This window comes from Streptococcus rifensis (assembly GCF_053203525.1).
Genome location: NZ_JBRUCW010000006.1, coordinates 57,672 through 115,342, shown reverse-complemented (window position 1 = coordinate 115,342; position 57,671 = coordinate 57,672). Strand labels below are relative to the sequence as shown.

The window sequence follows — 57,671 nt, the reverse complement described above, 5'->3', positions numbered from 1 at the left end:
GGAAGGCATGGTTGTTTTCAAGCTTAAAGTTAAAGGCCGCCTCAACCTTGTCCATATTGCTACCAAGGGCAAGAATCTCAGAGTTAGAGTTAACAATATCGGTAATCATGAGGACAAAATCAGAATAGCCATTTTCAACAATAGCTGCAGAAATAGCTGCCTCAATGTCTTCTTGGCGGTCTAAAACTTCTGCAATATCCACGGTGTTCACCTGAGCTACACGAACCGCATGCCCATTTAACTCAAAGGTCTTAGCATCGATATCAATTAATTCTTCAGCAGATTTGCTAGCCAAGTTAGTTCCAGCCTTCAAAAGAGCTAAGCCATATTCTTCTAAGTCAACGCCAGCCAAGCTTGCTAATTCTGTTGCCACAGCATGATCGCTATCATGCGTTGTAGGCGATTTGAGCAAGAGGGTGTCTGAGACCAACCCTGAGAGTAGCAGACCAGCGATTGCTTGAGGAATCGGCGTTCCAGTTTCCTTATAGGCTCTATAAACGATAGAAGAAGCTGAACCGACTGGCTCTAGGCGCATGTAGAGGGGATTAGCTGTCTCAAAATTAGCCACACGGTGATGGTCAACAACTGCCAAAACGTCTAGGTCACGAATATCTTCAATAGACTGTTGAAATTCATTGTGGTCGGTCAAGATAACCTGAGAGATACCTTCTTCTTTTGCTGATGTCACAATACGCGGTGCATCAATCCCAAAGTGAGCCAAGGCAAAAGCCGTTTCCTCATTTGGTTCTCCCAAAAGAACCGCTTCCGCATCGCGACCAAAAGCCTCGCGCTCCAAATTCGCCCAAGCGTATGAAGATGCTGTGGCATCGGTATCTGGATTTTGGTGACCAAAAACTAAAATCTTAGACATGTTTTACCTCATTTTTTTCTCGACAAAAAAGGGACATATTTCCTTTAACGTCTGATAATATACAGGCCTTATTCTAGCAAAAAAGAGGGCCAAAGTCAATTGACCTGCTAATTAGGATTTGGCAAGAAAGCCCAAATAAGATACAATATAAGAAGATTCAAGAAAGGGGATTCCCATGAAATTTTCAGACTATAGCTACACACGCCCGGACTTCGAAACAGTTAAGGCCGATTACACCCATTTAACGGACCGATTGGCTGCAGCTACGACCGCCGATGAGGCTAAAGCAGTCGTCTCAGAGGTCAACAAACTCAGCGCCAGCGTTGATACCCAAATGACCCTCTGCAGCATCCGCCACTCAATCGACACGACTGACAACTTTTACGAGGCTGAAACCGACTATTGGAACGAATATGGACCGCTCTACCAGGAGCTAGCAACCAACTACTACAAGGTTCTCGTCGACAGTCCTTACCGTAAAGAACTAGCAGATGTCCTGCCTGAAACCTTCTTTAAGTCTGCCGAAAATCAGCTCAAAATCTTCTCACCAGAGATTATCCCGCTCCTCCAAAAGGAAAACGACCTGGTCAACAAGTATGAGAAATTAATCGCCAGTGCCGAAATTCCTTTCCAAGATGGGATTTATAACCTCTCCCAAATGGGACCATTCGCCCAATCGACCGACCGTGCGACCCGTAAAGCCGCTGCTGAGGCCACAACTGGCTTCTTCGTTGAAAACGAAGACCAATTTGACAGCATCTACGACCAGCTGGTCAAAACACGTGACCAAATTGCCAAAACCCTTGGCTTTAAGGACTATGTCGAGTATGGCTACTACAACATGAACCGCTTTGACTACAACCGCGATATGGTTAAGACCTATCGCGAGGAGATTAAAAAGCATGTGGTTCCCTTAGTGGAGTCCCTTTACCAGCGGCAAGCCGAGCGGATTCAGGTCCCAAGCTTGAAGCATTATGACGCAGCCCTCGAGTTCCTCGATGGCAATGCTGTCCCACAAGGTGACCCTGATTTCATCATCAACCATGGCATCAAGATGTACCATGAATTGTCGCCTGAAACAGGGGAATTTATCGACTTTATGGTCGAGCACGATTTGCTGGACCTTGTTGCTAAAAAAGGCAAACGCGCTGGTGGTTACTGCACCTACTTGCCTGACTTCAAGAGCCCCTTCATCTTCTCTAACTTCAATGGAACCAGTGCTGATATCGATGTCCTGACCCACGAAGCTGGCCATGCCTTCCAGGTCTACCAATCCCGCTGGATTGAAAATCCAGAGTCTATCTGGCCAACCTATGAAACCTGTGAAATCCATTCCATGTCCATGGAATTCATCACCTGGCCTTGGATGGAGGGCTTCTTTGGTTCCCAAGTAGACAAATACAAGTTCAGCCACCTAGCTGGCACCCTCTACTTCTTGCCATACGGTGTCCTTGTCGACCACTACCAGCACGAGGTCTATGAAAATCCGAATATGACACCTGCGGAACGTAAAGCCACTTGGCGCCGTTTGGAAAAAGAGTACCTCCCTTACAGGGACTACTCTGAGTCTGCTGATTTGGATCGCGGAATCTTCTGGTTCCGTCAGGGCCATATCTACGCCTCACCGTTCTACTACATCGACTATACCTTGGCACAAGTCTGCGCCCTCCAGTTCTGGAAACGCACGCAGATTGACCAAGATGAAACAGCCTGGCCAGACTACCTAGCGATTTGTCAGGCCGGTGGCACCAAGTCCTTCCTCCAAATGGTTGCGTTGGCAAACCTCAACTCTCCGTTTAAAGAAGGTGCCCTTGAAAGCACTGTTCAAGCCGCGTCAGACTATCTCAACAGCATTGATGACAAGGCTCTATAAGCTCTCCGATGAGAATGGGCAAAGCCTTTTGCCTCATTACAACAAAAACCAACTGCTAAGCGGTTGGTTTTTTATTGAACTCTTGTCATCTAGCCACGAACTCGGTCAAGATATTCTGTATAAGTCTCAGTGCTCATCAATTCTTTGGCATTTTGAACACGGGCCTTGGTAGGTGGTTTAACGCCTTCTAGTGGGTACTTAATACCCAGTTCCCGCCATTTGAACTCACCCATCGTGTGATAAGGTAGCACTTCAAAGCGCTCAACGTTGGTCAAGTTTTCTTTGACGAAATCTCCTAGTCCTTTTAAGTCTTCATCGCGATCTGTTAGACCAGGGACTAACACGTGACGAATCCAGACAGGTTTTCCAATCTTAGACAGGTACTTAGCGCAGGCAATAATGGTTTCATTGCTATGACCAGTCACCACCTTATGCTGAGCAGGATTGATTTCTTTAATATCCAAAAGGACCAGATCAGTCACAGCCATCAGCTTGTCATACTTGGCCAAGTATTCCGTTGTTTCCTTAAAGGTTAAGGCACACGTATCAAGAGTAGTGTGGATGCCTTTTTCCTTAGCTAGGGTAAAGAGAGCCGTCACAAAATCAATCTGCAAAGTTGCTTCACCACCTGAAACGGTAATCCCACCATCAGCTCCCCAGAAGCCACGGTAACGCAGAGCCTCAGCCAAAACATCAGAAGCTGTCCGCTCTTTAGCCTTGTCATTTTTCATCGCCCAAGTGTCTGGATTATGGCAATACTGACAGCGCATTTTACAACCCTGCATAAAGACAATAAAGCGAATCCCAGGCCCATCTACCGATCCAAAACTTTCTGTGGAGTGGACGAGTCCTGTGACTTGTCCATAATCTACGACTTCTTCCATGAGAACACCTTCTTTGCAAACGTTTTTATTTCTTTCATTATAGCATTTTCAACCCTAAAACACCAGCTAAGACCTTACTTCCCGAAACAAAACAGATTAATGACCTCAAATTGCTGTTTTCTAAAAACTCTAAGAGCAATATCACTTTCACTTTCGCCTCAAACCCATATCCCATCACATCAGTTTGCAACCTAAAAAAGCTGAGACAAAAAGTCTCAACCTCTCTTATGTTTACAATTTTGTAATATTGACAGCTTGCAAACCACGTTGTCCTTCTTCAACATCGAAGGCTACTTTTTGACCTTCGTCCAAGGTTTTAAAACCATCAGATTGGATTGCTGAGAAGTGTGCAAAGACATCTGATCCGTCTTCTTGAGTGATAAAGCCGAAGCCTTTTTCTGCGTTAAACCATTTTACAGTTCCTTGTACCATTTTGAGTTACCTCTTTTTTTTAGTATTTGTAAATCGTTATAGAGGAAAACATCAGGATGACACTTTAACTCGAAATTTCATTACTCATTTACTCTAGCAGTATTTTCCAAATAAGTCAATGCCAAAGACTCAAAGAAAGCAAGTTCTTCTTAAAAAAGCTAAAAAACTAAAAACAAATGAACCTTAGGTCCATTTGTTTCTAAAATGCTTATTCGTCCTCTTCGACTTCCAATTCTGTGATCACCAATTTAAGTTTGATGATACGACCATCTCGAACCTTGTCATTGGTCAGAACAAGCTGTTTGCTATGATTATCAACGACAATGCTTTCTTTTTCCGTTTGGTCCGGAATCGAACTCATACCGGTTAGGTAAAAGCCAGCGATCGTATCGACATCTTCACTGCCAAGATCGGTATCGAAGTATTCATTGAAGTCGTTGAGGGTCATGGTACCTTCTACGATATAGGTATTCTCACCAATCTCACGAACTTCTAATTCCGAACGATCCGTTTCGTCATAAATCTCACCAACAATTTCTTCCAGCAAGTCCTCTAGAGTTACTAGACCTGAGACACCACCGTACTCATCCAATAAGATGGCCATCTGTTTTTGATTATTACGGAATTCTTTTAACAAATCATCTACATAGATGGTTTCAGGAACAAAGAGTGGCTCTTGTAGGAGCTTGCGTAGATTGATTTGGTCAAAGCCCTTTTCAAAAGCTGCTGATAGCAAACTCTTCGTATGAATAATCCCAATGATTTTATCCCGATCATCATCATAAACAGGCACCCGCGAATAGACTTGTTTGAGAATATCTCGGATAATGGTCTGGGTGTCATCGTTGATATCCACCATAAAGATATCCGTTCGATGGACCATGACTTCACGCGCCACTAATTCATCCAAGGAGAAGATCCCTTGCAGCATTTCAATTTCTTCTGCTTCTAGAGTTTGTTCCGAATTGGTCAGCATGTAGGCAATCTCATCACGCGTCATGTTTTCATCCGCATCATCCAACTTCATCGGGGTGATGCGACTCAGTAGGTTGGTCGAAGCTGACAATAACCAGACAAACGGTGCTGCAATTTTACTTAAAAATAGAATAATCGGTGCAGAAACAACTGCTAAATTTTCTTTAAGGTTTAAAGCGATACGCTTAGGATAAAGCTCTCCCAAGACAATCGACAGATAGGTCAAAAGAGCCAAGGCGACTGCTTGCGCTACAATTTTCATACTCTGGCCACCACCAAACCAAATAACGAATTGGTTGGCCAATGAATCCGTAAAACTTGCCCCTGTTAAAAGCGAGATAATGGTAATTCCGACCTGAATGGTTGACAAGAACTTGTCAGGACTTTCCAAAACTTTTAAAAGACGAGCATACTTGCGTTCACCTTCTTCTGCTTTTTGTTGCACACGGCCACGGTTAAGGGATACCAAAGCCATTTCTGTAGCTGAGAAAAAAGCATTAAGCAAAATCAAGAAAAGCAGCAATAAAAATTGTAGCCAGAGACTCTGACTGCCAGGGTCTTCCATGGAAGAATCCTCCTTAAAGGTTTAATTAATGAGAATATCATAGCATATTTTCTTTTTTTTTGTCTAATTAGGTGGCAGTTCTTACCCAAGTTGTCTAAATTTTGCTACAATAAAACCAGAACCTTTCAAGAAAGGAAACCAATGACCAATCTCATTCACTTTAAAGACGTCAATCTTATCAGACAAGGTAAGGTTTTATTAGAAAATCTCAACTGGGAAGTTCATCAAGATGAACATTGGGCCATTCTAGGACTGAACGGTGCTGGAAAATCCAGTCTATTACGCATTTTGACAGGGGAATTTTGGCCTAGCTCAGGAACTGTCACCGTTTTAGGACATCGCTTTGGCAAAACCGATATGAGCCAGCTTCGTCAAAAAATCGGCATTGTCAGCTCCTTTATTGCTGAACGGCTCCCGAATGATATGCTAGCTGAACAAATTGTCTTAACCGGCAATTACAAATCCTCTATTCTTTATAAAGCTTTCGACCAGGCTGAGCTTGATCAAGCAAAAGCCATGTTAAGGCAATTAAAGGCAGGTCATTTAATCGGTCGCCGTTATTCGAGTTTGTCCCAGGGCGAAAAACAAATTGTTTTGGTTGCCAGAAGCTTGATGGCTAGTCCTGAACTTTTGATTCTGGATGAGGCCACCTCCGGATTAGACCTGCTAGCTCGGGAGACCTTATTGAGCCAGTTGAATCAAATCATCACTCTAGCTCACGCGCCACTGCTACTCTATGTCACACACCATGCAGAAGAAATCACCAGCTCCTTTAGCCATGTTCTCCTCCTTAAGGAAGGGAAAATTGTCGCACAGGGACCTAAAAAAGCTATCTTCCAGGTAGAGCAGTTGCATGACTTTTATGACCAACCTGTAACACTTCATCCCTTGGGACAGGAGCGTCTCTTCATCCAACCCAAACTCGACTAACTAAGAGCTACACATCAAGAAACAGGAGCTAGGCCATAAGACTAGCTCCTGTTGTCATTTAATTGAGATACTGCTCGATGGCTGTATCAGCAGCAATGCGACCAAAAGTAAAGATATCTGTTAGGGAATTGCCTCCTAAGCGATTACCCGCATGTATTCCACCAGCTACCTCTCCTGCAGCAAAGAGACCTGGGATAATATCACCATCTGCTGTTAGAACCTGAGCTTTGGTATTAATCTTGAGGCCACCCATGGTGTGATGAGTCGCAGGTTTACGAGGCGTTGCGTAAAATGGTGCCACTTCGACCTTCAAATCAAAGGCCCCTTTACCAAATTCCGGATCAAAGCCTTCATCGACATAACGGTTGTAATTGCTAATGGTTTCTACTAAGACCTCAGGTACAATCCCGATTTGTGTCGCCAATTCTTCCAGACTATCCGCACGGTGCAGCGTTCCCGCAGCAACTTGAGCATCAATTTTTTCCTGACTTGTATTGTAGGCCGTAGCTTTGATGCGATCATCTGCAATCAGATAGAAGAGACCACCGTTATCAATAGCAGCTTGGGTTAGTTTATCACGACTACCATATTCATCAACGAAACGCTTGCCTTCAGTATTGACCATGATAAAGTTCGCTGGCGGAACCTGAAGTCCAGAAAAGAGCGCTCCTGTGTTTGGATCGGATACTGGCATCATTTGTGAAAAGCCCATCCCTACCAAGTCTGCACCGACAGATTGACCAAGACGAATCCCATCTCCAGTCAAGGCAGGCGAGTTAGATGTCTTAATATCATCATCGATATGACTCCAATAAGTATTGTACTCTTGCATCATCTTAATATTCGCCGCAAAACCTCCTGAAGCAAGGATAACTGCAGCACCCTCGACTCGGATTGTTTGCCCATTTCGACCAGTTCCTACAATTCCTGTGACCTTACCATCGGTAACGATTAATTCCTTAACAGGAGTATCTGTCAAAATCACACCGCCATTGTTGCGAACATACTCTTCTAGCACGGAAATGAAGGCGTAGCCCATGGGGACTACTGGCTTATGGCCACGACGCCAAATAGCTCCTACTGGCATAGTAACTTCATCTCGAACAAATTTCACACCAATATCTTCTAACCAACGAACCGATTCTAAAGCTCTGTCGGTCAATTCTTTCACCAATTGGTAATCGCCATGAATTTCCTGACCATTTTGATCATACCGTTTTCCACCAAGGTAGGTTTGAATACGATAAAGCAAGGTTGAATCAAACAAGTACGATGGGTCTTTCAGATAACTTTTCAATTGACCTTTTAAGGCACGGAAATCGTCCAAGTATTCTGGATCAATCGTACTTTCATCGGTATCATGCAGGGCTTGAAGATTGTGATCCTCACCCCCATTAGCAGCAAAGGTTTTCTGCCATTCTGGATCTGGTGCATTCATCGGTCCTCCAGCACGGACAGTGTTACCACCTAAAGCTGGGAATTTTTCAACGAGAACCACACGTTTACCGTGCTGAAGCGCTCGTGCTGCTGCGGCTAAACCGGCACCACCCCCACCAACGACGACTAAATCTGCTTCATAAGACTTGTCTTCACCATCAAGGGCACTTGGTGCTTTAGACCTTTTTCTAAGGATATCCGGGTTACCCCCAGCTTGCTTAACAGCTCTAGCCACCCCGTCAAGAACGCCATTTGAGGTCACAGAAGCGCCTGAAATAGCATCTACATTAAGAGTTTGTCCTTCAATAATTTCTGCTGGAACACGGCTAAACACAATATCCGCAATCCCAGATGATTCCCCTTCGGTATCAATATCAATTTTCTCAATACGATCCTGAGACAGCGTTACAGACATAGGTAACTTCCCATTATGACCGATTGCTGTAACCTCATACGTCCCGGGTTCTAGAGCTAATTCTTCTGGCTCATTTAATTGATTGGCAATTTTCGCAAACCTTAAGAAACGGAAGAAACAAGAATCCAAGAAATCAACTGTTCCTTCATTCTTCAGATTTCCTTCTTCATCAAATGCCTGATGAGCTCGCCCCAACAAGAACTCACTTCCTGGCATAACTATAGCATTAACACCAGGTGCATCCAGGATTTGACGAAGATGCAATTGAGCTCGTGAAGACCCCTGAACATCATAAGAAGCTCCAACTATCATGACTGGCTTCCCATCGAGGGGGTGAATCATAAAGGACAACCATTCAATCAAGCTGTTTAAGGCTGAAGGAACAGAGTGATTGTGTTCAGGTGTTGCGATAATAATGCCATCGGCTTCACTGATTTTGGTGTTGAATTCCTGGATTACAGGAAGATTAGTTTGATCATCCGTCTCATTAAACATTGGAACGTCCTTGATCTCTAGGACTTCAATGTCAGCCTTTGATGAAAAGTGTTTCGCCATAAAATGCAACAAATCTCGGTTATATGATTTCTTTGCATTCGTTCCAACAATTCCAATAAATTTCATGCCTGTTCCTCCCTATTCTGCAGCAGCTTCCCAAGAAAACTGACGTTTTTGTTCAGTGTTTAACCCATGAGCAGCTACCAATTGATTCGTCATGTCAACAAACGTTAAAAATTCTGCAAAGTCTTCTTCTAGCTCAGCCACCTTTTCAGGAAATACCAGTTGACCACTAGCGTCAAAAGCCTGTTCAGAATGCCCTAGCAAAAATTCATTTCCCGGCATGACCCTTGCCTTTAGTTCTGGTGCATCAAGGATTTGTCGAAGATGAGCCTGAGCCCGGGAAGAACCAAGCGTTCCTAACGAGGCTCCAACAACCATTGTCGGTTTATTGATCAAGGCTCGACTCGTATATGAAATCCATTCCAGCACACTTTTTAGAGGTGCTGGAATCGTGTGGTTGTATTCTGGCGTCGAGATAATAACCCCATCAGCCTCAAGAATTTTTTCTGATAAGGTTTCCATTTCAGCAGGTGCTTGTTTATCTTCAGGTTCATTAAAGGCTGGAATATCTTTAATTTCTAAAACCTCAATAGAGGCATGCTCTTGGAAATGGTTGGCCATAAATTGGACTAACTTTCGGTTAGTGGAACGGTCTGAGTTTGTTCCGACAATCGCTACTAATTTCATAAGCAACTCCTTTTTGTTAACTTTTACACAAAATATATAATTTTTATCAAAAAAATGCAAGCGATAACAGTTAAAAAGTTTATTTTTTCACAATATAAAAACAAAAATATAGTAAGAACTTTGGCAAAATGATAGGATTTTTTTTTATTCACAAAGTTTTTCATTAGGCAAAATCTTCTTTTTGAAAAAACTATTTTTTGTCTTTATTGACAAATAATGATTTCCATGTTATCTTTTTCTTGTGATATTTTTTACAAATATGGTTTTAGAAAGGAATTCATATGACACCTTCAATCAATCGTTGGCGTGTAATTATCGCCTCCACAGCAATCCTTTTATGTACAGGAGCTGTTTACGCTTTTAGTGTTTTTGCAGGGCCACTTTCTGCTCAAACTGGTTGGTCAATGGGAGAAATCATGCTTGCTTTTGCAATCAATTCAGCCATTGGTCCTATTCCTATGATTTTAGGAGGGTATCTGGTCGATAAAGGCTATGTTAAATGGACCATCGCTATTGGTGCCATCTTATTTGCCCTCGGTTTTTACTTGACAGGATATGTCACCAGCCCTGCCATGCTTTATTTAACTTACGGTTTAATGGCTGGTTTAGGACAAGGTTTTGCCTATTCAGGAGCACTCTCCAATACCCTACGTCTTTTTCCTGATAAACGGGGATTAGCTTCCGGTATTCTAACTGGAGGCATGGGATTTGCTGCTGTAATAGCGTCTCCTCTTGCCAGTCACCTTATTCAAAGCAATGCTGGTGATGCTAAGTTGGCTTTCCGCACAATCGGGCTGGCCTATATCGTGATTGTTCTGATTGCCAGCTACTTTATCCAACCTGCTCCAGCTGGTTTTATTCCCAAAGGATGGACACCTCCTCAAAAAGCTGGCGCTGGCCTCACTAATAAATCATGGAAAGATATGCTTAAAACGCCCTTATTTTACATTATCATCTCTATGTTTTTTGTTGGTGCCTTCTCTGGTCTGATGATCGCCTCCCAGGCCTCCCCGATTGGAACCACTATGTTTGGGTTGTCAGCTTCAACCGCTGCTCTTTATGTGAGTTTATACTCTATCGCTAATTCTAGTGGCCGTCTCATCTGGGGATCCGTTTCAGACAAAATCGGACGTAGCAATACCTTAACCATCATTTACGGTGTGGTTGCCCTGTCTCTTCTAGCCTTGACCATTATCCCTGGACAATTTGGCTTTACCATTGGTATTATTGGTCTTGGAATCTGTTTTGGCGGTGTTATGGGTGTCTTCCCTTCAATTGTTATGGAAAACTATGGACCAGCTAATCAAGGGGTTAACTATGGGATTGTCTTTACCGGATATTCCTTGGCAGCTTTCTTTGCACCTCGGGTTGCTGTTCAAATGGCAACAGCAAATGGCGGAGATTATTCAAACGCCTTCTATGTGGCTATCGTCCTTGCCATAATCGGGCTTGCTTTAATCTTTGTCTATAGAGCCGTCCAGAAAAAAACAGCCTAACACCAAACGACAATCAAAAAGAGACTAGTCTGATTAAAGTCAGATAGAACTGATGTTCTCGCATCACCTAGTGTCCGTGTGATTTTCGCAAAGTACCCGATTAAAGATTAGCACATACCATATTTAAGGGAGTAGCAGAAAATCGGTAACCGAATAGGTTCGATTTCCCTCCCTTTTTCATTTTTAGGTTAGGGTTGAGAAGGTCTATCCCCAGACCTTCTCACTCCCACCCCCGCATAGCTGAAACAGTCATAAAGTGACTGTTTGAGGTTGGAAATAGAGGAAACGGTGTTTCCCTCTTTTGTTCGGGCTGTAAAAGATGATGAAATCAGCGAATTACAGGCCACTCAGCAGTGGCTCATTGGTGCTAAAGCACCTAATGACCTATGCAGGGGTAACACTAAAACTGGCAAAGCCAGTGAGTGTTACTCCCAACCACTGCGACTTGTTTAAGTGATGATAAATGATTAGAAGGCTAGGACTTTTGTCCCAGCCTCTTTAGTATATCCTCAAAAAGTTTCTAGCTTTTTGTTTTTCCACCATGACTAAAAAAGGTGGGTTGTTGATTTGGTTAATGGTTTTATAGACCGCTACTGTATATGCCTGTTGAGGAAGGCTTTTGACAAAATCAAGAACAGCGTCCTTCTCGACCGCTCCACCTTCGTGACCGTAGTAAATCATGATTGCCATGCGGCCGCCAACTTCTAGCAAATCGCAGATTTGTTCAATGGCTGACAGGGTAGTCTTAGGTCTTGTAATTACTGTCTTATCCGCTGACGGTAGGTAACCTAAGTTAAAGATGGCAGCCTTTGCCTGAGTAACTCTCTGGCCAACCTGCTCGTGGCCTTCCAGATAAAGTTCCGCATTGGTTAAACCAGCCTCACTCAATCGTTTTTGAGTTGCTTCAAGGGCTGGTTCCTGGATATCAAAAGCCACCACGCGACCAGCACGTTGTGCCAAAAAAAGAGTATCATGGCCATTACCCATCGTGGCATCTATGGCAGTGTCTTGATCTGTTAGAATCTCATCTAAAAACGCATGAGCCATGTGGAGGGGTCTTAACATCTTTACTCCTCCCCTAGTTGAATCTTAGGCACATCGTGTTGAACCAACTCTACACCTTTAGCTGCAATCAACTCAAGTGCGAAAGGGTGTTGCCGATAGGCAGCCTTGTATGTGATTTTTTTTATCCCTGCTTGGAGCAAAGCCTTGGTGCAGTTAATGCAAGGAAAATGGGTCACATACAGTTCCGTACCATCCGTGGACAACCCTTCCTTGGCACACTGGATTAAGGCATTCATCTCCGCATGTACCGTACGAATACAATGCCCCTCATCCATCTGATGACCCGCTTCGTGGCAATTTTCAGTCTGAGAAACGCCACCATTATAACCGGTTGCAATAATCCGCTTATCACGGACCAGGATGGCACCCACATAGGCTCGGTCACATGTTGAGCGTTTTGAAATCAAATCAGCATTGGCCATAAAGTAGTCTTGCCACGTTAATCTTTCCATAAAATCCCATCACTTTCTGCTATACCAAAACTTTTCTAAAAAACATCTGCTTCAGTCATCCATCAATCCAAGAGATGCTAGGTCTTTCTTCAGATTTTTTGTCTTTAATAGTCTATTGAATGCCTTTATCATATCACAAAAACCTGCTAATTTCTAGCAGGTCTTAACTTTTATCATAATCGTAATGTCATGTCAATATGAGGGATGCCATCTTCTAGATAAACGTCACCAACTGGCTCAAATCCAAAGCTAGCATAAAAGTCTTGCAAATGAGCTTGGGCTTGAGCATGAAGGGGTAATCCCGGATATAGTCTTCTGGTCACATCAAGGGCTTTTTCAAGCAATCCGCGGCCTAGACCTTGCTTTCGAAACTTCGGGGATACAATCACCCGCCCCAGATGGACACCGTCCTCGGCCTCAATCAGACGAAAATAACTCGCGAGAGCGCCATCGCGCCAATTCATCCCGTGCAGACAGGTTAAATCTGATTGATCGACTTCCTGATAGGCACAGGCTTGTTCAACGACAAACACTGCTACGCGCAGCTCATAGATGGCGTGCAACTCCCTGGTCGTCAGTTCGTCAAAGTCCTTAACAGTCCACATGGAATGACTCTCCTTATCGTTGCTTGCTCTGGAAACGCCATTCAAAACGCTTCTGGTCGTAAAAAGGATAGGTAATGAATGCAATGGCAATCGCTAATAGCCAACCTGCCAGAACATCTGAAGGGTAGTGAACGCCTATATAAAGACGAGAAACACCTACGGTAGCTGCAAGGAGGATGACTAGAGCCTGCAATAGCCTCTTACTGAGCTGAGACGTCTTTACCCGCTGATTGATGATAATGCATAGGCTCAAGGCGACAATCATAGTTGATGCCGCATGCCAGCTTGGAAAAGAAGCCCCAATAGGATCTTCAATCAAGTATTCTAGGCTTGGACGCTCGCGATTATAGACCATTTTCAACACCGTCGAAGCGACTCCCATAATAAGGATATTGCCCAACATCAAAATGCCTTCTGCCCACCACTTGCGAACATAATAAAAGAAGGCCGCAATCAAAGCCGTATAAGCTAAAATGATAGGGGTATTGCCAAGCAAGGTAACTAGGCGGTAAAAGTTATTTAGCGTATCAGGAAGCTCCCCCCGAAGCCAGCTTTGAAAATCAACATCGAGTTTCACGAGGTAATCTGGGTAGAACTTGACCACATAGCCAAGTATGACAAAGAATAAAAGGGCAAAAGAGCCCTGTGTAAAGTATTTTTGTTTATTTTTCATAAGGTTTTAAAACAGGTTTCATAACGGTATTAAGACCATAGAAGGCAACAGATAAGATAACTCCCTGTAGGAGATTAAATGGCACTACCATAGCAAATAAGTAATTGCCAAGACCTAAAATGGTTTTAATGTCAAAGTTAGCATAGGCTGCATACAAGGGAACAGCGTAGATATAGTTAGCAACCAACATCCCTAAGGTTGACCCAATCGTTGCGACAATTGCAGCCATCCAAAACGATTTTGCTGTTTTCTTTTTTTTCCAAATGAAGGCAAAGCTGAGTATAAAAATCCCCATAGCCAAAATATTCATAGGCAGACCGATATAGGTTGAAACACCACTACTATTAAGCAAAAGCTTCAAGAGCGAGCGTAACAGTAAAATCGTCATTCCTGATTTAACCTCTAATATAGCAAGTCCAATCAAGACTGGCAAAATGGAAAAATCCATCTGCAAGAAATCTGCTCCCGGTATGAGGGGCAGTTGGAAAAACATCAGCAGAAAAGAAACCGCTGAGAGAATGGCTACTAAGGCCATTTTACGTGTGTGTGTCATTCAAGTTTCCTCCAATTTCTAAAAATCGAAAGAAGCCTCGAAAACAGGACATCCTTATTCTAACAATCTTTCCCTAAAAAGACCTTAAATGGGCCAATTAGCTACAATTCCAGTATTTTTAAAGAAAGGTTTTCTCAAAAAAGGCAACCTGCCTTCGTCTTCTCCCATCCAGACTATACTGTCGGTTGTGGAATCACACCACATCAGCTTGCGCTCGCGGACTTAGGAACCATTATCTGATACCCTCACCGCCGGTCGGGAATTACACCCTGCCCTGAAGACTCTTTTATGATAACAAAAAGGTTATTAATATGCAAGGATTCTGTTACACGACAAAAGGCTTCCTGACGGAAGCCTTCAGATTGAAGACAAAGTCTCTTTTGAAACTTTCCTTAGGTTTCTCGCGTTCTAGTTTTCAGGCTCAAACTTAAAACAATCCACTGGATCGTTTTAACAGACAGTAGCGACTCCCTCTGGACGTTTGACTCAAGCTATCGTTTGCTCTATTTCCAACCTTTAACAGTCTCCCAGACTGTTAAAGCAAACCTAAGTTTTGAGCCTAAGGTCTCCATACTTCCGAGGGAGTGGGACAAAAATCGGTAACCGAATAGGTTCGATTTTATCGTCCCACCCCCGCACAGTTGAGTAGGGCTGTAAAAGCTGATGAAATCAGCGAATTACAGGCCACTCAACCACTGCGTCTTGTTTAACTGATAATAAATTATTAGGAGGCTAGGACTTTTGTCCCAGCCTCTTTTATCACAGCGGAAAGTTTCGATAATTGCTCGCTTAGCTAGCAAAAGATCATCTCTTTAAAACCTTGCTAGAACTTTGTAATATCCTGTTGACAGAAAAACTAGGGTTTGTCTACGTTCTCAGCCTTCCTGACGGAAGCCTGAGATTTATGCTACAATCGCTTTTGCGACTTCTTCTGTCGTCATGCGAGAGAAATAATGACTCGTATCAATGGTTTGGAGTTTTTCAAGGACATCCTTGTATTCATAACGTGTCCCAACCAAAAGCTTTTCAATGTCGGATACGTCGCCAATCCCAAAGAAGTCTCCGTAGATTTTAATAGACTCAATGACAGACTTCTCAACCATAGCAAAAGTTGTGATTTTACCAGCATCATAACGTACATTACGCTCGATAGTATACTCTGGTGTTTCCCCAAAGTTCCAATCCCATGTACCGAACTTGGTATCCCGGATCTCTTGGATGTGCTTGAGTTCGTCTTCAGAAAGGACATACTCCGTCATATCAGGATATTCTTTTTTCATCTGCTCTAGAATCGCATTGCTAAATTCTTGAACAGTGATTTTTTCTGGCAATTCGTTGTTGATATTAGTCACACGGGCACGGACAGACTTCACCCCTTTGGATTCAATCTTATCCTTAGATACTTTGAGCGCATCACCAAGGACAGTCATATCCACATCAAAGAGAAGGCAACCGTGATGCATCATACGGCCTTTGTAATAAGCTTGGGCATTCCCACAGATTTTCTTGCCATCAATTTCAAGGTCATTACGGCCTGTAAAGTTAGCTTTTACACCTAATCCAGCTAGGGTGTCAATCACTGGTTTAGAGAAGGTCTTAAAGTCAAAAGCCCCTTCATCAGCCTTGTTTGAAATAATGGTGTAATTGAGGTTGTTAAGGTCATGGTAAACAGCCCCACCTCCAGACAGCCGGCGAACCACATGGATGCCATGGGCATCTGTATATTCCTTATTAATCTCAGCAAGGACATTTTGGTGCTTACCGATAATAATCGCAGGCTCGTTGATCCAGAGGATAAAAATCTCATCCTCTCCTGTTAATTCACGGAAGGCATAGGATTCCAAAGCGATGTTGTAAGCAGGGTCGTTTGAGTTGTTGACAATATATTTCATGGTCATCTCCTGAAAAATGAATGTCGCTGGAAGCGCTATGTTTATTATACCAAAAATAGTTAGAATTGGGCATCTGAACCCCACCTTAATAACAATCTGAAGGTTTTTCTACCTTAACAAAATGAGTGCCAAACTTAATCACTCGGCACTCATTTCTGACTTATCTCTTATCTGATTTATAAGATATAGGATTTAAGCTTATTTACGTTTTGGTGGGTTGTGGATCGCAACACCAAGGACATCCAAGAAGGCTTCGTACATCACCTCTGAGAAGGTTGGGTGACCATGGATAGATGCTGCAACATCATCAACTGTTAATTCAGCTTCCATGATAGTTGCTGCTTCGTTGATCATATCTGCTGCAATAGGACCAATGATGTGAACACCAAGAATCTCATGGTATTTCGCATCTGCAATAACTTTAACAAAACCGTGAGCTTCACTTGATGCAATGGCACGACCGTTACCTGTAAAGCTGTTGCGTCCGATGATGATACCATCTTTACCGTACTTCTCGATAGCCTGTTCTTCAGTCAAACCTACCATGGCAATTTCAGGATGTGTATAAACGGCAGCTGGCGTGAAGTCCAATTTAGCCTTATGGTGGTTACCTTGGATAGCATTTTCAGCAGCTACTTCACCCATGCGGTAAGCCGCGTGAGCAAGCATCTTCGTACCATTAACATCACCTGGGGCATAGATACCTGGGATAGATGTTTCTTGGTAGGCATTAACCTTGATACGACCACGGTCCATTTCAAGATTCAAGTTCTCAAGGCCAGCCAATTGTGGCACACGTCCGATTGACAAGAGGGCACGGTCTGCAACCACTTCTTCACCATTGTTAAGTTTGATGGTCAAGTTGTTGCTGCCTTCAACGATTTCAGAGACACCAACGGATGTCAAGAACTTCATACCTTTCTTAGAAAGCACTTTTTGCAATTCCAGTGAGATTTCACGGTCCATACCTGGAATGATACGGTCTGCCATTTCAATAACGGTAACTTCAACACCGTATGATGCCCATACAAGACCAAGTTCCACACCGACAACACCACCACCCATGACAGCGAGCGATTTTGGCATTTCACGAAGATCAAGGATATCATCAGATGTCAAGACATATTTAGAATCAATACCTGGGATGTTGATACGAGAGACTTTAGAACCAGTTGCAAGAACGATTGAACGTCCTTTGATGGTTTCTGAACCAATCGTAACAGTCTTGTCAGGGTTAACTTGACCAAGACCATTAAAGATGGTCACTTTATTAGCTTTCAAGAGACCAGCAACACCGCCTGTAAGGGTCTTAACAACTGAGTTCTTGAAATCAACTGTTTTGTCCATATCGATGGTGTAGTTAGTTGAAGCCAAGTTGATACCACGGCCAGCTGCAATCTTCAATCCATCAAGGATTTCAGCATTTTTAAGGTAAGTCTTGGTTGGGATACAGCCAACGTTCAAGCAGGTGCCACCGAATTCAGATTTTTCAACGATGGCAATCTTACCACCAAGTTGAGCACCACGAATCGCTGCGTAGTAACCAGCAGGGCCACCACCAACAACGATCATGTCATATTCATCAGCTGCCAAGTCTGCTTTTGGTGCTACTGGTGCTGCATCTGCAGGCGCAGCAGGCACTTCAAGACCAGCAGCTTTAAGGTCAGCTTCTGCCTTAGCCACTTCCGCAGCTGGCGCTACAGCAGCTTCTTCTACCACTTCACCTTCTGCACCGATGTAGGCAATGACTTCTGTAACAGGGACAGTTTCACCGGCCTCACGAACAATTTTCAAGAGGACACCTGAATCTTCCGCTTCAAGTTCCATGTTTGTTTTGTCTGACATGATTTCAAGAAGGATGTCACCCTCATTAACCACATCACCCACTTGTTTTTTCCACTCGATGATTTCACCTTCTTGCATGTCCACACCGAGTTTAGGCATAATTACTTCAAAAGCCATGTTTGTATTTCCTTTCAGAACGTTTTTCTTTTATCAGTCCAGTCTTTTTAGGACTGACTTGGTTGCCAATGCTACGGTTTAAATCAACAACTCCAATGGGTTTTCCAAGAGGTTTTTGAGATCTACCATGAACTTAGCACCATTCATACCGTCAACCAAGCGGTGATCAATGGTCAAGCAAAGGGCCATGATTGGACGAATTTTGATTTCGCCATCCACAACAACCGGTGTTTGAACAGTTGAGCAGACACCAAGAATAGCTGAGTTTGGTTGGTTGATAATTGGGTTAAATGTTTTCGTTCCAAACATTCCCAAGTTGGTGATAGAGAAGGTCGAACCTGACATTTCAGCAGATTTCAACTTACCAGACTGAGCCTTATTGATGACATCTTTAGAAGCCACAACGAAATCAGAAAGACTCATTTTTTCTGCACCGTGAACAACTGGTACGATCAAACCTTCATCAAGGCCAACTGCGATACCAAGGTTAACAAATTTATGGAGTTCAATATCATTAGCATCGTTAATCAATGAGGCGTTCATGTAGCGGTGTTCTGGTTTCATCAATGTGCGGGTAACTGCAAGACCGATCAAGTCCGTAAAGGTTACTTTAAGACCTGTCTTGTTCATGATTGGCTCAAGAACTTGCTTACGAAGAGCCATGAGGTTAGTCATGTCGATATCGTAATTGAGCGTGAAGGTTGGTGCTGTCAAGTAGGAATGGGTCATACCTTTCGAGATGGCCTTACGCATCGCGCTCATCTTAATAATTTCAACACCCTCTGGCAATTCTTTAGCTGGCGCTTCCGCTGCTTTTGCTTCTGCTAGAGCTGTGGCTTGAACTGGAGTGATTGCTGCTAGAACATCCTCTTTCACAATCTTACCACCAACACCAGTACCAACTAAAGTTGTAAGATCCAAGCCATTGTCTTCGGCAATCTTGCGTGCCAGTGGTGTTACTTTCGGTTGAGCACCCTTGAAGTTTTCAACGTCATCCTTATGAACACGGCCAAGAGCACCCGTTCCTGAAACCAAGCCGAGGTCAATACCGAGCTCACGAGCTGCTTTTCGTGCTGCTGGAGTTGCTCGAACTTTTCCGCCACCTTGTGGTTTAGCAGCAGGAGTAACAGGAGCTTGTGCTGCTACTGGAGCAACATCTTCAGTTGTCGTTACAAGAGCATCGCTGACGGCTGGAGAGCCTGCTGTAACAATAGCTTCTGTGTCGACAGTTTCACCTTCTGCTCCAAGATAACCGATAACTTCCGTAACAGGAACGGTTTCACCGTCACCTTTTACAATTTTAATCAGGATACCTGAATCTTCTGCTTCAAGCTCCATGTTTGTCTTATCAGACATGATTTCAAGAAGAATATCGCCTTCATTGACCATATCGCCTTCTTGTTTTTTCCACTCGATGATTTCACCTTCTTGCATGTCCACACCGAGTTTAGGCATAATAATTTCAATAGCCATGTTTGGTTTCCTTCCTAGTCTTGGTTTGCATTCTTTACGTCAAACAAAACCTTACTGGTCACAGCGATGCTTGACCAGTAAGTGTATACTTGATTAACCTTTATTGACAGTCTTTTTAACCGCTGCTTTGATTTTCTCAACGTTTGGCAAGATTGCATTTTCAAGAATAGATGCATAAGGAACAGGGACATCATCACTGGCTACACGAACAATCGGTGCATCCAAGTAGTCAAAGGCTTCACTTTCAGATACCATTGCTGCAATTTCTCCGATATAGCCACCTGTCTTATAGGCATCGTTGACCAAGACCAAACGGCCTGTCTTCTTAACAGAGTTGATGATCATTTCTTTATCCAATGGGATAAGGGTACGCGGGTCAACAACCTCAACGCTGATCCCTTCTGCAGCCAATTCATCGGCTGCCTGTAGAGCGCGCTCAAGCATGCGACCGTAAGAAACGATGGTCACATCTGTACCCTCACGCTTGATGTCACCCTTGCCAAGTGGAATATAGAATTCTGGGTCAAGGCTTACTTCTTCTTTTTTACCGTACTGTGCTTTTGGCTCGATGAAAAGAACGATATTGTCATCCAAAATAGATGACTTGAGCAATCCTTTTGCTTCGTTAGCATTTCCTGGAGAGACAACCTTAATCCCAGGAATGTGTGTCAACCATGCTTCAAGTGCTTGTGAGTGTTGCGCTGCTGAACCAATACCAGAACCTGATGCCACACGGAAGGTTACAGGTGTCTTGATACCACCACCGAACATGTAGTTGTTCTTAGCACCGTTGTTGACAATAGCATCCATAGCGATCGTGATGAAGTCCATGAAGGTCAAGTCAACGATTGGACGAAGGCCAGTGATGGCCGCACCGACTGCCGCACCTGCGATAGCTGCCTCTGAGATAGGCGTATCTTTAACGCGTTTTTCACCAAATTCAGCAAGCATACCAACAGAGGTACCAAAGTCACCACCATAGATACCGACATCTTCACCCATCAGGAAGATTTTGTCGTCTTTGCGCATTTCTTCTGACATGGCCAAGTTGATTGCTTCACGCAAGGCCATTACTTTTGTTTCACTCATTTTATTTGTCTATTCCTTTCGAATTGTCAGTTAGTCTTTTCTGTATTAAACCCAAACGTCTTCGTAGGCAACAGAGAGGTCTGGATCAGGACTGCTTTGGGCAAATTCAACGGCATCGTTAACTTCTTTCTTCACTTGAGCCACGATAGCATCTAACTCTTCATCAGTGGCAATCTTGTTTTCAGTCAAGTAAGCACGGTATTTTTTTAGTGGATCTTTCTCTTTCCACTCATCTACCTCTTCCTTGGTGCGGTATACACCCGCATCAGCTGTTGAGTGACCAAACCAACGGTAAGACTGCACTTCTATGATCGCAGGACCGTTACCAGCACGAACATACTCAACGACTTCTTTCATTTTTTCATAAACCGCAAGAACGTCGTTCCCGTCTTCAACATAGTGACCCGGAATTCCATAGGCTTCCGCACGCGTGTAGAGATAAGGCGTGTTAGTCGCCTTTGAAATATCCATTGAGATACCATAGCGATTGTTTGTAATAAAAAAGATCACTGGCAATTTCCAAGTCGCAGCCATGTTGACTGACTCATGGAATGACCCTTCGTTGGTTGCACCGTCACCTGAGAAGGCAATGACAACATTCTTAGTCCCTGTGTATTGTTGCGTTAAAGCTGCACCAGTCGCTAAGGCAAAACCACCACCAACGATACCATTGGTTCCGTAGTTCCCTTTTTCGATATCAGCCAAGTGCATAGAACCACCGCGACCTTTGGAAACACCTGTTGCTTTACCTGCAAGTTCAGCCATCATTTTGTTGAGATCCATATCTTTTGCGATGCAGTGACCATGACCACGGTGAGTTGAGAAGATAATGTCATCGTATGTCAACTCAGCCATAGCGCCAACAGCTGCAGCTTCTTCACCAACTGAGAAATGAGTCATCCCTTGTACAAAGTTACGACGCACCAATTTGTTAAGGGTCAAATCCACATCGCGGATACGTTGCATCTTAAGGAACATATCCAGGTGTTTTTCTTTAGAAATTTTTGTCATTTTGTCCTCCAAGGATTATTCTTATACCTCTTAATTCTATTGCAATTTTTCACAAAGTTCAAGTATTTGAACCATTTTCCCATATTAGTTTTCTATTCTCTGAAAATGCTTTAAATTTCCTGTTTTTTTATTATTAATTGTGACTTTTTTCGCATTTTTTGAAAATAAATTCCTCTCTTCCATCATAATATCTAAAATATTCACAAACTTTTTGAAAACCTATCTCCTTTTTCATCTTTTTTTTCGACATTGACAACCTTTTTAAAACCTATCGTTAACCTTCTTTCTCCTTTTTTTGATATAATAACCCTGTCTCTTAGATTAAGATCACTCTTGCCAAAAAAATCTATGAGATTCTAGTCTGTTAAATAGCTCATCTCATATTTAGTGTTCTTCCAAGTTTTTGAGGTCATAATGAGATTACGATACATCAGTGTGAGGTTTTTTGTGACTTTCGAACTTTTTTTAACCCTGTGCAACTACTTGGGGACCATTGCCTTTGCTGTTTCTGGTGCTGCAAAAGGATTTAAACACCAATTGGATTTGTTTGGCTTTACCTTATTAGCCATCATCACAGCTTGTGGTGGCGGCATACTCCGGGATATGATGCTCTCAGAGATTCCGGTGGCCTTGGTCGACCCAAAACCGATTTACCTGTCTATCGTCGTTTCGCTATTAATGTATGCTTTTGTCATTCGCCAAAAAGTGGATCAGCCTCGGACCCATAAACTTTATACCTTTTTAACCATCACCAACCTGACCTTTGATGCCATTGGCTTGGTTATCTTCGCCTTAATCGGTGCCAGCAAAGGGGTTGAAATGGGGATGAATCCAATGACTTCTGGCCTCCTAGCAACCCTAACTGGGGTCGGAGGAGGGATTATACGAGACCTCTTGGTCAACGAGGTCCCCATCGTTCTCAAGGCAGATATCTATGCGGTCTTGGCCTTTGGTGCAGGCATCTGCTACCACCTCCTAGTCGTCAATTTAAGACTTCCTGAAATTCCAGTTTACATTGCCTTATTTATCATTTGTTTGGTTATTAGACTCATTGTCATTCGCTACAAGGTCAACCTTCCTGGTTTCAATCCTAAACCCAACCAATTGAGATAGTAAGAAAATTTTGTCCCGATGGTTCGCCTCAAGCACATAGGATTCGTCAAATGCCCAGCAGAAAACGCCAGTTTTCTGCTTTTTTGGTGTAAAGCGGAGCCTTTTCACTCCGTCGTCCTCAAACCGTCATCCATTTTAGCTACTAACCATCTCTAAACACAGCCACTTAAGGTTTCTTTCAGAAAATTTTCAGCTTCATTTTAGACACTGACGGTAGACTTTAAGCATATACCTTTAGAGAGGAGGATGTTATGTCATTTTTTAAAAAACATGCCTATACTATCCTATTTAGTTCTATTCTTGTAGGAGCAAATACTTATTCTCTGCTCAAAACCTTTGTGATTCCATCAGCCGTTAGTCAAGTCGTTGTCGCCCAAACCAACGCCACAACTTCAAGTTCTGATACAACCACTAGCAAGGCTGCTTCTTCAGGTCAAGCAACGGTGACTGATAGCTCTTATCAAGATGACAATATCTCTATTACCATCACTACCGAAAGTAATGGAGACACGACCTACTATGTGGCCGATATTGAGCTATCCAGTGCTGAGTATCTTAAAACAGCACTCGCTCAAAACACTTTTGGGACTAATATAACGGAGACTACATCAGCTATTGCGAGCTCTAACAATGCTATCTTTGCTGTTAACGGTGATTATTACGGTGCCAATGAGACGGGCTATGTCATTAAAAACGGTGTGATTTACCGCGACACTTCTCGAAGTTCTGAATACGAGGACCTAGCTGTGTATGCAGATGGTAGCTTCCAAACCTTCAACGAAGAGGACACCACTGCTCAGGCCTTGCTCGATAGTGGTGTGGTCAATACCTTTGCCTTTGGTCCAACCTTGGTCTCAAATGGCGAGATAGCTGTTTCTTCAAGCGATGAAGTCGGTAGAGCTATGTCTGACAACCCTCGGACGGCCATCGGTATCATCGAGGAAGAGGACGGCAGCCTCCACTATATCATCATTGTTTCTGACGGCAGGACAGATGCGTCTGCTGGCTTAACCCTCTATGAGATGGCTGAAATCATGCAATCCTATGGCGTGACCACTGCCTATAATCTCGACGGCGGCGGGTCATCGACCATGTACTTCAACGGTCAGATCATTAACAATCCAACTACCAACGGAAATACCATCAAAGAAAGGGCGGTGAGTGATATTGTTTACATCGGTTACTAATCACAGCTTCCGAAAAGCCGGTTTTGCCTACCTCGGGCTGACAGTCTTTTCCATTGTCTTCACGTTTATCTATGAACACTTCAGCTACGGCGAATCTTCCCTTTACATGCGCCTCATGTTCCTTGCGCCGTTAGCTGGCATGGTGCTTTGCTTTCTAAGCCTTTGGCAGATGACCTGGCTAACCAACCGCTTGTCCCTACTTCTTTTTAATTCCACTCTAGGGATTATTGCAAGTGGCTGCTTGATTAAGGGAATCATTGAGATTTCCGGTCGATCAACAAGCATGGAACAGCCTTACTGGTATGCCGCAATAGTCTTTTTAGCCATGAGCCTACTAACCGGCCTCACTCAGACCAAAAAAACCTCTCACAATGCTAGTCATCCGTCTAGACTAGCACGTCATTCCAAGGCATAAGATTTTCAAAAAATAGACAGAAGTCTAAGAATACCAGAGCAACCCAAGTTAACCTTACACCATACATGTTCCTAATGATGGCTATTCCATTTCCAACTCTCGTTTTTAAAGAATTCTTTTCCAAAATCCTAAAATCCACATAAAAACATCTCTAAGAGCGCCTTAGAGATGTTTTTTGTATCGTTACCGGTGGCTGATTTTACGTGTCAGGAAATCCCCGACAAATTGAACACTGAAGATAAGAATCAAAATGAGGATTGTTGCGACAATCGTGACATCCTGTCGGCCAAGGTTATAACCGTATGAAACAGCTACGGTTCCTAACCCTCCTGAACCAATTGCCCCAGCCATGGCCGTTTCCCCGATGAGGGAAATCAGCGTCACGGTTGAGACGCGAATCAGGTCGGGCAAGCCCTCACGGAGATACACCAAGATGATGTCCCAAAGATTGGCACCACTAGCTTGAGCTGCTTCAATCACCCCACCATCCAACTCTGCTAAAACAACCTGAACTTGTCTAGCATAAAAGGGAAAAACAGCCAAGGACAGCGGAACAATGGCTGCCGTCGCTCCAAGCCTAGTCCCGACAATGGCCCGTGTCACCGGAGAAATGAGCGCAAGGAGGATAATAAATGGGATGGCCCGAAAAACAGAAACAATTTTATCTAGAATTTGATAGAAGAAATTATTAGCAATCACACCTCTAGGGCCTGTTAGTACCAAGAAGAGTCCTCCTAATAGGCCCATAATCCCTCCGATAATAAAGGAATAAAAGGTCATGTATAAGGTCGCATAAATAGCGGTTCCCCAACCTGCCTGTCCTTCCCAGCCCATTTTGATAACATTGGGCAAGTTCTCTTGAATCCATTCTATCATTGATGGCCACCTTCTTTCAATACCACAACACTGACACTAGCCTCTTGCAAGGCTTGAGTCGCTTGGTCCACCTTGTCATCTGTCGCTGATAAAATCACAATCATCTCCCCAACGGGTGTGTCGTCTAAAATCTCAATATTAGCAAAGAGAATGTTAGCTTTCACATAGAATTTAGCATAAATATCATTCAAGATTGGCTCATCCGTCGATTGGCCAGCATACTTAAGCTGAACCAAACGACTCCCTTGAGGCAGGTATTTGACGGCATCTTGCTGAACAATTTTACCCATGGCTTCATCAATCCCAGTGGCGGTTTTAATAAAATCTTGGGTCAAGGCCTGTTTAGGACCTGAGAATATATCGAGAACCGAACCTTCTTCAATGAGGTGACCATTTTGCATGACCGCCACACGGTTGGCAATGTCTTTAACAATCTGCATTTCATGCGTAATCAGTACAATGGTCAATCCCAACTTCTCATTGAGCTCTTTTAAGAGGGCCAAAATCTGCTTGGTCGTTTTAGGATCAAGGGCAGAAGTCGCTTCATCTGAAATCAGAATCTTAGGGTCATTGGCCAGCGCACGCGCAATGGCCACCCGCTGTTTCTGCCCGCCAGACAGCTGGGCTGGGTAGTTGTCTGCACGGTCGGACAAGCCTACTAGTTCTAAAAGATTAGCGACCTTTGCTGCCTTTTCATCCTTTGATAAGCCAGAGTGTTTCAAAGCAAAGGCGACATTTTCAGCAGCAGTAGACTGCGCCATGAGGTTAAAATGTTGAAAAATCATACCAATGTCACGACGCTTAGCCCTTAACTCTTTACTCTTTAAGAGGACTTTTTCATCATAAATGACATCGTCATCAATGGAAATTTTCCCTGCTGACGGAACCTGCAACAAATTGATGACACGCACCAAAGTCGATTTTCCTGCACCAGAATAACCGACAATCCCATAGATATCGCCTTGATTGATATGAATGGTGACATCCTTGACCGCATCTATCTGGCGTTTCTTTTGCTCAAAGGTTACATCAATATGATCTAACTGAATAATTGCTTTACTCATAACTGTTGATTAATCTTTCTACTAATTGGATATGGCTGTAATAATCCGCGAGACGTATATTTTCATCCCCTCCGTGATCACGGCTCTTTTCATGGCCCAAGCCAAAGCCAGCGATAGGGACACCGAGGGCGTCAAAAACTGTATGCATGGGACCTGTTCCTGGTGATGTCGGTAAAACCGCCACTTCTCGCCCTTCATATGCTTCTGCTACCGCAATCACATTAAGAATAGAAGGGGCTGACATATCGCTACGGTAACTCATCTCACCTAACGTTTTAGTGACCACAACTTTTTCAAAGCCCTCTTTAGCCAAATGCTGTTTTATTGTATCTAAAACACCGTCCGGTGTCAATCCTGGCACCAAGCGTACTTCCATCTTAGCACTGGCTTTGGACGGTAAAATCGTTTTGACCCCCTGCCCTTGGTAACCCGTTTGGATACCCTGGATGTTAATAGAGGGCTCAAAAAAGAGATGCCTTAAAAAATCTTCTCGCTCTGCCTTTAAAAGAGGCAGTTTAAGGCCATAAACGGCTTGAACCCCTTCAGGGCGACGCTGGGCAAATTGCTCAACCAAGGCGAGTTCACGCTCTGTCGCAACTTTAGCCTTGTCTACTAGTCCAGGAACGAGAATGCGCCCATCACGGTCTCTTAGAGTCGTCAACGCTTGCAGAAGATACCAAGAAGCCGAGTCAATGACCCCTCCAAAAGAAGAATGTATATCGACTTCTGCTGAATCCACGGTCAGATCAAAGGTCACAATCCCTTTATTGCCGCCAGAAATCTCCAGTTGCCCTAAGTTATTGCGAATACCTTGTTCCCACACGAGAAGGTCTGCTCCTTTTAGCTCCTCTTGATAGTCGTCTAAGTATTTGTCCAAATCAACAGACGCCGATTCCTCAGCCCCTTCCATGATAAAGATAATATTGACCGGCAGGCTTTGATGCTCCTGTAGATAGCGGACAACTGCTGAAAGACGGGCCGTGATGTGCCCCTTATCATCATCAACGCCTCGCCCATAGGCATACCCCTCACGAACAGACAAGGTAAAGGGGTCAGCTGTCCAAGGTTGATCAGCATCTGCCGGAACCGTGTCATAATGATTGTAAAAAATCAAAGTCTTCGCATTTGGCTTAGGAGATGAAAATTTAGCCATCACAAAAGGCGCCGCATAATGATTATCTAAGGTAACCGTTGCACCAGCCTCTTCAAAAAGCTCCTTTAAATAAGTCGCCACATCTAATAAACCGATTTGCTGGGCAAAGATGGATTTTTTACGAATCAAGGTCTTTAAATGGTCAAAATAACGCTGAGCAATCTTATCAGCTTCAAAGGCTTCCAACAATTCTTTCTCTGTTAAGGTCATGTCTTTTCTCCTCCAAAAATAAACCAAGGAGCGTATGTCTCCACACGCTCCCCGTCCTGTTCCATACAAATTACCAAACTGGCAAGTCAAGTCCGTCAGATTCTTTTTCAATAGAAGTCTTCACAGAGTCTGTGTAGTAAGCGTCAAGAATCGCTTGAATCGCTTCAGCATTGTCTTTGTCTTTCCAATCTTTTGGAGCTGCGATGATGTTGACCCATTGTTGTGAGTTTTCATCTTTTTGTTCTACATAAAGCGCGTTTTTGTAGTCCAAGTTAGCTGGAACTGCATAGGAGTTGTTAACAATCGCTGCGTCCACATCGATCAATGAATTAGCTGTTTGGCTAGCGTCCAATTCAGTGATGGTAATGTTTTTAGGATTATCAGTAATATCGGCAACAGTCGCAAATGTATCACCAGAAACACCAAGTTCAATCAATCCAGCCGATTGCAAGACATAAAGAGCGCGGCTTCCGTTAGTCGGATCATTGGGAATAGCAACGGTAGCATTTTCAGGAAGCTCATCCACTGATGCATACTTATTCTTACCATTTTCAGTTCCTGAGTAGAGACGGATTGGACTCAAATAAGTATCTAAGATGGCAACCAAGTCACCATTGTTTTCCTTGTTCCAGTTATTGAGGAAGCTGTGGTGTTGGAAAGCATTGATATCCACTTCACCTTCAGCAACTGCTGGGTTAGGTTGTGAGTAATCGGTAAATTGTGTAAATTCGATATCGATGTTGTGACCCGCTACTTCCAGCTCGTCTTCGATTTTGTCCCAACGGTCTTCATCAGCTTCAGTCATGGTCATAACACCAACCTTAACCAAAACTTCTGTAGCATCAGAATCTGATGCGTTAGAGGAGCTAGATGAGTTTGAAGCTGGGGCACATGCAGCTAAAAGAGCAGCTGAGGCAAGAGCTAGTCCAGATACGGTTAACCATTTTTTAAATGTCATAGGTATTCTCCTTAAAATTGCGATGCTTGATAACTGTCTTTATCAAAAAGACTACTTAATTAGTTTGCCATATTTTGAAATCCTTGACAAATACTTATTAAGTAGTAGTAGGTATAGTTTTAAACTATATGATTAAAATTAGTTTGGTGCAACCAATTCGTCCGCTGATGGCACGTAGTTACCACCAAGGAATTTTTCTGAAAGCTCGGCCAATGTTCCGTCTGCTTCCAATTCTTTCAAACGTTCGTTGACTTGGTCACGTAACTCTTCTTGACCATCCGCAAAGATGATGTAGATCAAAGGACGAGTGTCAGCAGGAAGATCGATAACCTTCAAGTTATCCAAACCTTGGTCATCCGCGATCGTTTGAGCTACAATTCCTTCAAAGAGTTTGTAATCGTGTTGCTCATCGTTCAAACGGTTCAAGATAGCTTGGATCGAATCTCTTGTGTAGTTAATGGTTGTTGGGCTATCCGGGTTTTCTTCGTTGTATTTTTCCAACTGAGTCGCAGTTGTTGTTCCTTGAACGACTTCTGTTGACTTGCCAGCAATGTCATCCAAACCAGTAATCTCACTGTTTTTAGGAACAATCATAGAAAGCGGGTTTGACGCTGTTGGCACAGAGTAAAGATACTTCTCAGCACGTTCATCGGTATAAGAAATATTGTTAACCGCAAGTTGGTAACGGTCAGAGTCGAGACCTGCAAAGACTGAAGACCACTCTGTTACTTCATATTCCAACTCATATTGGTCAAGTCCTTCAAAAACTGCTTTAACCACTTCGAACTCGTAACCTGTCAAGTTGCCATCTTCGTCTTCGTAGTTAAATGGTTTTGGAGAAGCATTTGTACCCAAGTAGATTTTTGTTTTTTCAGCAGATGCTTCACTTGATGCAGAGCTATCAGCTGTTGAATCATTAGATGAGCCACATGCAGCCAAAAGTGTTGCTGCTAAGCCTAGACCTGTAACTGTTAAAAGTTTTTTCAATTTCATTGTCGTCTCCTTCTTTTGCTAGGAATCTTTACACCTAGCCGTTTTAAATGACTAGTCTATCTTATCACAAGTCTGGGTGTTTGCCCATCGATTCAACCTTATAGAATTCTTATCACGGTGATAGGTTTTCTTTATTGGCTCTTATCATTTCCCCCAAAAATCAAAAAAGAGGAGGGTAGAACCTGTCTAGATAAACTAGCGGTCCCCCTCTCCCTAAAAGTCTTTATGTCCTTTTCTTAGGAGTTCTCTCCCGTTTATAACGTTTTGTGAGCTCTGTTAGGGTAGTGATGACATCATCTGTGATGGCATGGGGTTTCATCCTCCAACTCCAATTTCCACCCAAGGTTCCCGGTGAATTGATGCGAGCTGTCCCATCTAATTCTAGAAGATCCTGCATCGGTGTGATAGCGAGGTAAGATGGTGCCGACCAAGCTTGGCGGATCATCGCTTGACTGGCTGATTCATCCGATTGGCGATGGCTATATGCATCAAAAAACGCTCGTGTTTCATCAGTAATTTCGTCGTCATACCACCCCTTGATCGTGTTGTGGTCATGGGTTCCGGTATATACGACCGAATGCTTTTGGCAGTTATGTGGCAAATAATCGCTATCATTTTGGGCATCATAGGCAAATTGCAGTATTTTCATGCCCGGAAAGCCTGTTACAGCAAGGAGGGCTTTCGCTTCTTCAGTAACCAGTCCCAGGTCTTCAGCGATGATGGGCAAGTGACGAAAATGCTCCCTGAGGCTCTCAAAAAGGTCATAGCCAGGACCTTTCACCCATCGCCCGTTTTTTGCTGTTTCGTCGCCTGCTGGTATCTCCCAGAACGCATTAAAACCTATAAAATGGTCAATCCTCACGACATCATAGAGTTCAAAGAGCATTCCCATCCGCTCTTTCCACCAGGCATAATCGTCTTTAGCCATCGCCTCCCAGTTGTATATAGGATTTCCCCAGAGTTGCCCGGTTTCTGAAAATGGATCCGGCGGGTAACCGGCAACGACAGAGGGATGACCATTCTGGTCCGTTTTAAAGTATTGGGGCGACCGCCACATGTCACTGCTGTCTGAGGAAACATAGATAGGCATATCTCCGATAATCTGAATGCCTTTTTGATTAGCATAAGCCTTTAGCTGATGCCACTGTTTAAAAAAGAAATACTGAGTGACCTGATGGTAGGTCCATTTATCAGCGAGTAACTGACGGTAATACCTGATAGCAATCCCCGTCCTCTGGCGGATGGTTTCATCTGGCCAATCTAACCAAGAAACCCCACCAAAATGATCCTTGATGGCCATATAATCTGCGAAATCTAACAACCAGTCTTTTTGGTTTAAGATAAAGGTTTCGTAATCAGCGCTAAACCCTCTAGCACTAAAAGCGTCGACAGCCTTTCTTAATAGCAGATCATGACTAGCATAAACCATATCATAATCAACTTCCTGATCATTGGTCCCAAAATCTAAACCATCAAAATCTTTCTCATCTATTAAGCCTTCCTCACGCAGAAAATCCAAACTAATAAAATAAGGATTGCCCGCAAAAGCAGAATACGACTGATAGGGAGATTCCCCATAACTCAAGGTCCCTAAAGGAAGTATCTGCCAGTAGCTTTGTTGGGTTTCAACCAAAAAATCCACAAAATCATAGGCGACTTGGCCAAAATCACCAATCCCATAAGGACTTGGTAGAGAAAAAATAGGCATTAAGATACCGCTACTACGTTTCATATCTGTATTCCTTTCTAGAGTATTTTAAATGACCAACAGCTTGCTGTATATACGCAACCGATTGCATTGTTTTGACTTATTATAAATCACTTTTATGGAAATGGCAAGACATTTTCAACAAAAAAGACAGAATCCTCCTAAAAAGTGTTCTGTCCATTGTCGTCGTTTTAAGGGATTGTAAAAGTTAACGTAGGTACTTTCGACCAAGGACACTTTCCCTCTCCTTGAGCGTAAAAGGAACAATGACCTTGGCATTTTCATCTATCTTGTTCTTAACTTTTTCAAAAATGCGTGTAAAAGCTGTTCGGCCTAGGGCTGCAATATTAACATCAAAGGTTGTTAAATAAGGGTGAATAATCTTTGCATAGGCAGAGTTGTTGAAAGATATAATGGAAATATCATCTGGAACTTTCAACTGGTAGTAAGACAAGAGTTGGCTAACGCGTAACGATAGCATATCATCAATAACGACCAAAGCCGACGCCTTATAATCTGTGATAGCTTGAACCAGCTGGTCCACCGTTTCAGGTTGATGGCGATCAAAAATCAAAGCTTCGTGAGAATCTAAGCCTAGCATATTAATCCCCGATTGATAGCCACTATAGCGGTCCTTTTGGACTTCACCGTCCAGATTATCCGTTACAAAAAGAATATGGTCATGGCCTTTCTCCTGAAGATATTGAACTGCTGTCTTAGCCATTAACTTGTTATCATTATCAACATAGGTCGTCTCATTCTCATGCTGGACAGGCGTCCCGATCATAACGAAAGGGATCCTATTTGCTAAGAGATGAGCTTGAACAGGATCATCTTTATAAGAATATAAGAGGATAAAACCATCAACTCTTCGCTCCATATACATGTGGTGAATCTGGTTTTTAAGGTCCTCCGTCGTATCACCTGTGGCAATGGAAATCGTATAGCCATTAGCCTTAGCCGTATGGTTAATCTCTGTTAGGATTTCCATATGAAAAGGCTGACTCTTGGTGTCACGCGTTGTCATCGGAGGAAAAACGACCCCGATAGAATGGGTATAGCCACTAGCAAGCATTTTAGCCGCCAAGTTGGGAACATAGCCTAACTCATCCATAGCCTTTTTGACTTTTTCCTTTGTTTTTTTGGAAATAGCAGTGCTATCTTTTAAAGCTCTACTGACCGTTGATGGGTTAACTCCAGCTCTTTCTGCGACATCTCGAATCGTTACCATACTGTCACCTCTTTCTTACTCCTGCATCGAAATCATGTCTGACATCTATTGTGATTTTACACCATCTGTCGGAGCTTTGCAAGAATTTAATGCAACCTGTTGCATTCCATTTTAAAAAAGAAATTTTAACTATTAAATTATTGGAATTGTATAGCTTAAAAACCTCATTTTTACCCTCTCTTGAAGATTTTTTAAACTTTTTTTATTTTTTTACCTAAAAAGGCTTGACATTTATGGAAAACGGTTGCATAATAGAAGTATAAAATTTAACTTGAATTTCGTAGGAGGAAATCAAACATGAAAAAATGGTCTAAATTGGCGATGAGCGGTTTAGCGCTTGTCTCTGTTGCAACACTTGCAGCTTGTGGTAACGGAGGGGCTTCAGATTCTAGCGAAGCAAGCTCATCTAGTGCTAGCGGAGATGTCAAACTTAAGCTTTGGGTACCAACTGATGCGAAATCATCTTATACAGAGACAGTAAAAGCCTTTGAGGAAGCTAATGAGGGCGTTTCTGTTGAGATTATTGAGTCAAATGACTCTAAAGCTCAAGAAAATGTGAAGAAAGACCCTGAAAGCGCTGCTGATGTCTTCTCTCTTCCACATGACCAACTCGGGCAATTAATTGAATCTGGTGTTATTCAAGAAATTCCAGAGCAATATGCTACAGAAGTTGCTGAAAATAATGTTGAGAATGCTGTAGCTGGTGCTCAATACCAAGGAAAAACCTATGCCTTCCCATTTGGTGTTGAATCACAAGTTTTAATATACAACAAAGATCTTCTATCTGAGGAAGATGTTAAAACATACGAAACCATAACTACAAAAGCAACTTTCGGTGCTACTTTTAAAGAAATGAATGCTTACGCAACAGGACCATTGATGCTTTCTGTCGGCAACACCCTCTTTGGAGAAGATGGAGAAGACCCTGCTGGAACTAACTGGGGTAACGAAGCTGGTGTGTCTGTTCTTCAATGGATTGCAGACCAAAATAATAACTCTGGCTTTGTCAACCTTGACCCAAGTAATGTCATTTCTGAGTTCGGTTCAGGAAAAGTTGCTGCCTTTGAATCTGGCCCTTGGGATTATCCTGCTGCTGTTGAAGCCCTCGGTGAGGATAAAGTTGGCGTAGCAGCATACCCTACTATTAAAATTGGTGATAAAGAAGTTCAACAAAAAGCCTTTATGGGGGTTAAACTCTATGCTGTTAACCAAGCTCCTGCAGGAGATAATATCGATCGTATTGCAGCAGCTTACGCTTTAGCGGCTCATTTAACAAGTGCTGAAAGCCAAGCTAACCAATTTGAAACTCGCAGTATCGTTCCTTCCCACAAAGATGTTCAAACGTCCGATGCTGTTACTTCTAATCAATTGGCACAAGCAGTGACAACCATGACTTCTTCAACTGATTACACAGTTGTTATGCCAAAACTTAGCGAAATGACTTTCTTCTGGACAGAAGCTCAAGCTCTTCTTGCTGATGTTTATAATGGTAAAATTTCATCTGCAGACTATATGGCTAGACTCCAACAGTTCGACCAAGATGTTGCTGGTAAATAAGCCTTCATAAGTCATCAAATCGTTGGGAGTGGACAGGCGAGGCGAATCTTCTGCCTTGACTCCACTCCCATTTTTAGATTTTAAAAATGAGTAAAGATCAAGTTTAAAGATATCGCAGTGATGCCTTTAAACCTGATTCTTACATTTAATTTACGGAGGTTTTTATGGATAACAATACTGTTTATTTTGAACAAGTAACCGTGCCAGAATCCTTTCAAAAAGGAGGATGGGACATTAAATTATCCTGGCTTATTATGGGAGCAGCCAATCTGCTCAATAAACAATTTATTAAAGGATTCCTCTTCTTAATTTCTCAGATCCTTTTCATCATTGCATTCATAACACAGGTAGTTCCGGGAGTTAAAGGGCTGATAAGTTTAGGTACAGAAACCCAAGGAATGACTGAAAAAGTTGTTAATGGTATTAAAATTCAGGTTGCTACAAAGGGTGATAACTCCATGTTGATGCTCATTTTTGGCTTAGCATCCATCATCTTTTGTCTTGTATTTGCCTATATTTATTGGTGTAATTTGAAAAGCGCTCGAAACATGTACGTCCTCAAGAAAAATGGTATGAAAATCCCGACATTTATGGATGATTTTCGTAGTTTGACTGATGGCCGTTTCCATATGACCCTGATGTCAATTCCTATGATTGGGGTGCTTCTCTTTACAATATTACCCCTCGTTTATATGATCAGCCTAGCTTTTACCAGCTATGATCATAACCACCTCCCTCCCAAACATCTTTTTGATTGGGTTGGATTAGCAAACTTTGGCAATGTCTTTACAGGCCGCATGGCTGGCACCTTCTTCCCAGTCCTTTCTTGGACTCTCATTTGGGCTGTTGCCGCAACAGCAACCAACTTCTTCTTTGGGATACTCCTAGCTCTCCTAATTAACACCAAGGGGTTAAAGTTTAAGAAGATGTGGCGGACTATTTTTGTCATTACAATCGCAGTACCGCAATTTATCTCCCTTTTGATTATGCGAAACTTGCTAAACGATGCTGGTCCACTCAACTCTCTCTTAATGAATATTGGCCTACTTAATAACCCATTACCGTTCTTGTCGGATCCAACCTGGGCTAAATTCTCTATTATTTTTGTTAATATGTGGGTTGGTATTCCTTTCACAATGTTAGTAGCTACGTCAATTATTATGAACTTGCCAAAAGAACAATTAGAAGCGGCTGAAATCGATGGTGCCAATAAATTACAGATTTTTAAATCCATCACTTTCCCTCAGATTCTTCTGATTATGACTCCAAACCTCATCCAACAATTTATTGGAAATATTAATAACTTTAACGTCATTTTCCTTTTAACAGGCGGTGGCCCCACAAACTCTAACTATTATCAAGCAGGATCAACCGATCTTTTAGTAACCTGGCTCTATAAGTTAACCGTTTCCGCAGCAGACTATAATCTAGGATCCGTTATTGGTATCTTGATTTTTGCTATCTCAGCAATCTTTAGTCTCTTAGCATACACACGGACAAATTCTTACAAACAAGGAGCGGCGAAATAATGAAATCAAAGAAAAAATTAACTCTCGCTATTGTTTATGCTATCCTGATTGTCTTATCAATCATTTGGCTTTTTCCCATTGCATGGGTCATTCTGACATCCTTCAGAGGTGAGGGAACAGCTTATGTGAATTATTTTATTCCTAAAACCTTCACTCTAGCCAACTATACTAAGCTGTTTACCAATAGTTCCTTCCCCTTCGCCCAATGGTTTATGAACACAACGATTGTTGCTATTGCAACGACAATTATTTCAACCTTTATTACTGTAGCAGTCGCTTATGTCCTGAGCCGAATCAATTTCAAATACCGCAATGGTTACCTCAAACTGGCCTTAGTCCTTAATATGTTTCCAGGTTTTATGTCTATGATTGCCATTTACTTTATCTTAAAGGCCTTGAACTTGACACAAACCCTGTTTGCCCTTGTTCTTGTTTATTCAGCAGGTGCTGCTTTAGGTTTTTATATTGTTAAAGGATTTTTCGATACTATCCCATACTCCTTAGATGAATCAGCAATGATAGATGGCGCTACCCGCAAGGATATTTTCTTTAAAATTACCTTACCTCTATCCAAACCAATTATTGTATATACTGCTTTAACAGCTTTCATTGGTCCATGGATTGACTTTATCTTTGCGCGAGTCATCTTAGGAGACGCAACTAGCAAGTACACCGTAGCCATAGGTCTGTTCAATATGATTGAACGGGATACCATCAATGAATGGTTCAAGTCTTTTGCGGCTGGTTCTGTTCTTATCGCTATTCCTATCACCCTTCTCTTTATGTATATGCAAAAATACTATGTTGAGGGCATTACAGGTGGTTCGGTTAAATAAAAGCTTAAAAACCAGTCTTTTAGGCTGGTTTTTTGAGTCACTTAGGGATTGAGAAGGTTTCAGAATCGGAAATTTTCTGGTATAATACTATTATAAAATAGGCCTAACTTAGAAAGGAGGACATCATGAAAAAAGGCATGCTAGCTTTTGAAATTATTCTTATCTTGGTCAATTTGACCATTATTATTGGAGGGTGGTTTCAAAAAGTGTCGACTCTTCTCATCTCAGCCTGTGTTCTTAATCTCTTCGCTTCCTTCATCCGAATCTACAGAGTTCAAAAGAGAGAGCCATACTTGTGATAGTCAAGCAATGGCTAGGAGCCGCACTCCCAATTATTCATAATAATCCAGAAAACAGCTTAAAATCGCTGTCCAATAAGCCACAAAACCAGCTAGGAAATTTGCTCCTAGCTGGTTTATTTTTTAATTAAAACCCGTCTACGTTGGTGTAGATTTTTTGAACGTCCTCGTCGTCATCAAGGGCATCGTAGAGTTTTTCAAACGTCGCAAGGTCATCACCGTCAAGCTCGACCTCAGATTGCGGAATCATCTCAAGCTCTGTGACTTGGAATTCTTCAATACCATTGTCGCGGAGAGTTTCGACAGCCTTATGGAGGTCTGTCGGTGCTGTGTAGACATGGATGTTGCCATCTTCTGCTTCCACATCGTCGACTTCCACATCTGCCTCAAGCAAGAGCTCAAAGATGCTGTCGGCATCATCGCCAGCAAAGACGATCACACCCTTGTTATCAAACAAGTAGGATACTGAACCTGACGCACCCATGTTTCCACCGTTTTTCCCGAAAGCAGCACGAACATTAGCCGCTGTACGGTTCACATTGTTGGTCAAGGTATCGACGATAATCATGGAGCCATTTGGGCCAAAGCCTTCGTAACGGCCTTCTGTAAAGGTTTCGTCCGTATTGCCTTTGGCCTTATCGATCGCCTTATCAATGATGTGCTTAGGCACTTGCGCCTGCTTAGCACGGTCGATAACAAAGCGAAGGGCGCCGTTGGTTTCTGGGTCTGGATCACCCTTTTTCGCCGCTACATAAATCTCAACACCAAATTTGGCATAAACTTTCGAGTTAGCACCGTCTTTCGCGGTTTTCTTGGCAACAATATTTGCCCACTTACGTCCCATGGGATTCTCCTTATATTTAACATTTGACCCTTATCTAATCAGGCCTTCTAACCTTATCATTATACCACTTTGAGAACTTTTCGTAAATGCTAAGATGAGGATTGAGCTATCAGAGCCTTTTTTAGAAAGAAGGGAGCTCATTTTCCCTGTAAACAAGAAACCATGCTCCGCCAAATCAATAGTATCCCTCTGTCTGTGTTGTTCAACTATAGATTTATTCCAAACCTTTTATCAGTATATGAGGAGCTATTTTTTTGATATCACTGATAACATCATCAATATTACCATCGATATGGGTAATGTCAACTTCTGCAGATCTCCCCTCTTTTGGCTTGACAATCAGCCACTGGGTTTGCCTGAAATAACTCTGGTTATTAACATAAGAACCAGAATGTCGCATACGATACTCATATCTTAGATAATCAATTTCATCCCACATAAAACGGTGCGTTTTAAACCATTTTCCAGTCACTTGTAAGCCTTGCCCATCACCAGCTACTACTGGTTTTGGGGAAATCAATTTAACAAGAGATTGCCCTAAAATGATTAACGCAATAATAATCATTATGGTCGGTACTATAGTAAACAAAATACGAATCATCCCGAATGGGTGAAGGTGCTGTCCTGTTGTAGACTCAATTTCCCTTCCAAAAGAGAGGATTGTAAAGGCCGTTCGCATCCAGAAAAAGATAAAACCTAAAATAATCACAGCAATAATAGCTTGCCCTATAAAGGGCCCTTTGCGGTAAAAGTAATTAAAAGACATTATTCCCTCCTCAAATTAACCAACCTTACCTGACGCAATGACAATGTATCAGGAACTGTTCCTCTATATTATACCGCTTTCCATGAGCAGACGCAATCTATGACTAGCCTAAGATTAGCCTTGGAGGCGCAAGCGGACATCTGCACGCAACTGCTCCAAACTGCTAACCCCGTACTTGTCCATGACTTGTGGCAGGTCCTTGATGATCGTTGGGCAGGCAAAGGGATCCGTGAAGTTCGCCGTTCCGACGCCAATAGCTGACGCCCCCGCAATCATAATCTCCAGAGCAGCCTGTGCCGAATCCACGCCGCCCATGCCAATGATGGGTAACTTGGTGGTCTGAGCCACTTGGTGAATCAGTTTGAGAGCAACTGGAAAGACAGCAGGCCCGCTCATCCCACCTGTGCCATTAGCAATGATGGGCTTATGACTAGCCAGATCAAACCGCATCCCAACCAGGGTATTGATCATGGTCAACCCTGTGGCACCGGCGTCTTCGACGGCCTTGGCAACTGTAGTGATGTCAGCCACACTCGGGGTCAGTTTGACATAGACAGGCACCTCTGAGTGACTGACGCTGGCCTTCACCGCCTCATAGGCAAGCTCTGGCACCTGACCGATCAGAAGACCCGCATTGCCGTGATCGACATTGGGACAGGAGATATTGAGCTCGATGGCCTTGACATTCGGGGCCTTGGAGATGCCAGCAGACACCTTGGCATACTCTTCGTTGGAAAAACCAGCGACATTGGCAATGATGGGCAAGTCAGGAAAGTGCTGGGCTAGCCACGGGAGTTTCTCAGCCAGGACGGCATCTAGTCCAGGGTTTTGAAGGCCGATGGCATTGAGCATACCAGAAGGGGTCTCTGCGACCCTGGGGGTAGGGTTGCCAAAGCGCGGAGCCAAGGTCGTCGCCTTAATCATGATAGAACCAAGCTGATTAAGGTCATAATACTTGGCGTACTCTTGGCCAAAGCCAAAGCAGCCAGAGGCTGGGATAATGGGATTTTTCAAGTCAAGCCCTGGTAGAGAGATCCGTAAACGCTGATCAGACATAGACACCTCCTATAAGACAAGGCTACCGGTCGCAAAGACTGGCCCTTCTTCACAAACGCGCTGGCTCTTGGTCTGGTCCTCCCCTTTGGGGTGGACCACACAAGCGTAACAAGCGCCCATGCCACAGGCCATCCGTGACTCCAAGGACAGGAAAGCCTGGGGATGATGTTCAAAGGTCTGGTCCACATAGCGAATCATGCCTGGTGCACCGCAAGAATAGACCGCATCCTGGTAGACCTCGAGCTGGTCCACGATGGTCGACACATACCCCTTGGTCCCGTAGGAACCATCATCTGTCGTGACATAGACCGCTTCTACGTAGCGAGCCATCTCATCTTCTAAGATAACCGCATCTTTGGTCGCAAAACCAAGCACAGCCGTCACTTTAACGCCTTTTTGGGCCAGTTGCTTGGCGGTCTCAATCAGCGGTGGCACGCCAATCCCACCACCGATCAGGAGGGCGGTCTGGCCTGGCTCAAGACCTGAGATGTCAAAACCATTGCCCTGCGGGCCCATACAGTCCAGCTGGCTGCCTGGCTCAAGCTGGGAGATAATGTCTGTCCCAGCTCCCTCAATCCGGTAGACCAAGGTCACTTGACGCCTATCCTTGTCGATTTCACAAATGGAGATCGGCCGACGCAAGAGCTTGCTGGGATCAGGCACACGAATATGGAGAAACTGCCCAATTGCCATCTCCTCAACCATCTGACCCTCTAGGACCAATCTAAAAATCCGTGGTGCAATCTCCACCTGACTGACAATGGCCATGTCTTCTTTTAAAATCATGTTCGCCTCTTTCTAGCAACTGCGCAAAAAACACTCTCGCCAGTAGGGCAAGAGTGCACAAAAATCAGGTAGCTCATGCTACCACTTTCTCTCTTGTGTCCTTGCAAGCCTCTCTGGACTCAGTTAAAGGGTTTAAATTTGTATTATTATAGCTCAAAAAACCTAGCTTGTCAAAAGTTTGCCAAAGGAAAACCCTGTTGCTCTTGGCAACAGGGTTAGGAGATTAGGAACAATGGTTTAGCGCTCACTAATGACCAGCTCGCCATCCACCATCTTGGCTTCGAGGTGTTTGGCATCGATATGGTCTAGGTAGTAGTCAGTTACCTTGTCACGGATTTCGCCCTCGACGACGCGTCGGAGCGGGCGCACACCCATGACTTCATCATAGCCTTGCTCAATCAAATGCGCTTTAGCGTCATCGGTCAAGGTTAGGTCGATATCTTTTTTGGCCAAGGTTTGGTTGACCTCGGCAATCATGAGATCCACGATGGCCCCAAGGTCTTCCTTAGCAAGCGCGTTGAAGGCAATCACCCCGTTGAAACGGTTGAGAAACTCTGGACGGAAGTATGGTGCGATACGGTCCATGATCGGTTGGTCATTGTCAGCTGGGCTATCGTAGCCAAAGCCGGCGTTTGATGTCGCGATAATCACCGTGTTTTTGAAGTTGACGGTGTTGCCTTGACCATCGGTCAAGCGCCCATCATCCAAAACTTGCAAGAGCAAGGTGATGACTTGAGGGTCAGCCTTTTCGATCTCGTCCAAAAGCACGATAGCATAAGGGTTGCGGCGTACACGCTCAGTCAAAGTATTGGAGTTGTCATCGTAGCCCACATAGCCAGCGGTTGTCCCGATCAGTTTAGACACTGCGGTACGGTCGCTATACTCAGACATGTCTAGGCGGATAATGGCATCCTTGGACCCGAACATGTCAAGGGCTAGTTGCTTAGCCAGCTCGGTCTTGCCGACACCGGTTGGACCGACAAAGAGGAAGGAGCCGATTGGGCGACGCCCATCGTCAAACCCAGCCCGGTTCCGACGGATAGCTTTAGCTACCGCTTCAACGGCCTGATCCTGGCCAATGACCTTGCTTTCCAAGCGTTTAGCCATGTCCTTGAGGCGCTCAATATCGGACGAGCCCATCTGAGAGACAGGGATACCGGTCAAGCGTTCCACCGATTCTGCGATGTCATTCACGGTGGCCACTACTTTTTGGCTCTCGGTGTGGTTGTCAATCTTAGACTGAAGCTCATCAATGGTCATCTTTTCCTTGAGGGCTGTTTCAAAGTCTTCCTTGTCAGCAGCGGCCTGCTGACGGTCACGAGCTGCGGTCATCTCAGCTTCTAAGGCCTTGACGTCGGTCACAGGGTGCTGGGCTGCCAAGTGAGCCGCGGTCACATCGATCAAGTCGATGGCCTTATCTGGCAAGGACCGCTGAGGAATGTACTGGATCGAGTAGTCCACAGCTGCCTTTAAGACCTCATCAGGCAAGCTCACATTGTGGTGTGCCTCATAGAGCGGTTTGATGCCTTTGAGGATTTCATAAGTGTCCTCAGCTGATGGGGCATTGACCTTGACTTCATTGAAGCGTCGGGCTAGGGCTGCGTTTTTCAAAATGGTGTTGCGGTACTCGTCTTGAGTCGTCGCCCCAACCACGGTCAACTCACCACGAGAGAGGGCTGGTTTTAAGATATCCGCCAACCCCTTAGAGCCAGAATCGCCACCTGTCGAGCCAGCCCCTAAGATTTGGTGAATCTCATCAAAGAAGAGGATAATATTGCCTGCGTCCTTGACTTCCTGTACCAGGTTTTGAATATTCTCCTCAAAGGAGCCACGGTACTGTGTGCCAGCTTCAAGCCCAGAAATGTCAATGGAAATAAGCTCCTTGTTCTTGATGGCAGCAGGAACATCTCCATGGATGATAGCCTGAGCCAAACCTTCCACGACAGCGGTCTTGCCGACACCGGCATCTCCGACTAGGACCGGATTGTTCTTAATCCGGCGGGCCAAAATTTCAGCCGTATCTTGGATTTCCTTGTTACGGCCGATGACGGGATCTAGCTTGCCTTGACGCGCTTCTTCAGTCAGGTTACGGCCAAGTTTGGCTAAGATGCCATCTTGCTTAAGGTTAGCGCCAGTCTCTTGAACAGGCGTTCTGCCGTCCTCAGTCGTTTGCACGCCTGGTAACTGACCCGTCTGACGGAAGTATTGGAATTCCTCAGGTGTTACTTCACGGCCATTGATACGGTAGCGACGGGTCTCGCTGTTAAAGCCACCCATATTGCCCATCAATTGATTGAACAAATCGTCCATATTGTTGTTAAAATAGTTGTTATTCATATCTTTACCTCGTTTAAATAGTCTTTTGTTATTCGTGTGTATTGTTTGTTACGTGTGTTTTTGACCAAAACTGACCTTTATTTCAAAAAGAAAGGGTCGCTCTGACCAATTGGATTATTAGGTATTAAAAAGCGTTTTTTGATTTGACCAACTTTGACCTTTGTATCAAAAATAAAAGCCGTCAGTAGCAAGCGTGTCTGTCCATTTCCTTAACCTCCTTGGAAAAGAAAGTGCCCAAGAACCGCATGGTTCTTGCAATTGTGAAGCCAACCAGACCACTGCTGCTCAACTTCATAACTCTATTATACACCATTGGTCAGTAAAGATCAATACCTTTGTCTGACTTTTTTTGACCTTTCTGCTTAAGAAAAAAGAGGCCCTCTTGCCTCTTGATAGTTACTCAATCACTAACCTGACCATGTCATCTTCTTCGACATTGTAGACGTGCTTGCCAATAATGGACCGCAGTTTTTGGACGTCTTCTAAATCAGGACTGGCAAATTCCAGAACATTTTTCTCAGGGTCTAACTTGTTTTCTTCCTCATAAAAATCGTTGATATGGCAGTAAAATTCATCCAAAAGGTCTTCCAGAGGGTATTGGGATATCAAGTCGCCACTTCCCTCACCTAGCTCAGGTTCCTGAACAAAGGATAGGGACGTTACATAAATCTGGTCCCCGTCCTGATCGTTGGTCTGATAGATGCCAGCTTCTACTTCTTGGTAAGGGCTGGTTTGGTATTTCTCTGCTTGGTAGTTTTCAATCTGTTTCATGGTAAACTCCTTTTTCAGATATTGGGGGCTTTGGACATGTGTTGTAGCAACTGCAACAGTTCTCAGATGCTTTTAAAACAGTTGAACGGTCAGCACACTGACCTCATCAGTTTTATAGTTTTATTATACTCCTTTGACAGAGATAAGACAATGCGTTTCCTATTCTGACACTAGAAAAACCGCAAGAATTCTGCGGTTTTAAAAATTTTAAAAGCTATGCTGTCTCGCTCAGGGCTTATCCTAAATCTTACCTGTCACCCAAACGAAGATAAAGAAGATGGCAAAGCCAAAAAGATAAACGAGACCTGCCCAGGACAGGTACTTGAGCCAGCCTTTGACTTGGTGGTTTTCATTGTTCACCAAGCTATAGTTAAGGTAGGCAAAGAAAGGGGTCGTGATGAAGGACCCAATCATGGCAAAGCGCAACATGGTTGCGACGTTTCCAGCAAAGGCAAAGGCAATAAAGATTCCAAGGCCAGAGGTCAATGTCATCCAAATAGCAAGGGACCTTGGAGAAGCATACGGTCTTCCCATGAGGATACGGAGGACTTCATTATTGGCTCGAGAGTAACCATCAATAACAGTGATGACCGTTCCAAACATACAGAGAAAGGCAATAAAGGTGATTAAAGGCTTGGCCCAAGCTCCCAGAGCTGTCGCATACATTTGGACAAATTGAGCGATGTAGGCAGCCGATGCTCCCTCAACGGCTTCGCCATTTCCATACTGGATTAGGGCTCCAAGCGCTAGGAAGATAAAGGCCAGAACAGCCGTACCGATGTAGCCGACGTTAAAGTCAAAGAGGGCATCTTCCTTGTTGAAATGAACTGTTTTGCGTTTTTCAACTGACCAGAGGGAGTTGATGGTTGAAATCTCAATCGGTGCTGGCATCCAGCCCATCAGGGACACTAGAAATGGTAGGGCAGTTAACTGCCAAGGGGAAGTGGCTACAAAATCCGGTGCATATTCCCGGTGTTGAAAGAGAGCAAAAACAACCGCTGCCACTGTTGTGATGGTCAAAGCAGTCATGATCCATTTGGACAAGCGGTCCAAGAATCGATACCCTCCGATCAGCAGCATGCCCCAAATGATACTAATCAAAATAGCAGTCCACTGCGCAGCGTTTAAGCCAAAAGCGTTTGGAAAAATATTGGACACAATGGCTGCACAGATCATGCCGACCCCAGCAGTATTGACAACAGCAGAGAAAACATTGAGCGCAAAATAGACCAACAAGTAGACCTTGCCTTTTTCGGCGTAGCCTTCAATCAAGTTTTTACCATTTTCAGCCGTATACTGAGACCCGAAACGGAAAAAAGGGTACTTGAAGACATTGATCAGCAGGATGAGAATGGCTAACTGCCAACCGTAGATAGCTCCTGCCTGGGTTGAGGAGACGATATGAGACCCACCGACTGCTGCTGAGGCCATGAGAATACCAGGGCCTAAAGCCTGAAACTTACTTTTCCAATTGGAGGTTGAGGGTTGTGATTGTGCTTCCATGAAATAATTTAAACTCCTTAAATTTTCAGATTTTTCTGAATTCGAAGATTATTATACAACTCCCTGAAGAAGAATGCAATAGATTTTGCTTTATTTTTTGTATTTTCATTGTTTTTTCATGAAATTACAGATATTTTCCATACCCAAATAGGCCCGTTTGCAAGAAAAAACAACCGCTATCGCTAAGCGATTGCAGTTGTTGATTAATCGTTTGATGATTATGGAAGGAATTTCCCAGAAGCGAGGTAAAGCTCATACCAATCATGGTGAGACAGGGTCACCTTACTAGCGTCCGCAGCTTCCTTGATGTGTTTAGGATTCATACTACCGATGATGACTTGCATTTTAGCAGGGTGGCGTAAAATCCAGGCTAGGGCTATAGCTGCCTTGGTCACACCCTCACGGCGGTACCTTACTCACTAACTCTCTAGTTGCCTCACCGGCATGCGCCCAAAGGTCTGCTCCTTGATAGCAGGGTGGCCTAGTTGGAAAACCTGGTCGGCCTGTTGGGTCAGAATGTCCCAGGGCTCCTTGCCAATCTTGGTGATGAGTTGAGTCTGCCCCTTGATGCGGGCCAAGTGGGCCTGGCCTTTCTCCGTAAAGCCCAGCACATGGATGCCCTCTGGCAAATTACTTTCTCTAACGTTGACCAGAATGTAGGTCAGAATCCGTCTTACTCTGGCTTTGGTATAGCGCTTAGTCGCCACCATATCCACCAGCTCATCCACAGTCTTGCTCTTGGCAATGGCCGAGCGGATCCGAACAGCCAGCTCCTCATTGACCTGATAAATCGTTGTCAAGTCGGGGCTGGTCAGGATCTGGTAGCGGAGCAGGTCAAAGTAGTTGTCCCAGCTGACTGGGCTCTCTGACAAAAAAAGCTCCGCATCAGGCATGGCCGACTGAAGGAAAGCCTCATCCGCAGCGTGCTTGCGAATGGCTGTCGCTGACGCAATGGCCACCTTCTCCTCAGAATGAAAGCCTGCGCCAATGCGCGGGATGGGCTGGAGTCGAATCTCTTTCCCCGCGCAAGCCTTAGCGTAGGCTAACCCCAGAATGTGGTTGGGGGTCTCTCCTGAAAAGGCAATCCCCGTAAACTCCTCCCACATGCGCTGGGTCTTCTGGGGGTAAGACAGGGAATCTGGGAGCGTGAGGAGAAACTGACTCATCTGCTCTGCTTTTTCCCCATAAACGTCCGCCAACTGCTGGTAATCCAGCATCTCCTCCGTCCCGAAGCTAAGGGTGTCGATGCCCAGCTTCTCCAAAATGGCCACCGCACCGCTTGCGAAATAGTCCGCTGCCTGCACCGAGACCAGAAAGGGAAGCTCCACCACCAGGTCAGCCCCATGCGCCAAGGCCATCTGGGCCCGGGTCCACTTGTCGATGATGGCCGGCTCCCCCCGCTGGACAAAGTTGCCACTCATGGCCACAATCTTGAGTCCCTTGGCCTGAGCCAGCAAGTGCTTGTGCCCATGGTGAAAGGGATTAAACTCCGCTATAATACCCGTGATGGTCATGTGTGGTTCCTTTCTAAGGATTTACTTACTATAGTCTAGCACCTTTTAAGGTGGCTATCAAGTCACATTTTATTAAAACAACAAAACGCCTCCTATAAAGAAACGTTTTTAAAATTAAGCTACTGTTGACTTTTTCGTTTCAAACGCGAATCGATCCTTGATCAAATTGTTAATTTGCACGGTCGAATGTTTAAATTTTAAATGTTGTCTAATAAAATCGAATGAATAATCCTCTAACAGATTGATAAAAGCAGAATTCACAAATGAAGTACTGACATAAGGAATTGTTTCGAAGGAAATCGTTGCTAGCTCCTTTTTATCCAAAGCTTGCTTAATATGTTCCAATAGGATTAAACCTGATTGATTATTTGAACAGTTATCTACCAAGTCTTTTACAATAATAGTAAAGTTCTGAACCTTTTGGACAATTATCAACATAATTCCGAAATTGTATAACGACATCTCTGATAGATAATTTATTTAAATTTTCCGGTAAAATAATGGTGTTCACTTCCCCTCCTTTTCCTTAATATTCGTATTTTTTAAGCAATCGTAAGAAGATACTTGTGCTAATAATGGAAAGGATTAAACGTCGCAATAATACCTGTGATGGTCATGTGTGGTTCCTTTCTGATTAGTTTTTGATAAGGGATTAGGACTTACCTTTCGTTGAGCCCGATACCTCCAGTAATCCCTTTTGAGCAAAACCGGAGAGGTAACCGTCTAGCCGTAGCAGGACTTCTCCCAATAGCTCTTGCAAATCCTTACTGGTCATAATCAGAGTATTAGCGAGATACTCCTCTACAATTTTAAACACTTCCTGTTCTTTTTCGTTCTTTTTCGCTCATTATTTCGCTTATTAATTCGCTCACATTTTTGACCGAATTAGTGAGCGAATTCTTGTTTAACTGGTTTTAATTATACCATATGCTATAGATCAGACAGCAGAAAAATAACAAAACATAAGAAACCTTATGAGAAGTTGGCGGATGGAACCATTCAAGAAATCGATGTGCCGTATGAGATACCTGATAGTTGGGAATGGGTGAGACTCGAAAACATTACTAAGTTAATAATTGACGGGACGCATTCTACACCAAACTATGCATCTACAGGTATCCCCTTTCTGTCTGTAAAAGATATGAGTTCTGGATTTTTAGATTTTTCAAGTACAAAGTTCATCACTTCTGAAGAACACGCAATACTATCTATGCGAACTAAACCAGAAAGAAATGATATACTTTTATCTAAAGTAGGAACTACAGGTATTCCGGTAAAGGTGGATACTGATACAGAATTTAGCATTTTTGTTAGCTTAGCGTTGCTAAAATTCATTCTTCCTTTCAATCCAGATTTTATTGTACATCTCATCAAATCTCCACTCGTCTTTGAACAATCTAAAAAAGGAACTAGAGGTGTAGGTAATAAGAATTTGGTTTTACAAACGATAAAAAAATTTTTAATTCCCATTCCTCCTCTCGCTGAACAAAAACGAATTGTTGAACAAATCGAACTAGCTTTGGCGAAAGTTGATGAATACGCAGAGAGTTACAACAGGCTGCAGAAATTGGATAAAGAATTTCCTGATAAACTGAAAAAATCCATCCTTCAATACGCCATGCAAGGTAAATTGGTTGAGCAAGACCCAAATGATGAACCTGTTGAGGTTCTGCTTGAAAAAATTCGTGTAGAGAAGCAACGCTTATTTGCAGAAGGTAAGCTGAAAAAGAAAGATCTAGAGGAGACCATCATTACCCAAGGAGGTGATAACTCTTATTATGGGAAGTTGCCCAAGAACTGGTTACAAACAACGATAAATAACGTTGGAATAATCACTACAGGTAATACTCCTCCTAAGAACGAACTTTCAAATTATGGTGGTTCTATTCCTTTCTATAAACCAGCCGATTTATCTCAAGGTTTTATGATGAGTGCCAAAGAAAATCTGACGTCGAAAGGGTTGTTAAAAGCACGAGCTATTACTAAAAACTCTATACTGGTAAATGGGATTGGAAATATTGGTGTATCTGGAATTGTAGGAGTTGACGGAGCGTTTAATCAACAAATGCATGGTATTACTCCTTTTAATTTTATAAATATTTATTTTTTATTTTTTGCAATACAATCAGATATGATACAAAATCAATTTAGGAAAAATTCCTCCTCAACAACTATTCCAATCTTAAATAAGAGTAGATTCTCTCAAACAATTATTAGAATTCCTAGTTTATCTACCCAAAAAGCAATAGTAGCTAAAATCGACTTACTTTTTCAAAAAGTTGCTCCACTTTATTTGCAATCTTAGTTTGTTCGTCAAGTGGAGGGATAGGTATAGGAATTGTTCCTAAATTTTTAATACTTACTCCTCCGATGATGCCTGATTTTTTTGACTGAAAATCACTTAAAAAAAGAGGGCTCTGTAAGAAATAATATAAGAATTTATTTTTTCCTACAAAGAAAGATAGATTACACAATTTATTCCCAAAGCAGACATCTTGGGTTAAATAACCGATTTTGCGACCAGCACTGCCTCCTTCAAGGCACAGTAAAATAGAATTTGAATTAGCAACTTTAAATTTCTCTAAATAATCCTTTGGAATTCTAATGCCGTTATTATAGTCAACTTCTCTACTAAAATGGACATCTTTGGTTGCAATATAATTGGTCCCTTCTACATTAGTAAATAACGCTTGTTTTTCAGAAGCGTTTATACTGTTGCCTGTATATAGATTTAAAGTTTTAGAAAGCTTAGAAATATGCCAAGTTGATGGTATGTTCCCATAATAAGAGCCCTGAGTAGAAAATAGCAGAAGTCACATCATGACTCCTGCTATTTTCTTACCAATTGACTACTTTATCGACAATCGCCTGTTGTTCAGTTGCTGTTTTTCTGAGATAGATACGTGTGGTTTCGATGCTCTCATGCCCCATTAGATCTGCTAGTAAAGCAATATCATTATATTTAGCTAGAAAGTTTTTCGCAAATAAATGTCTGAAAGAGTGTGGATAGATAACATTAGTATCCATTTTATATTTCACAGCATAATTTTTTAATTGCTGAGCAATCCCTCGAGCAGTGATTGGCTGACCAAATTTATTTAGAAATAGATAACCACTTAGTCTTTTTTCTGAAAGCAACCATTTTTGACAATCTTCTCTCAATTTTTTAGGAATATAAAGCCTGCGGATTTTACCCCCTTTGGAGTAAATATCAAAATAACCTACCTCCACATGTTCAACTTTTAGCTTGACTAATTCACTAACGCGCGCTCCTGTAGCTCCTAAAAACCAGACTACAAAATGCCATTTTAGGTTATTATCCTTTTTCAAACTGCGCTTCAGAAAAAGATAATCTGCATGGCTAATCACGTCTTCTAAGAATGGTTTCTGCTGGATTTTCACAAATTTTAATTTCAAATCACTTTGACCGATAAAATCTAAATATTTATTGACCCCCTGCAACCGTAAATTAACGGTCTTAGGTTTAAAGTGATTCAATAAATAACCTTTGTACTCGAATAAATCCTCTATCTTTATATCATGATGTGATAAAAACACTTTTACACCATAAATATAAGAACGAATCGTATTTTCCGCTAACCCTGCTTGACGCAAATGCAACTCAAAATCCTTCATGATAAAACTCCTATCTTGGTTATGATAGAAATTCCACCGCACGATAAAACTATTATACTAAATTAGTTTATTGATTTTGGAAAAGACTTGACTGATTTTATTAGAAATACGATGTTGTTCAGAAATAGGAGGTAACCCAATTACAAGCTCTTTGAATAAATTTTTATTCAAGTGAGGGATTGCAGAACCGGTTTTGGAATTACGCAATAGTTCTTTTCTACTAAGAATAAACCAATTGATATATATTTGAGAATCGATTGAAAGATAATACATTTTTTTGAAAGTTGACCCCATGTACCCATTAGCTGGAATATTGAATAACTCACCTGAATTCTCTCCATCTACAAGAATTACAAAATCTCCAGTATAAACTTGATTTCCTTTTTCTCTATATTCTGCTTGTTTTAAACCTCGTAATGTTTTGGCATCTAAATATATAAGTTTCTTATTTACTACTTTCTCTCCATTATGGAGTTGGACTAAATTTTTAAGTTGCAACAGCTTCCAACCTTTAGGCACTTCCCCATAATAAGAGTTATCATCTCCTTGGGTAATGATGGTTTCCTCTAGATCTTTCTTTTTCAGCTTACCTTCTGCAAATAAGCGTTGCTTCTCTGCACGAATTTTATCAAGCAGAACTTCAACAGGTTCATCATTTGGATCTTGCTCAACCAATTTGCCTTGCATGGCGTATTGAAGGATGGATTTTTTCAGTTTATCTGGAAAGGTTTTATCCAATTCTTGCAGTCTGTTGTAACTCTCTGCGTATTCATCAACTTTCGCCAAAGCTAGTTCGATTTGTTCAACAATTCGTTTTTGTTCAGCGAGAGGAGGGAGGGGGAATACATATTGATTGAAAGTATCTAAAGAGATTCCCTTTACAGTTGTTCCAGAAGACTCAAAAACCATAATGGGATACAATTTCATGAAATAGTCAGACATAATATCATTAGAAAATGTTAAAGCTCTCAAGTCTTGGTTTATAGCAACATCTATTTTATTTTTGCAGATTTTATTTAATCCCATTCGGGTTGCTATGATAATATTTCCTTTAGGAATAACATTACTTGATGAATTTTCTAGACCACTTTGAGTGATGTAATCTTTTGTAACAACTAAAAATTCGCCCTGCAAGTCCTTAACACTGGCCCAAGGTATTTCCCCATTCCAATATTCACTGCGAGATTTACTTGGAGTTCCTCCTCCAATATTTTTTACTATAATTCCGCTTAACCTCACCCACTCCCAACTCTCTGGAATATCATACGGCACATCGATTTCTTGAATAGTTCCATCCGCCAACTTCTCATAAGGTTTCCCATCATCACCTCGAAAGATCTCGGTTTCCTTCTTATCTCGCTTAATTTTCCCCTCAGTGATCAATTTTTCCTTCTCCGCTTTGATGCGCTTGAGTAACTCACTTGCGGGTTCATCTGATGGGTCTTGAGGGACGAGTTTTCCTTCCATAGCTCGTTGTAGGATACTAGCTTTTAATTGTTCAGGAGTCATTATTTCTCCTCCAATAACTGTAAAATATCTGCTAGAACAGTATCAATCTTCTTGTTTAAGACTGCTCGCTCATTTTTGTACTGTTCAATCAGTTCCAGAGGGTCTAAAATCTCTTCCTCTTCTTTTGGAAAACCGCATTGGTCCAAGTTGTACTTTAAGTCGGCCAATTCTTGAACGGTAAATGCTTTAGCTTTATAAAAGTTACCATCTAAAATCTCTTCACGATTATTCCACCAGTCGCGAACAGGGTTAAAATGGTCAGATAGCATTGGTCTTGTTTTAGAGAAGTTTTTATAGCCCTCTGGCATGTCTAAGCGGTAGAACCAAGTTTGCTCAGTCTTCTTGCTCTTATCAAAGAAAAGAATATTAGTATGAATCCCCGTATATGGCGCAAAAACGCTATGAGGGAGACGGATAATAGTATGCAAATTAAACTCTTCAACCAACTTTTGTTTTAGGCGAGTTTTAACCCCTTCTCCAAATAGGAAACCATCTGGTAAAATCACACCAACACGACCGTTTTCTTTTAAACGGTACATGATAACAGCCATAAATAAATCAGCGGTTTCTGAACTACGAAGTTCGGCTGGGAAGTTATTTTTAATGGTTTCTAATTCTGAACCACCAAAAGGTGGGTTCATCATGATAATGTCGAATTTCTCCTCATCAGTATACTCACGCACATTCTTTTCCAGTGTATTTCCGTGAATGATTTTAGGATCATCGATTTCATGTAGAAAGAGATTTGTTACCGCTAAAAGGTGGGGAAAGGCTTTTTTCTCAATACCATATACAGCTGTATTGTATTTTTCTGTGTCTGCGCTTGTTTTGCGTTGAGCGCTAAGCCGATTAAGAGTAGACGTTAAGAAGCCACCTGTTCCGCAGGCAAGATCAGCCATTAACTCACCTAGTTTAGGGTCTAGGATTTCTGCGATAAAATCAGTTGCTGCACGTGGGGTATAAAATTCACCGGAATTACCTGCACTTTGGATGTCTTTCAGAATTTTTTCATAAATATCATTGAATGAATGACGGTCTTCAGGACTGTTAAAATCGACTTCGTCAATGACATTAATTACCTGACGTAGGAGAACGCCATTTTTCATATAGTTATTGGCATCTTCAAAGGCAGACTTGACTACCGTCTTTCTAAGGGGCATGGTTGGTGTTACTTCTAACTCTTTCAATTCTTTGAATAACTTATTATTAACAAAATCAAGTAGTTCATCGCCAGTCAGAACCTGCTGTCCCTTTTCAGCATGAGCCCAATTTCGCCACTTTAATTCTTCAGGAATAATAGATTCATAGTCATCTTCCTCTAATTCCCAAACCAGTTCACGACTATCGTAAATCTTTAAAAAAAGTAACCAAGACATCTGTTCGATACGTTGAGCATCACCATTGACACCTGCATCGTTTCTCGTAATATCTTGAATTCGTTTCACAAATGATGTAATTGACATAGTTTACTTTCATTAAGCTACTGTAAATAGCTCTTCCTCCAACTCTTTAATCGCTTCTAAATAACGCTTTTTATCTCCAAAATAGGTATTGATAATCTTAAATGTTCCGCCATATACTTGAAATTCTGGCAATTTCAAGGTTTCAAGACTTTCAAGTTCACCAATCCCCTTATCCATGTATTTGTCCAGCAGAATTTCAAGCACTGCACGCGCCTCTTGGCTATACTTATAAAGATAGCCACTTTGTTTAACCTTACTAATTCGCTCAGATTTCGTTAGACTTTTTTGCCCATAAGCTAATTTTAATAACAAGTCAAAATCATCAATCTCTTGTTCAGAAATTCCTTCTGCCTCTCGTATAGCATCAAGGTAAACGCCTTTTTTATAAAGCTCCTCTAAGATAACTTTTTTCTTGTCAGCACTCCGCCAAGCCGTAATAAAGTCGGTCAAGGTTGCATAAGTCCCTAAGACATTTTTTCGAGTATAGTCGATCAAACTCTCCGTAACTAATTCCCCATTCTCATCCAAGACTTGAATAGTAGAGTTCAGAATATCAACCTTCTTGTCCTTAACTCTGTATTTTTCGGTAGGGCTTCCGTCTTCATTTACAAAAAACGGTACCTTTCTATGGTTTACTTTTATATCTGTCTCTAATATTTTTACAGGTTCACCATCAAAATCAGGGTCAGCAAAGAGATTAGTGACATTCCTGAAATCAATAATGGTAAAAAACTCTTTACCTTTTTGGGGATATAGACGCGTGCCTCGACCAATAATTTGTTTAAATTCAGTCATGGATTGGATATTGGAATCAAGTACAATCAAGCGACAGGTTTTGGCATTTACCCCTGTTGTTAAAAGTTTAGAGGTCGTGACTATAGCAGGATATTTAGAATTGACATCCATAAAGTTATCTAATTGGGCCTTGCCCTCAGCATTATCCCCTGTTACTTGCATCACATAACGGTAATCTTCCTGTACCAGGTCTGGATTTTCCTTTATAAAAGCTGCTCTCATCCGCTCCGCATGATCAATATCAACACAGAAGACAATCGTTTTATCAAAGCGGGCATTGTTTTGCTTCATATAATCAGAAACAAATTTTGCTACCATTTGCGTGCGGTCGTCAATGACAATGGTTTTATCAAAATCCTTCCGACCATAGTACCTATCCTCGATAAGTTTTCCGCTCGCATCCAATTTTCCACTTTCCGGACGATACCCATCTACATCAACATCTAGGTTAACTCTCATAACACGATAAGGAGCTAAAAAGCCATCTTCAATTCCTTGCTTTAAGCTATATGTGTAAATCGGTTCACCAAAATAATCCATATTGGATACTTCTTTGGTTTCCTTCGGTGTTGCTGTCATTCCAATTTGTGTCGCTGATGAGAAATAATCAATCACTTTACGCCAATTACTATCTTCTTTGGCCGATCCACGATGAGCCTCATCAATGACAATCAAATCAAAGAAATCCTTGTCAAATTTTTGATAATACGTTTCATCACCATCTTCACCTGTTAATTGCTGATATAGACCTAGATAAATTTCGAAAGAATTTAACTTTTCTGGAGAGTTAAGTAGTTTTGCTGTGATCTTAGTCATCACTTTTTCAAAAGGTTTAAAATCTTCCGCCATAGTCTGATCAACCAAAACATTTCGATCAGCTAAGAATAAGACACGTTTAGCCAAGCCTGCTTTTCGCAAACGATGAATGATTTGAAAAGCCATAAACGTCTTGCCAGTTCCTGTTGCCATAACAAACATGACACGTTTTTGCCCACGAGCAACACTTTCGATAGTGCGGTTAATGGCTATCTCCTGATAATAGCGAGGTGTCTTGGATGAGAATGCATCAGTATAATAAGGAATTGCGACAGCTTCTGCGACTTCCTTATTCAACTTCTTCTCAGTTTTTAACCTTTCGAAAAGTTCTTCTCGAGTTGGAAATTCCTCTAAAGCGAGTTCACGCTCTTGTCTTGTGATACGGTCATGCTCGATAAAGCCATCACCATTTGACGTATAAACAAAAGGAACATCCAAAATTTCACCATATTCAATCGCTTGCTGTAAGCCTGAACGTAGACTGTGTTTGTTATCTTTTGCTTCAACGATTGCAATACGCTGCCCAAATTGATAAAAGAGAGCATAGTCTGATTTTTTCCCTTCTTTTCGACGAGCTTTGTCGCCTCGAACCTCTATTCGCCCATCTGTAAAATATTCCTCATAGGCAATATGCTCTCCGTTTTTCCATCCTTTAGCTAAAATGGCTGGAGTAATGAAATTAGCTTTAATATCCTCTTCACTCATGTTTTTTTTCTGTTTAATAAATTTAACCATCGCAATCTCCATCATTATGAAATCAAAATTCCAGATAATAGAATTATCAGAAAAAGCTATATCTCCATTATATCACAAAAAGCCCTCATTTCAGGGCTTTCTGTGGAGCTATTCCTCCTACTCAATACTCATCTTTGCTATAAGACAAAATAGTGCGATTGGTGTCCAGTCTTTCATTGAGATAACCTGCAAATAAATCTTCCATGGACGACAACTTGCCTTTGGCATGAAAGTCATCAAAGGCTTGGTAATAGGCCATTCGATCTGTAAATTTGATATCAATCGGTGGATAGCCTGCCTTCATTAACTCTAAGTTCACTAGGAGTCTTCCTGTGCGACCATTGCCATCAATAAAGGGGTGGATACTTTCAAATGCAATATGAAACCGTGCCAATTTCGTCACGATTTTTTCTTGACTAGTCGCAAAATCCGCCAATAATTGCTCCATCATGGAGCGAATCCGATAAGGTTGAGCAAGTTCATTGCTCGCCCCCATGATACGGACTGGAACCCTACGATAAACGCCACGGTCATCCTTCTTATCTGACAAGACAAGATAATGAATACCTTTGATGACTTGCTCTGTCAGTGGCTGGTTTTCAGCAACCAGTTGTTGGACATATTGGAAGGCTTCACGGTGGCCGATGGCTTCCATGTGATCTTTGAGCGGTTTTTGGTCAATAGTTAGTCCACGCAAGACCATATACGTCTCACGAAGGGTCAAGGTATTGCCTTCAATGGCATTGGAATTGTAGGTGTACTCCACTGTAAATTCCTCATTGAGGCGCTCAAGTTCACCGGCTGTCAAAGGGCGTAAGTCTGATAAGGCCGCCATCTTTTTGTCAATGAGATTGACGAGACCACTCGCTTTTTTGTAGCGACCATCGGCTGGCTTTTTCGCATCAACTGGAATTCTCCACAAGCGTCCTTCCCGAACAGCCCCCACGATCTTTCCTTGACTGCACAAATCTCTAACGCGTCGATCTGAAATTCCCCAACGCTCAGCTGCTTGCCTAACCGTTATGTACATAACCATTCCTCGCTTTCACCCTCTATTATACCACAGATCGGAAGGATATATACAGATTAACGGAAGGATAGGAGATTAACAAAAAACTCAGCACGTCTTATCGTACTGAGCTTTGCTCATCCTTTTACTTCCTCGCCACAAAGAACCATCTGGCGCTCGTGTCGCTCGGTGCCTTGTCTTCAAAGTCGGCGTAGACTTTGACATCGGTGAAACCTGCCTGCTCTAAGAGGATATCGTAGGTCAGAAGTTCGTAGGTGCGCTCTTCATGGATTTCGTCATGACGAGTAAAGCGTCCGTCCTCATCTTGGATAAAGAAGGTCAGCTCGTGGACGATCGAATGTGGGGCCTCATCCTCATAGGTGTCCCAGACCATGGCGAAATCCTCAGCGTTTTCGTGGTGGGAATAACCCGGAAAGACCTCGTCGGTCTGGTAGGTCGAGTGGACATCAAAGATAAAGGTTCCGCCGTCATTCAGATGCTTGTAAACCTCAGCAAAAGTGTCCCTCATCTCGACCTCGTCGGCCAAGTAGCACAGGCTATCCGAGTAGCTGGTCACCAGGTCAAACTGCCCGATACTGGACAGGTCCATCATGTTGGCCGCCACAAAGTCGATCTTGGCTCCAGCCTCCTGGGCCCGTTTTTCGGCGATCTTAAGCATCTCCTCGCTCAAGTCGAGCCCAGTCACCTCAAAGCCAGCTTGGGCAAAGCGCACGGACTGGATGCCCGTCCCACAGGCCAGCTCCAAAAGCTTGGTCTTACCTTTTGGAAAATGGCGGAGCGAAAAGTCGGTCCAAAGGTCATACAGCGAGTCGTCCATGATAGCATCATAGACACGCGCAAAGGTTTCGTAGTTTTTGGTCATGAGAATCTCCAAGTCTAATGGTCAATCGTTGCAAGTGTTTAGAGTTTTCTGCCTTTGTCCTGAGATATTGACGACAGTCGCTCAATCTTTCTATTGGCGCTAAATCCAATTTGCATTGCTTTTAAAAACCTTGTCCAAGGACAAGGTCATTATTATTACGCTAAAAATCCAGCAGTTTCCAAGCTGTCGGCTTGGTGCCAGAGTTTTTCAAAGTTGTAGTG

At 42.8% G+C, this 57,671-nt stretch carries 53 protein-coding genes, 2 pseudogenes and 1 riboswitch (2 of these 56 cut by a window edge); of the genes and pseudogenes, 12 read left to right on the top strand and 43 right to left on the bottom strand.

Annotated features, from left to right (window positions below; translation table 11 throughout):
- Positions 1–871, bottom strand: the 5' portion of a protein-coding gene (locus ACVRYP_RS05255) for a manganese-dependent inorganic pyrophosphatase (RefSeq protein ID WP_447467701.1). Its footprint begins 65 nt before the window's first position; the window shows 871 of its 936 coding nt (coding positions 1–871); the start codon lies at positions 869–871; its stop codon lies off the left edge, out of view.
- A 175-nt stretch (positions 872–1,046) separates the two neighbouring features.
- On the opposite strand from ACVRYP_RS05255, the gene ACVRYP_RS05250 reads away from it, so the two are divergent.
- On the top strand, positions 1,047–2,744 hold the full coding sequence (locus ACVRYP_RS05250; RefSeq protein WP_447467700.1) for a M3 family oligoendopeptidase: 1,698 nt from the start codon (positions 1,047–1,049) through the stop codon (positions 2,742–2,744).
- An 89-nt stretch (positions 2,745–2,833) separates the two neighbouring features.
- Here ACVRYP_RS05250 and pflA read toward each other — a convergent pair whose 3' ends face one another.
- The 3 genes from pflA to ACVRYP_RS05235 all read right to left on the bottom strand — a co-directional run bounded on the left by pflA (position 2,834) and on the right by ACVRYP_RS05235 (position 5,600).
- A complete protein-coding gene (gene pflA / locus ACVRYP_RS05245) occupies positions 2,834–3,628 on the bottom strand; it encodes a pyruvate formate-lyase-activating protein (RefSeq protein ID WP_447467699.1) in 795 nt (264 codons plus the stop codon).
- Positions 3,629–3,859: 231 nt separating this feature from the next.
- Positions 3,860–4,060, bottom strand: a complete 201-nt coding sequence (locus ACVRYP_RS05240; protein WP_447467698.1) for a cold-shock protein — start codon at positions 4,058–4,060, stop codon at positions 3,860–3,862.
- Between the two features lie 208 nt (positions 4,061–4,268).
- Positions 4,269–5,600 carry a hemolysin family protein gene (locus ACVRYP_RS05235; RefSeq protein ID WP_447467697.1) on the bottom strand — a complete coding sequence of 444 codons (1,332 nt, stop codon included), beginning with the start codon at positions 5,598–5,600 and terminating at the stop codon, positions 4,269–4,271.
- Positions 5,601–5,741: 141 nt separating this feature from the next.
- Here ACVRYP_RS05235 and ACVRYP_RS05230 point away from each other — a divergent pair, with 141 nt between their 5' ends.
- Positions 5,742–6,530, top strand: a complete 789-nt coding sequence (locus tag ACVRYP_RS05230; protein WP_447467696.1) for an ABC transporter ATP-binding protein — start codon at positions 5,742–5,744, stop codon at positions 6,528–6,530.
- Between the two features lie 58 nt (positions 6,531–6,588).
- On the opposite strand, the gene ACVRYP_RS05225 is transcribed toward ACVRYP_RS05230, so the two are convergent.
- Positions 6,589–9,003, bottom strand: a complete 2,415-nt coding sequence (locus ACVRYP_RS05225; RefSeq protein WP_447467695.1) for an FAD-dependent oxidoreductase — start codon at positions 9,001–9,003, stop codon at positions 6,589–6,591.
- 12 nt (positions 9,004–9,015) lie between these two features.
- Positions 9,016–9,627: an NADPH-dependent FMN reductase gene (locus ACVRYP_RS05220; protein ID WP_447467694.1), complete on the bottom strand. Its 612-nt coding sequence runs from the start codon at positions 9,625–9,627 to the stop codon at positions 9,016–9,018.
- A 281-nt stretch (positions 9,628–9,908) separates the two neighbouring features.
- Here ACVRYP_RS05220 and ACVRYP_RS05215 point away from each other — a divergent pair, with 281 nt between their 5' ends.
- Both ACVRYP_RS05215 and ACVRYP_RS05210 read left to right on the top strand, forming a co-directional pair.
- Positions 9,909–11,123: an L-lactate MFS transporter gene (locus ACVRYP_RS05215; RefSeq protein WP_447467693.1), complete on the top strand. Its 1,215-nt coding sequence runs from the start codon at positions 9,909–9,911 to the stop codon at positions 11,121–11,123.
- Positions 11,124–11,411: 288 nt separating this feature from the next.
- Positions 11,412–11,576, top strand: a complete 165-nt coding sequence (locus ACVRYP_RS05210; protein ID WP_447466957.1) for a hypothetical protein — start codon at positions 11,412–11,414, stop codon at positions 11,574–11,576.
- Positions 11,577–11,621: 45 nt separating this feature from the next.
- On the opposite strand, the gene mnmM is transcribed toward ACVRYP_RS05210, so the two are convergent.
- The 11 genes and pseudogenes from mnmM to ACVRYP_RS05155 form a co-directional block, all read right to left on the bottom strand.
- Positions 11,622–12,188 (bottom strand): tRNA 5-(aminomethyl)-2-thiouridylate-methyltransferase MnmM, encoded by a 567-nt coding sequence (gene mnmM, locus ACVRYP_RS05205; protein ID WP_447467692.1) that lies wholly within the window; start codon positions 12,186–12,188, stop codon positions 11,622–11,624.
- A gap of 2 nt (positions 12,189–12,190) precedes the next feature.
- Positions 12,191–12,640: a deoxycytidylate deaminase gene (locus ACVRYP_RS05200; protein WP_307120848.1), complete on the bottom strand. Its 450-nt coding sequence runs from the start codon at positions 12,638–12,640 to the stop codon at positions 12,191–12,193.
- Between the two features lie 173 nt (positions 12,641–12,813).
- The gene (locus tag ACVRYP_RS05195) at positions 12,814–13,245 is read right to left on the bottom strand and encodes a GNAT family N-acetyltransferase (protein WP_447467691.1); all 432 of its coding nucleotides are present in this window, start codon (positions 13,243–13,245) and stop codon (positions 12,814–12,816) included.
- A gap of 13 nt (positions 13,246–13,258) precedes the next feature.
- The gene (locus ACVRYP_RS05190) at positions 13,259–13,918 is read right to left on the bottom strand and encodes a phosphatase PAP2 family protein (RefSeq protein ID WP_447467690.1); all 660 of its coding nucleotides are present in this window, start codon (positions 13,916–13,918) and stop codon (positions 13,259–13,261) included.
- Positions 13,908–14,471: an ECF transporter S component gene (locus tag ACVRYP_RS05185; protein ID WP_447467689.1), complete on the bottom strand. Its 564-nt coding sequence runs from the start codon at positions 14,469–14,471 to the stop codon at positions 13,908–13,910. Before ACVRYP_RS05185 ends, ACVRYP_RS05190 begins: the two co-directional genes overlap by 11 nt.
- A 152-nt stretch (positions 14,472–14,623) precedes the next feature.
- Positions 14,624–14,757: riboswitch (FMN riboswitch) on the bottom strand.
- Between the two features lie 616 nt (positions 14,758–15,373).
- Positions 15,374–16,363, bottom strand: a complete 990-nt coding sequence (gene lplA / locus ACVRYP_RS05180; RefSeq protein WP_447467688.1) for a lipoate--protein ligase — start codon at positions 16,361–16,363, stop codon at positions 15,374–15,376.
- Positions 16,364–16,561: 198 nt separating this feature from the next.
- Complete coding sequence (gene lpdA, locus ACVRYP_RS05175; RefSeq protein ID WP_447467716.1) at positions 16,562–17,935, bottom strand: dihydrolipoyl dehydrogenase; 1,374 nt, start codon at positions 17,933–17,935, stop codon at positions 16,562–16,564.
- A 110-nt stretch (positions 17,936–18,045) separates the two neighbouring features.
- Positions 18,046–18,325: pseudogene (locus ACVRYP_RS05170) on the bottom strand (biotin/lipoyl-containing protein); the annotation flags it as partial.
- A gap of 78 nt (positions 18,326–18,403) precedes the next feature.
- Positions 18,404–19,798: a dihydrolipoamide acetyltransferase gene (locus ACVRYP_RS05165; RefSeq protein ID WP_447467687.1), complete on the bottom strand. Its 1,395-nt coding sequence runs from the start codon at positions 19,796–19,798 to the stop codon at positions 18,404–18,406.
- Between the two features lie 93 nt (positions 19,799–19,891).
- Positions 19,892–20,887, bottom strand: a complete 996-nt coding sequence (locus ACVRYP_RS05160; protein WP_447467686.1) for an alpha-ketoacid dehydrogenase subunit beta — start codon at positions 20,885–20,887, stop codon at positions 19,892–19,894.
- Between the two features lie 45 nt (positions 20,888–20,932).
- Positions 20,933–21,898, bottom strand: coding sequence for a thiamine pyrophosphate-dependent dehydrogenase E1 component subunit alpha (locus tag ACVRYP_RS05155; protein ID WP_447467685.1), 966 nt, complete (start codon positions 21,896–21,898; stop codon positions 20,933–20,935).
- Positions 21,899–22,345: 447 nt separating this feature from the next.
- Between ACVRYP_RS05155 and ACVRYP_RS05150 the strand changes: the two genes are divergently transcribed.
- The 3 genes from ACVRYP_RS05150 (at position 22,346) to ACVRYP_RS05140 (ending at position 24,613) form a co-directional block, all read left to right on the top strand.
- Complete coding sequence (locus tag ACVRYP_RS05150; RefSeq protein WP_447467684.1) at positions 22,346–23,011, top strand: trimeric intracellular cation channel family protein; 666 nt, start codon at positions 22,346–22,348, stop codon at positions 23,009–23,011.
- 251 nt (positions 23,012–23,262) lie between these two features.
- The gene (locus ACVRYP_RS05145; RefSeq protein WP_447467683.1) at positions 23,263–24,198 is read left to right on the top strand and encodes a phosphodiester glycosidase family protein; all 936 of its coding nucleotides are present in this window, start codon (positions 23,263–23,265) and stop codon (positions 24,196–24,198) included.
- Positions 24,173–24,613 carry a hypothetical protein gene (locus ACVRYP_RS05140; RefSeq protein WP_447467682.1) on the top strand — a complete coding sequence of 147 codons (441 nt, stop codon included), beginning with the start codon at positions 24,173–24,175 and terminating at the stop codon, positions 24,611–24,613. Before ACVRYP_RS05145 ends, ACVRYP_RS05140 begins: the two co-directional genes overlap by 26 nt.
- A 183-nt stretch (positions 24,614–24,796) precedes the next feature.
- Here the strand turns inward: ACVRYP_RS05140 and ACVRYP_RS05135 are convergent, their stop codons facing one another.
- The 7 genes from ACVRYP_RS05135 to ACVRYP_RS05105 form a co-directional block, all read right to left on the bottom strand.
- Positions 24,797–25,489 carry a methionine ABC transporter permease gene (locus tag ACVRYP_RS05135; RefSeq protein ID WP_447467681.1) on the bottom strand — a complete coding sequence of 231 codons (693 nt, stop codon included), beginning with the start codon at positions 25,487–25,489 and terminating at the stop codon, positions 24,797–24,799.
- Positions 25,486–26,553 carry a methionine ABC transporter ATP-binding protein gene (locus ACVRYP_RS05130; RefSeq protein WP_447467680.1) on the bottom strand — a complete coding sequence of 356 codons (1,068 nt, stop codon included), beginning with the start codon at positions 26,551–26,553 and terminating at the stop codon, positions 25,486–25,488. Before ACVRYP_RS05130 ends, ACVRYP_RS05135 begins: the two co-directional genes overlap by 4 nt.
- Positions 26,546–27,916 carry a M20/M25/M40 family metallo-hydrolase gene (locus tag ACVRYP_RS05125; RefSeq protein ID WP_447467679.1) on the bottom strand — a complete coding sequence of 457 codons (1,371 nt, stop codon included), beginning with the start codon at positions 27,914–27,916 and terminating at the stop codon, positions 26,546–26,548. The genes ACVRYP_RS05130 and ACVRYP_RS05125 overlap by 8 nt, the downstream gene beginning before the upstream one ends.
- A 70-nt stretch (positions 27,917–27,986) precedes the next feature.
- Positions 27,987–28,874: a MetQ/NlpA family ABC transporter substrate-binding protein gene (locus ACVRYP_RS05120; RefSeq protein WP_447467678.1), complete on the bottom strand. Its 888-nt coding sequence runs from the start codon at positions 28,872–28,874 to the stop codon at positions 27,987–27,989.
- Between the two features lie 138 nt (positions 28,875–29,012).
- Positions 29,013–29,867: an amino acid ABC transporter substrate-binding protein gene (locus tag ACVRYP_RS05115; protein WP_447467677.1), complete on the bottom strand. Its 855-nt coding sequence runs from the start codon at positions 29,865–29,867 to the stop codon at positions 29,013–29,015.
- A gap of 223 nt (positions 29,868–30,090) precedes the next feature.
- Positions 30,091–31,599 (bottom strand): 4-alpha-glucanotransferase, encoded by a 1,509-nt coding sequence (malQ, locus tag ACVRYP_RS05110; protein WP_447467676.1) that lies wholly within the window; start codon positions 31,597–31,599, stop codon positions 30,091–30,093.
- Between the two features lie 184 nt (positions 31,600–31,783).
- Positions 31,784–32,806: a LacI family DNA-binding transcriptional regulator gene (locus tag ACVRYP_RS05105; RefSeq protein WP_447467675.1), complete on the bottom strand. Its 1,023-nt coding sequence runs from the start codon at positions 32,804–32,806 to the stop codon at positions 31,784–31,786.
- Positions 32,807–33,103: 297 nt separating this feature from the next.
- Between ACVRYP_RS05105 and ACVRYP_RS05100 the strand changes: the two genes are divergently transcribed.
- The 4 genes from ACVRYP_RS05100 to ACVRYP_RS05085 all read left to right on the top strand — a co-directional run bounded on the left by ACVRYP_RS05100 (position 33,104) and on the right by ACVRYP_RS05085 (position 37,027).
- Positions 33,104–34,363, top strand: a complete 1,260-nt coding sequence (locus tag ACVRYP_RS05100) for an extracellular solute-binding protein (protein WP_447467674.1) — start codon at positions 33,104–33,106, stop codon at positions 34,361–34,363.
- 164 nt (positions 34,364–34,527) lie between these two features.
- Entirely contained in the window at positions 34,528–35,892 is a 1,365-nt protein-coding gene (locus ACVRYP_RS05095) for a carbohydrate ABC transporter permease (protein ID WP_447467673.1), read from the top strand.
- A complete protein-coding gene (locus ACVRYP_RS05090) occupies positions 35,892–36,728 on the top strand; it encodes a sugar ABC transporter permease (protein ID WP_307120869.1) in 837 nt (278 codons plus the stop codon). Before ACVRYP_RS05095 ends, ACVRYP_RS05090 begins: the two co-directional genes overlap by 1 nt.
- Positions 36,729–36,853: 125 nt before the next feature.
- The gene (locus tag ACVRYP_RS05085; RefSeq protein ID WP_447467672.1) at positions 36,854–37,027 is read left to right on the top strand and encodes a hypothetical protein; all 174 of its coding nucleotides are present in this window, start codon (positions 36,854–36,856) and stop codon (positions 37,025–37,027) included.
- 127 nt (positions 37,028–37,154) lie between these two features.
- Here the strand turns inward: ACVRYP_RS05085 and ACVRYP_RS05080 are convergent, their stop codons facing one another.
- The 11 genes and pseudogenes from ACVRYP_RS05080 to ACVRYP_RS05030 all read right to left on the bottom strand — a co-directional run bounded on the left by ACVRYP_RS05080 (position 37,155) and on the right by ACVRYP_RS05030 (position 47,421).
- Complete coding sequence (locus ACVRYP_RS05080) at positions 37,155–37,871, bottom strand: YebC/PmpR family DNA-binding transcriptional regulator (protein WP_447467671.1); 717 nt, start codon at positions 37,869–37,871, stop codon at positions 37,155–37,157.
- A gap of 214 nt (positions 37,872–38,085) precedes the next feature.
- Entirely contained in the window at positions 38,086–38,637 is a 552-nt protein-coding gene (locus ACVRYP_RS05075; protein ID WP_447467670.1) for a hypothetical protein, read from the bottom strand.
- Between the two features lie 114 nt (positions 38,638–38,751).
- Positions 38,752–39,693 (bottom strand): dihydroorotate dehydrogenase, encoded by a 942-nt coding sequence (locus tag ACVRYP_RS05070; RefSeq protein ID WP_447467669.1) that lies wholly within the window; start codon positions 39,691–39,693, stop codon positions 38,752–38,754.
- A gap of 9 nt (positions 39,694–39,702) precedes the next feature.
- Positions 39,703–40,479: a dihydroorotate dehydrogenase electron transfer subunit gene (locus ACVRYP_RS05065; RefSeq protein WP_447467668.1), complete on the bottom strand. Its 777-nt coding sequence runs from the start codon at positions 40,477–40,479 to the stop codon at positions 39,703–39,705.
- A 237-nt stretch (positions 40,480–40,716) separates the two neighbouring features.
- Positions 40,717–42,816, bottom strand: a complete 2,100-nt coding sequence (locus ACVRYP_RS05060; protein ID WP_447467667.1) for an AAA family ATPase — start codon at positions 42,814–42,816, stop codon at positions 40,717–40,719.
- Positions 42,817–43,212: 396 nt separating this feature from the next.
- Complete coding sequence (locus ACVRYP_RS05055; RefSeq protein ID WP_447467666.1) at positions 43,213–43,587, bottom strand: hypothetical protein; 375 nt, start codon at positions 43,585–43,587, stop codon at positions 43,213–43,215.
- A gap of 240 nt (positions 43,588–43,827) precedes the next feature.
- Positions 43,828–45,090: an NRAMP family divalent metal transporter gene (locus ACVRYP_RS05050; RefSeq protein WP_447467665.1), complete on the bottom strand. Its 1,263-nt coding sequence runs from the start codon at positions 45,088–45,090 to the stop codon at positions 43,828–43,830.
- Positions 45,091–45,308: 218 nt separating this feature from the next.
- Positions 45,309–45,497, bottom strand: a pseudogene (locus tag ACVRYP_RS05045) (aldo/keto reductase); the annotation flags it as partial.
- A gap of 12 nt (positions 45,498–45,509) precedes the next feature.
- Positions 45,510–46,604, bottom strand: a complete 1,095-nt coding sequence (locus ACVRYP_RS05040) for a nucleotidyltransferase (RefSeq protein WP_447467664.1) — start codon at positions 46,602–46,604, stop codon at positions 45,510–45,512.
- A 114-nt stretch (positions 46,605–46,718) separates the two neighbouring features.
- Positions 46,719–47,042 carry an STAS-like domain-containing protein gene (locus ACVRYP_RS05035; protein WP_447467663.1) on the bottom strand — a complete coding sequence of 108 codons (324 nt, stop codon included), beginning with the start codon at positions 47,040–47,042 and terminating at the stop codon, positions 46,719–46,721.
- A 214-nt stretch (positions 47,043–47,256) separates the two neighbouring features.
- Entirely contained in the window at positions 47,257–47,421 is a 165-nt protein-coding gene (locus ACVRYP_RS05030; protein WP_447467662.1) for a hypothetical protein, read from the bottom strand.
- Between the two features lie 165 nt (positions 47,422–47,586).
- Between ACVRYP_RS05030 and ACVRYP_RS05025 the strand changes: the two genes are divergently transcribed.
- Positions 47,587–48,909, top strand: coding sequence for a restriction endonuclease subunit S (locus ACVRYP_RS05025; RefSeq protein ID WP_447467661.1), 1,323 nt, complete (start codon positions 47,587–47,589; stop codon positions 48,907–48,909).
- On the opposite strand, the gene ACVRYP_RS05020 is transcribed toward ACVRYP_RS05025, so the two are convergent.
- The 8 genes from ACVRYP_RS05020 to rsfS form a co-directional block, all read right to left on the bottom strand.
- Positions 48,857–49,315: a restriction endonuclease subunit S gene (locus ACVRYP_RS05020; protein ID WP_447467715.1), complete on the bottom strand. Its 459-nt coding sequence runs from the start codon at positions 49,313–49,315 to the stop codon at positions 48,857–48,859. The two genes, ACVRYP_RS05025 and ACVRYP_RS05020, sit on opposite strands and share 53 nt — an antisense overlap.
- 127 nt (positions 49,316–49,442) lie before the next feature.
- On the bottom strand, positions 49,443–50,240 hold the full coding sequence (locus ACVRYP_RS05015; RefSeq protein WP_447467660.1) for a tyrosine-type recombinase/integrase: 798 nt from the start codon (positions 50,238–50,240) through the stop codon (positions 49,443–49,445).
- 57 nt (positions 50,241–50,297) lie between these two features.
- Positions 50,298–51,749 (bottom strand): restriction endonuclease subunit S, encoded by a 1,452-nt coding sequence (locus ACVRYP_RS05010; RefSeq protein ID WP_447467659.1) that lies wholly within the window; start codon positions 51,747–51,749, stop codon positions 50,298–50,300.
- Complete coding sequence (locus ACVRYP_RS05005; RefSeq protein ID WP_447467658.1) at positions 51,749–53,212, bottom strand: class I SAM-dependent DNA methyltransferase; 1,464 nt, start codon at positions 53,210–53,212, stop codon at positions 51,749–51,751. Before ACVRYP_RS05005 ends, ACVRYP_RS05010 begins: the two co-directional genes overlap by 1 nt.
- Before the next feature lie 12 nt (positions 53,213–53,224).
- A complete protein-coding gene (gene hsdR, locus ACVRYP_RS05000) occupies positions 53,225–55,558 on the bottom strand; it encodes an EcoAI/FtnUII family type I restriction enzme subunit R (RefSeq protein WP_447467657.1) in 2,334 nt (777 codons plus the stop codon).
- Between the two features lie 121 nt (positions 55,559–55,679).
- Entirely contained in the window at positions 55,680–56,588 is a 909-nt protein-coding gene (locus ACVRYP_RS04995) for a Fic family protein (protein ID WP_447467656.1), read from the bottom strand.
- Positions 56,589–56,712: 124 nt separating this feature from the next.
- Positions 56,713–57,450 (bottom strand): class I SAM-dependent DNA methyltransferase, encoded by a 738-nt coding sequence (locus tag ACVRYP_RS04990; RefSeq protein WP_447467655.1) that lies wholly within the window; start codon positions 57,448–57,450, stop codon positions 56,713–56,715.
- A 155-nt stretch (positions 57,451–57,605) separates the two neighbouring features.
- Positions 57,606–57,671, bottom strand: partial view of a ribosome silencing factor gene (rsfS, locus tag ACVRYP_RS04985; RefSeq protein WP_447467654.1) — the 3' portion only. 288 nt of this gene lie beyond the right edge of the window; 66 of the gene's 354 nt are visible here — the last part of the coding sequence; its start codon lies off the right edge, out of view — the gene reads right to left on this strand; its stop codon occupies positions 57,606–57,608.

Excerpts from the sequence above, each read along its gene's own strand:
- ACVRYP_RS05115 (WP_447467677.1), bottom strand. The coding sequence starts at position 29,867 with ATGAAATTGAAAAAACTTTTAACAGTTACAGGTCTAGGCTTAGCAGCA.
- ACVRYP_RS05200 (WP_307120848.1), bottom strand. The coding sequence starts at position 12,640 with ATGGAAAGATTAACGTGGCAAGACTACTTTATGGCCAATGCTGATTTG.
- malQ (WP_447467676.1), bottom strand. The coding sequence starts at position 31,599 with ATGAAACGTAGTAGCGGTATCTTAATGCCTATTTTTTCTCTACCAAGT.
- ACVRYP_RS05065 (WP_447467668.1), bottom strand. The coding sequence starts at position 40,479 with ATGATTTTAAAAGAAGACATGGCCATTGTCAGTCAGGTGGAGATTGCA.
- ACVRYP_RS05240 (WP_447467698.1), bottom strand. The coding sequence starts at position 4,060 with ATGGTACAAGGAACTGTAAAATGGTTTAACGCAGAAAAAGGCTTCGGC.
- hsdR (WP_447467657.1), bottom strand. The coding sequence starts at position 55,558 with ATGGTTAAATTTATTAAACAGAAAAAAAACATGAGTGAAGAGGATATT.
- ACVRYP_RS05015 (WP_447467660.1), bottom strand. The coding sequence starts at position 50,240 with ATGAAGGATTTTGAGTTGCATTTGCGTCAAGCAGGGTTAGCGGAAAAT.
- ACVRYP_RS05040 (WP_447467664.1), bottom strand. The coding sequence starts at position 46,604 with ATGACCATCACGGGTATTATAGCGGAGTTTAATCCCTTTCACCATGGG.
- ACVRYP_RS05225 (WP_447467695.1), bottom strand. The coding sequence starts at position 9,003 with ATGAAATTTATTGGAATTGTTGGAACGAATGCAAAGAAATCATATAAC.
- ACVRYP_RS04990 (WP_447467655.1), bottom strand. The coding sequence starts at position 57,450 with ATGACCAAAAACTACGAAACCTTTGCGCGTGTCTATGATGCTATCATG.
- ACVRYP_RS05130 (WP_447467680.1), bottom strand. The coding sequence starts at position 26,553 with ATGAGTAAAGCAATTATTCAGTTAGATCATATTGATGTAACCTTTGAG.
- ACVRYP_RS05010 (WP_447467659.1), bottom strand. The coding sequence starts at position 51,749 with ATGACTCCTGAACAATTAAAAGCTAGTATCCTACAACGAGCTATGGAA.
- pflA (WP_447467699.1), bottom strand. The coding sequence starts at position 3,628 with ATGGAAGAAGTCGTAGATTATGGACAAGTCACAGGACTCGTCCACTCC.
- ACVRYP_RS05095 (WP_447467673.1), top strand. The coding sequence starts at position 34,528 with ATGGATAACAATACTGTTTATTTTGAACAAGTAACCGTGCCAGAATCC.
- ACVRYP_RS05165 (WP_447467687.1), bottom strand. The coding sequence starts at position 19,798 with ATGGCTATTGAAATTATTATGCCTAAACTCGGTGTGGACATGCAAGAA.
- ACVRYP_RS05185 (WP_447467689.1), bottom strand. The coding sequence starts at position 14,471 with ATGACACACACACGTAAAATGGCCTTAGTAGCCATTCTCTCAGCGGTT.
- ACVRYP_RS05120 (WP_447467678.1), bottom strand. The coding sequence starts at position 28,874 with ATGACATTTAAAAAATGGTTAACCGTATCTGGACTAGCTCTTGCCTCA.
- ACVRYP_RS05100 (WP_447467674.1), top strand. The coding sequence starts at position 33,104 with ATGAAAAAATGGTCTAAATTGGCGATGAGCGGTTTAGCGCTTGTCTCT.
- lpdA (WP_447467716.1), bottom strand. The coding sequence starts at position 17,935 with ATGATCGTTGTTGGTGGTGGCCCTGCTGGTTACTACGCAGCGATTCGT.
- ACVRYP_RS05195 (WP_447467691.1), bottom strand. The coding sequence starts at position 13,245 with ATGTGGACTGTTAAGGACTTTGACGAACTGACGACCAGGGAGTTGCAC.
- ACVRYP_RS05190 (WP_447467690.1), bottom strand. The coding sequence starts at position 13,918 with ATGAAAAATAAACAAAAATACTTTACACAGGGCTCTTTTGCCCTTTTA.
- ACVRYP_RS05145 (WP_447467683.1), top strand. The coding sequence starts at position 23,263 with ATGTCATTTTTTAAAAAACATGCCTATACTATCCTATTTAGTTCTATT.
- ACVRYP_RS05105 (WP_447467675.1), bottom strand. The coding sequence starts at position 32,806 with ATGGTAACGATTCGAGATGTCGCAGAAAGAGCTGGAGTTAACCCATCA.
- ACVRYP_RS05215 (WP_447467693.1), top strand. The coding sequence starts at position 9,909 with ATGACACCTTCAATCAATCGTTGGCGTGTAATTATCGCCTCCACAGCA.
- ACVRYP_RS05125 (WP_447467679.1), bottom strand. The coding sequence starts at position 27,916 with ATGACCTTAACAGAGAAAGAATTGTTGGAAGCCTTTGAAGCTGATAAG.
- lplA (WP_447467688.1), bottom strand. The coding sequence starts at position 16,363 with ATGAAATATATTGTCAACAACTCAAACGACCCTGCTTACAACATCGCT.
- ACVRYP_RS05005 (WP_447467658.1), bottom strand. The coding sequence starts at position 53,212 with ATGTCAATTACATCATTTGTGAAACGAATTCAAGATATTACGAGAAAC.
- ACVRYP_RS05085 (WP_447467672.1), top strand. The coding sequence starts at position 36,854 with ATGAAAAAAGGCATGCTAGCTTTTGAAATTATTCTTATCTTGGTCAAT.
- ACVRYP_RS05155 (WP_447467685.1), bottom strand. The coding sequence starts at position 21,898 with ATGACAAAAATTTCTAAAGAAAAACACCTGGATATGTTCCTTAAGATG.
- ACVRYP_RS05235 (WP_447467697.1), bottom strand. The coding sequence starts at position 5,600 with ATGGAAGACCCTGGCAGTCAGAGTCTCTGGCTACAATTTTTATTGCTG.
- ACVRYP_RS05055 (WP_447467666.1), bottom strand. The coding sequence starts at position 43,587 with ATGAAACAGATTGAAAACTACCAAGCAGAGAAATACCAAACCAGCCCT.
- mnmM (WP_447467692.1), bottom strand. The coding sequence starts at position 12,188 with ATGTTAAGACCCCTCCACATGGCTCATGCGTTTTTAGATGAGATTCTA.
- ACVRYP_RS05070 (WP_447467669.1), bottom strand. The coding sequence starts at position 39,693 with ATGTCTGATCAGCGTTTACGGATCTCTCTACCAGGGCTTGACTTGAAA.
- ACVRYP_RS05250 (WP_447467700.1), top strand. The coding sequence starts at position 1,047 with ATGAAATTTTCAGACTATAGCTACACACGCCCGGACTTCGAAACAGTT.
- ACVRYP_RS04995 (WP_447467656.1), bottom strand. The coding sequence starts at position 56,588 with ATGTACATAACGGTTAGGCAAGCAGCTGAGCGTTGGGGAATTTCAGAT.
- ACVRYP_RS05230 (WP_447467696.1), top strand. The coding sequence starts at position 5,742 with ATGACCAATCTCATTCACTTTAAAGACGTCAATCTTATCAGACAAGGT.
- ACVRYP_RS05080 (WP_447467671.1), bottom strand. The coding sequence starts at position 37,871 with ATGGGACGTAAGTGGGCAAATATTGTTGCCAAGAAAACCGCGAAAGAC.
- ACVRYP_RS05075 (WP_447467670.1), bottom strand. The coding sequence starts at position 38,637 with ATGTCTTTTAATTACTTTTACCGCAAAGGGCCCTTTATAGGGCAAGCT.
- ACVRYP_RS05035 (WP_447467663.1), bottom strand. The coding sequence starts at position 47,042 with ATGTTGATAATTGTCCAAAAGGTTCAGAACTTTACTATTATTGTAAAA.
- ACVRYP_RS05090 (WP_307120869.1), top strand. The coding sequence starts at position 35,892 with ATGAAATCAAAGAAAAAATTAACTCTCGCTATTGTTTATGCTATCCTG.
- ACVRYP_RS05050 (WP_447467665.1), bottom strand. The coding sequence starts at position 45,090 with ATGGAAGCACAATCACAACCCTCAACCTCCAATTGGAAAAGTAAGTTT.
- ACVRYP_RS05135 (WP_447467681.1), bottom strand. The coding sequence starts at position 25,489 with ATGATAGAATGGATTCAAGAGAACTTGCCCAATGTTATCAAAATGGGC.
- ACVRYP_RS05060 (WP_447467667.1), bottom strand. The coding sequence starts at position 42,816 with ATGAATAACAACTATTTTAACAACAATATGGACGATTTGTTCAATCAA.
- ACVRYP_RS05220 (WP_447467694.1), bottom strand. The coding sequence starts at position 9,627 with ATGAAATTAGTAGCGATTGTCGGAACAAACTCAGACCGTTCCACTAAC.
- ACVRYP_RS05160 (WP_447467686.1), bottom strand. The coding sequence starts at position 20,887 with ATGAGTGAAACAAAAGTAATGGCCTTGCGTGAAGCAATCAACTTGGCC.